Origin of the sequence: Gimibacter soli (genome assembly GCF_028463845.1) — a bacterium.
GTDB classification, from domain to species: Bacteria; Pseudomonadota; Alphaproteobacteria; order Sphingomonadales; family Kordiimonadaceae; genus Gimibacter; species Gimibacter soli.
The window spans coordinates 3,311,710-3,365,862 of sequence record NZ_CP116805.1; the positions used below are offsets into that span (position 1 = coordinate 3,311,710).

Sequence of the window (54,153 nt, forward strand, 5' to 3'; positions counted from 1 at the left end):
CCGCGATTGCCGAGCTTTTCCCGCGCGACCCCACCGGCATGCTGATTCGCGACCTGCATAATGGAGACCAGACGATGCTGGGCCTACAGGCGGTGGTCGACTGGCGCCTGCCAATCATGGCGAAGGAACTGACCATCGAATGGGCTGATCGTTCGCACCGCGTTTTCGATTCGGTCAATCTGCCGCTCAGCCGCAATGGCGACGCCATCGACATGCTTCTGATCCTGATCAACCTCAGGCCACCGCAACTCTGATAAATTGCTTCAGACACCCGGCTCATTCTTCCCTGATGCTGAAAGATGCGCTACCAATATCGGGTGTCCAGAAACATCCGCCGGACCGGTAGACCTGCGCGAGAGAGTTGGAGTTCGTTCATGATCAGACGCTCGGTTGAGGTCGCTGGCGGCATCATCCATACCGATTTCGATGCGGAAGACCTGCCTTGGGCCGGCGGCGTCCATGTCTTCAGGCTATGGTGCGAACGCCGGGGCGACCGCGACATGCCCTCGCGCGCCGACTTCTCGCCGCATGACATGGTTTCCTACCTGCCGTTTGTGGTGCTTGTGGATGTGCTGCACGATCCGCTGCGGTTCCGTAACCGGCTTGTCGGCACAGCGCTCGCTGAACTGTTGCCGAACGATCCGACGGGAATTTTCATGGACGAGCTGCCGAACGGCGAGGTCACAGCGGCGCGGCTGGCCCTGACCGTGAACGAACGCCACCCCACATTCAGCACCGACCTGCCGCTTGACTGGGCGAACCGCGACTATCGTAGCTTCGATGCCATCGGCATGCCGCTTTCATCAGATGGCAAAACCGTCGACATGATCATGACCGTCATGAGCCTGCGGCCCTCAACACAACCGGTCCCGAAGGGCCCTGTCAAGCGCAAGCGCTGAAAGCAAAAAGGGCGGCCACAAGGACCGCCCTTTTGCATTGGATCAGGCTGAAGCCTCAGGCTGCCACATCGGCAAGCGCGAGCATCCAGTCCAGTTCTTTCTCGAGGTGGGCTTTCGAGAGCTCGTCCTTCGCATCGGCGATATCCTCACGGGTATCGGCGATCTTCTTGGCGAGCGCTGCGGTGTCCACACCGTCAAGGCTGATCGTTTCCTCGGCGAGGATGGTCAGGCCCTTGGGGCTGACCTGGGCGAGGCCGCCCTTCACGAACAGCTTCTCGGGCGCTGCACCTTCCGACGCATAAACCTCGACCACGCCCGGGCGGATCGTCGACATCATCGGCGCATGCCCCGGCAGCACGCCGAAATCGCCGTCCGTTCCCGGAACCACGATCATGGTCGCTTCGGCGTCTTTCAGAAGACGCTCGGGCGACACGATTTCATAATGCAGGGTATCGCTCATGATGTTCCCTTATCCGCGGGCCGCCCTTAGGCGGCGTCGCGTGCGAGTTTTTCGGCCTTGGCGATTGCCTGCGCGATGGTGCCGACCATGTAGAAGGCAGCTTCCGGCAGGTGATCGTATACGCCTTCGACGATAGCCTTGAAGGCCTTGATCGTGTCTTCGAGCTGGACGAATTCGCCCGGAGTACCGGTGAAGACTTCAGCAACGTGGAACGGCTGGCTGAGGAAGCGCTGGATTTTACGAGCGCGGGCAACGACCAGTTTGTCGTCTTCCGACAGTTCGTCCATGCCGAGAATGGCAATGATGTCCTGCAGCGACTTGTACTTCTGCAGTACTTCCTGCACCGAACGGGCAACCGAATAATGCTCTTCGCCAAGAACGCGCGGATCAAGAATACGCGACGTACTGTCGAGCGGATCCACTGCCGGGTAAATGCCGAGCTCGGCGATCTGACGCGACAGAACGGTCGTGGCGTCAAGGTGCGCGAACGAAGCAGCCGGTGCCGGGTCAGTCAAGTCATCGGCAGGTACGTAAACGGCCTGTACCGAGGTGATCGAGCCCTTCTTGGTGGTGGTGATGCGTTCCTGCAGCGCGCCCATGTCGGTCGCGAGGGTCGGCTGGTAGCCCACTGCCGAAGGAATACGGCCGAGAAGTGCCGACACTTCCGAACCCGCCTGGGTGAAGCGGAAGATGTTGTCGACGAAGAACAGAACGTCCTGGCCTTCCTGGTCGCGGAAATATTCAGCGAGGGTCAGACCGGTCAGAGCAACGCGTGCGCGGGCTCCCGGAGGCTCGTTCATCTGGCCGTACACGAGGGCCGCTTTCGATTCGCCTTCGAGGTTGATAACGCCCGAGTCGATCATCTCGTGGTAAAGGTCGTTACCTTCACGGGTACGCTCACCCACACCGGCGAACACGGAGTAACCGCCGTGGCCTTTAGCGATGTTGTTGATGAGTTCCATGATGAGAACGGTCTTGCCCACGCCGGCGCCGCCGAAGAGGCCGATCTTGCCGCCCTTTGCGTAGGGAGCCAGAAGGTCCACAACCTTGATGCCGGTGACGAGCACTTCCTGCTCGGTCGACTGGTCAGCGAATTCCGGCGCCGGAGCGTGGATCGGAGCGGTCTGCTTGTGACCGATCGGGCCGCGCTCATCAATCGGCTCGCCGATCACGTTGATGATGCGGCCGAGGGTCTCGGGGCCGACCGGTACGTTGATCGCAGCACCGGTATCGGTGACTTCGGCACCACGAACGAGACCGTCCGTGCTGTCCATTGCAATCGTACGGACCGAGTTTTCGCCGAGGTGCTGGGCAACTTCGAGAACGAGGCGCTGATCGCCGTTTTTGGTTTCCAGCGCGTTCAGAATGGCGGGCAGTTGGTCGTCGAACTGGACGTCGACCACAGCGCCGATGACCTGGGTAATCCGGCCTTTATTGGTGGTGGCAGCCATCGCTACACTCCTTCGTGCAAACTTTAGAGCGCTTCAGCGCCCGAGATAATTTCAATCAGTTCCTTGGTGATGAAGGCCTGACGCGTCCGGTTGTAGGTCAGCGTCAGACGGTCGATCATGTCGCCAGCGTTCCGCGTGGCGTTATCCATGGCCGTCATCCGGGCACCCTGTTCGGATGCCGCATTCTCAAGGAGACCGCGATAAACCTGGACCGCCACGTTCCGCGGCAGCAGGTCTTCGAGGATCGCGCCTTCGTCGGGCTCGTAATCATATACAGCCCCGCCAAGCTCGTCCGCAGCGTTCTCGTTGGCAGCTTCCGGAAGCGGCGCCGGGATAAGGCGCTGCTTCGTGGTGATCTGCACGAGAGCCGACTGGAACTTGGCATAGAAGAGCGTCGCCACATCGAACTCGCCGCGCTCGAACATGTCGAGAACGTCGGTTGCAATGGCCTGCGCATCAGCAAACCCGAGGCGTTTCACGCCCGAAAGGTCTTTGGTGCCGATGATCTTCGACGCGAATTCGCGCTTCAGAACGCCGTAACCCTTCTTGCCAACGCACAGGATCTTCACGGTTTTACCCGCTGCGATCAGGCTGTTGATATGTGCCCGGGCAGCCTTGACAATGTTGGTGTTGAAACCGCCGCACAGACCCCGCTCGGAGGTGGCAACGATCACCAGTTCAACATCGTCCTTGCCGGTGCCGATAAGGAGCGGCGAGGCACCGGGCTGGTCCTTGACGGCCATCCCGAGGCCCGAGAGCACTTTTTCCATACGCTCGGCGTACGGCCGGGCGGCTTCCGCCGCCTCTTGAGCCCGGCGCAGTTTAGAAGCCGCCACCATTTTCATGGCTTTGGTGATCTTCTGCGTCGACTTGACCGACTTGATCCGGACTTTCAGGTCTTTAAGGCTTGGCATGTGTCCAGCCCTTCTCCATTAGATCCGTTAACTTAGCTGAACGACTTCGAGAAAGTATCGAGGATCGATTTCAGCTTGGCGATGGTGCCGTCCGACAGCTTCTGCTCGGTGCGGATGGTGGCGAGCACGTCAGCGTGCTTGCCGCGCATCTCGGCGAGGAAGCGCTCTTCGAAGCGGGTCACGGCCGAAGTCGGGATCGCATCGAGATAGCCGTTCACACCTGCGAAGATCGACACGACCTGTTCTTCAACCGCGAGCGGCGAATACTGGCCCTGCTTCAGCAGTTCCGTCAGACGGGCACCGCGGTTCAGCAGTTTCTGGGTCGAGGCATCGAGGTCCGAACCGAACTGGGCGAAAGCTTCCATCTCGCGATACTGGGCGAGTTCGAGCTTGATCGAACCTGCAACCTGTTTCATCGCCTTGATCTGAGCAGCCGAACCCACGCGGGATACCGACAGACCGACGTTAATTGCCGGGCGGATACCTTTGTAGAAGAGTTCGGTCTCGAGGAAGATCTGGCCGTCGGTGATCGAGATCACGTTGGTCGGAATGTAAGCCGACACGTCACCAGCCTGGGTTTCGATAACCGGCAGAGCGGTCAGCGAACCGGCGCCGCGCTCGTCCGACATCTTCGCAGCGCGCTCAAGGAGGCGGCTATGGAGATAGAATACGTCACCCGGGTATGCTTCACGTCCCGGCGGGCGGCGAAGCAGCAGCGACATCTGACGGTAAGCGACGGCCTGTTTGGAAAGGTCGTCGAACACAATCACGGCGTGCATGCCGTTGTCGCGGAAGAATTCACCCATCGCAGCACCGGTATAGGGTGCAAGGAACTGCAGCGGAGCGGGCTCCGAAGCGGTTGCAGCGACGACGATCGAATATTCAAGAGCGCCTTGCTCTTCGAGCGTCTTCACGATCTGGGCAACGGTCGAACGTTTCTGGCCGACGGCGACATAGATGCAGAAGAGCTTCTCCTTGTCGTCCTTGGCAGCCTTGTTCACCGGCTTCTGGTTGATGAAGGCGTCGATGGCGACAGCGGTTTTACCGGTCTGACGGTCACCGATGATCAGCTCGCGCTGGCCACGGCCTACGGGCACGAGGGCGTCAATTGCCTTCAGGCCGGTCTGTACGGGCTCGTGAACCGATTTACGGGGGATGATGCCCGGAGCTTTGACTTCCACGCGCTGACGGACAACGTCAACGAGCGGGCCTTTGCCGTCGATCGGGTTGCCGAGACCGTCAACCACGCGACCGAGGAGGCCTTTGCCAACCGGAACGTCCACGATGGCGCCGGTCCGTTTTACGGTGTCGCCTTCTTTAATGCCGCGGTCGTCGCCGAAAATCACCACACCGACGTTGTCGGTTTCGAGGTTGAGGGCCATGCCCTTCACACCACCGGGGAATTCGACCATCTCACCGGCCTGAACCTGATCCAGGCCGTAAACGCGGGCAATACCGTCACCAACGGAGAGAACGGTACCAACTTCGGTCACTTCGGCCGAAGCGCCGAAACTTGCAATTTGGTCCTTCAGGACCTTGGAGATTTCCGCGGCACGGATATCCATCACTGAACCCCTTTCATGGCGATTGCGAGGTTTTGGAGTTTGGTCTTGAGCGAGCTGTCCACCATGCGGGAGCCCACTTGTACTTTGAGGCCGCCGAGAAGGCTCTCGTCAACGCGGGCGTCGATGGCGACATCTTGGCCCGTGGCGGCTTTGAGTTTCTTCGACAGCGCGTCGAGTTGCTTCTTCGTCAGCGCGCGGGCGCTTACGACTTCGGCGCTAACTTCACCACGATGGGCAGCAAGCAGCGCCGCGAAGGCCTTGATGGTGCCGGCAATCGCCGAGAGGCGGCGATTCGTTGCCAGAACACCCAGAAACTTGAGGGTCAGGTCATTGACCTTGCCAAGCTTGCCGATGGCCGCAATGCCCTTCAGCTGTTCGTCGCGGCTATAGAGCGGCGAGGAAACAAAGGCACGGAGGTCGGCGCTCTCTTCGAGCATGGCACTGAGGGTTTTAAGGTCGGATTCGACGGTATCCAGCGCTTTTTTCTCGACAGCAAGGTCGAAAAGCGCCCGGGCATACCGGCCCGTAATCCCTGAAACGTTGGCTTGTTGCGAGGCCACGTCTGGCGTCCCCTTGTCGATGGCCTGTACCAGGGTGTTGGTCCAGAGCCAGTTGACGATTGCATTCGGCGAAATGCCGCCTGCGTGAAGTTAATATCGAACGGTCATGTACGAAGACCCGCGAAATTCGCGGTCACAAGCGCCTGACCTGTCAAAATGCGTGCTCCGTCTAGCACAAGGAAAACGAGGGGGCAAGCGACTATCGGCGCGGTTTCCGGATTCTTTCCGGGGCTTCACCAGAGGCCTCGTCAAGCACCCTCAGGGACGCCCCTTGAACACTCGTTTTGCCGAGGCCGGATAGCGCTCCAGCAGGGCTGCCGCCCGTGTGGGGCGCGACAATAGGTCGCCCCCGCAATTGGGGCAGCGCCGCCCGAGCGGCCCCTCGGCACAGGCCGCACAGAAGGTGCATTCGAAGCTGCAGATATAGGCGCCGGGCGCCTCCGCCGGCAGGTCCTTGTCGCAGCATTCGCAGCCGGGTCGCATTTCAAGCATGAGGGGGCTCGCTTTCCTGCCGCGCCGTCTATTTCACATAGATGCCGAAGAAGCGGCGGCGACGCTCTTCCAGAAGCTGGCCCAGAATGCCATTGGCGCGGATCGTATGAAAGCACTGATGCACCCGTGCACCCACGGCGGCATCCTTGAATATCCAGTGCGCCTGCGTTTCCGGGAACAGAGCCGCCACATCGAACCGGCCCGCCGCCTGCCCGTCCTGCCCCGCCTGCGCGCCAAGGATGTTGGTATAGGCCGCAAAGATCAGCTTGTCGGCGATCACCGCATCAACCCGGCCCGCCATGATGAGGCGGCTGTGGGCATCCTGATTGGCGATCTCGATATAGGTCGCGAAACTGCCCCGCACCGCCCCGAGACCCGGCAGGATGCGCGCGGCGCCGGGGAAGGATACGACCCGCATGCCGGCGAGGTCCGACAAATGCTCCGGCTTGGTCGTCCGATCGCGCAGAGTGATGACGCTGTTCTGGTAGGACGAATAGATGAAACTGTAGGGAACGCCAGCCGGCGCGGAGATGACCGTGACCGCCGCCTCGACCGCTTCATCCTGCAGAAAGGATTCAAGATGGCGTCCGAAGGGCTGCAGCTGGATCACAGGCTTCAGGCCGCATTCGGCCAGCGTGGCAATGACGATAGCCTCCTCCACCCCGCCGCCGTTACGTTCGTAAAGCGGAAAAAGAAGGGGTGCCGCGATCACGAGGCTGTCTTCATCTGCAGCCGCAGCCGACGAAAAGAGCCATGCACAAAGCAACAGCCGCAGCCCCCGCAGCGCCTGCCCCTTCTTGCTCCACCATTTTCCCACTGACTGCACTGCTGATAAAACAACGGCCCGCCAGCGCCACCTTGCTTCGCTCAACACCCTGACCCCCAAGGTTGCAAGCCTACGCTCGTGCGCAGCATTAAAATTTCAGTCGACATCATCCGTCAATTTTCGAAATGGCAAAAAAGTCCATTAATTGACCGAAGGAAGCCCTTCCTGCGAAGTTTTCATCAATATATCCAGCAAATCCGGATCCAAATTCTTTGGCGCGATCAGGTAGCCCGAATATCGGGCAACTTCGCCAAGCGATACGGTGTCTTCAGCCGCCACACCCAAATTAGCCATATTGCGGTCGAAGATCATTTCCGTGCTGACAACAAAATCCGCTCGACCCGCCAAAAGCAATCGCTCCAGTCCCGTTGTCGCTGTCAGTGGCATTGCCACTGTATGGGCGCTGTCGATCCCGAGCGTTTCCATGACCTCGCACCCGATTGCCTGAAATTCACAGGCCCCGACAAAGCCGCCCGCCTTGAGATCTTCGATCTTCACACCCGCCGCGCGGTTCGTGCGCAGGGTATAAACTCGAAGGCTATAGTCCGTCCGGATCGGCAGGATCCAGTGATACTGATTTTCGCGGGCCGGCGTGCGTAGATATTCGAGATAAAGTCCCTTTGCATGTCGCTGCAGAAGCACGCCTTTGCGCGGGCGGGGCGGAAAGCGCATTTCATAGGGAATGCCGGTACGATCCATGAAGGCTTTCACGCGGACGGTGATCTCGCCCATCTGTTTTGCCTGCGCCTCACTGTCCGGGCGGATATACCAGTCTTCACCGTAAACGATCAGCGGACCGACCGCTTCCGTGCTCTGGACCTCTTCAGCCAGAACCGGATGCGCCAGCAATGCCAGCGCCAAACTTAAAACCAGAACACGCAACATATACACCATGGGTAGATCAGGGCGCCAATCTAGAGACCAACCCTTCAACGGATCGTTAAGAGTTGGCCGCAATTTTACCGGTCTACCCAAAAGACACCCTCGCTTCCCTACATGAAGCTGTATGGGTCAATATCCACCCGTATCTTGACGGCACTCGCCGGCTTGACCCGCCCGAGCCAGCCCGCCACCAGATCCTGTATCAGCGTGTCACGCCCCGTTTGCACCAGCATGCGATGCCTGTGCAGCCCGCGCAAGCGCGCAAGTGGTGCGGGCGCAGGGCCGAGCACATGAATACCGTCACCCTGCGGCGCCGCACGCGCCAGCCGGCGGCCGGTTTCAACCACGGCGGCCAGATCAGGCCCGGATATCACAAGGGCCGCCAGCCGACCGAACGGCGGCATGTGGAAGCGGGACCGTTCGGCCTCTTCCGCTTCCATGAAGGCCTCGCCGTCGCCCGTTGCAATCGCCGCCACCACCGGATGGGCAGGGTCGTAGCTTTGCAGGAACACCGTACCCGGCTTGTCGCCTCGGCCCGCGCGGCCCGCCACCTGCACCAGCTGCTGCCAGGTGCGTTCGCCAGCCCGCAGGTCCCCGCCGCGAAGGCCGAGATCGGCATCGATTACGCCAACACAGGTCAGGTTCGGGAAGTGGTAGCCCTTGGTGACAATCTGGGTACCGATCACGATATCAAGCGCCCCGCTTTCGATCATCGCCACCATCCGCGCCATATCGCCGGGGCGGGTGAGCGTGTCGGATGTCATCACCGCCAACCGCGCGGTCGGGAAACGGGCCGTCACTTCTTCCTGCAGGCGTTCCACCCCCGGCCCGCAGGGGACGAGCGATCCCGTGTCATCACATTCGGGGCAATTATCCGGCGTGCGCATCGAATGGCCGCAGTGGTGACACACCAGCCGCCGTTCGCTGCGATGCTCCACAAGCCATGCTGAACAAGCCGGACATTCGATCCGGTGGCCACAAGTGCGGCAAAGGGTGAGCGGCGCATAACCCCGGCGGTTGAGGAACAGCATCGATTGCTCGCCCCGGCCCAGCCGGTCCTCGATGGCGCTGGCGAGCATGGGGGCGATCCACTCGCCGCTCGCGGGGCCTTCGTGGCGCATGTCGATCACCCGCATGGCCGGCAGTTCGGCAGCCCCGTGTCGTTCGGTCAGGCGCAATTCCTTGTAGCGCCCTGCCTTGGCATTCACCCGGCTTTCCATCGAGGGCGTGGCGCTCGCCAGCACCAAGGGGCAGGCCTCGAACTTGGCGCGCACCACGGCCATGTCGCGGGCGTGATAGATCACCCCTTCTTCCTGCTTGTAGCTCGGGTCATGTTCTTCATCGACGATGATGAGCCGGAGGTTGCGGAAGGGTAGAAAGAGCGCCGACCGCGCCCCCACCACAACGCGCGCCCGGCCGGCTGCGATCTCGCCCCACGCCCGCCGCCGGCCCGCCTGCCCGATATCGGAATGCCACACCACCGGCTCCACGCCGAAGCGATCGGCGAAGCGGTCGAACCATTGGGCGGTCAGCGCGATTTCCGGCAACAGCACCAGAATTTGCGCCGTCGGGTCCTTCAGTGCCTCGACCACGCCTTCGAAATAAACCTCGGTTTTGCCTGAGCCCGTGATGCCGTCCAGCAGGAAGGGCGCAAAGTCCTTCGCGGCAACCGCCGCCGAAATCGAATCTGCCGCCGTCTGCTGTTCGCGCCCCAGCACCGGCCCCTCGGCCTTCGGCATCGGCACGGCAAAGGGCTGGTCCACCGGTCGCATCTCGGCGACCAGCGCCCCCTGCTCTTCAAGCCCCTTGATGACGGCTGCCGACACACCGGCCAATTCGCCAATCTCGCTTGGCGTGCGGGCGATACCATCCGCCATCAGGGTGAGCACCGCCTTGCGCGCCGGGGTCAGCTTGTCGGGTGCGCTCAGGCCTTCGCGCCAAAACAGATGCTTGCGCACCGGCACGCCTTCAAGCGCTTCGGGGACGCTGAGACACATTTTGAGAATCATGCCGGGGGCCGACATCGTGTAGGCCGCAACCCAGTCCACAAGTTTCATAAGCGCGGCATCCAGTGGGGCGGCGTCCACCGGGCGGATCGCCGGCTTCAGCTTGGCAAGCGCTACCTGACGCCCCTTGTAGCGCCCGCCATCCCAAACGCCACCGATCACCCGGCGCTTGCCAAGCGGCACTTCCACAAGGTGACCGGGCGCCGGGGCCGGCATGTCGCCCGCCCACAGATAGTCCAGCGGGCTGTCAAGGGGCGCCGGCACCATCACGCTGATCCGCCTTGCTTCGCCCATGTCGTCCGATTCTGCTGTCACGCCTGCCATGCCCTTGCCACTTTCTGGCACCATAACGAGAGGGACGAGGAAAAGGCAACGCGCACGATCATGACACCGGCACACGCCCCCTTTGCACTTGCAAAAAAGCCCTATCGGCGCTAGGCAGGCGGCCAATGACCGACCTCCAGACATGGCAAGGAGCGACCCGATGAAATTCTTCCTCGACACCGCCAATATCGACGAAATCCGCGAAGCGAATGCGACCGGCCTGCTCGACGGCGTGACCACCAACCCTTCGCTGATCAAAAAATCCGGCCGTGACTTCTTCGAAGTCATCACCGAGATCGCCAAGGAAGTGGCAGGCCCGGTTTCGGCTGAAACCGTTGCCCACGATCACGAAACAATGCTGAAAGAAGGCCTGAAGTGCGCCAAGATCGCGGACAATATCGCCGTGAAAGTGCCGCTCACCATCGAAGGCCTCAAAACCTGCAAGGCGCTCCGCGCTCAGGGCATCATGGTCAATGTCACCCTCTGCTTCTCGGCCAATCAGGCCCTTCTGGCAGCCAAGGCAGGCGCGACCTTCATTTCGCCCTTCGTTGGCCGTCATGACGACATCGGCTTCGATGGCATGGACCTCATCCAGGACATCCGCACCATCTATGACAATTACGAGTTCAACACCCAGATCCTCGTAGCGTCGGTCCGTCACCCGGTGCATATCCATCAGGCAGCCCTGATCGGTGCCGATGTTGCCACCTTCCCGGCTGACGTGATGAAGAAGCTCGCCAACCACCCGCTGACGACGAACGGCCTTGCCGCTTTCGACAAGGACTGGGCGGCCACCGGCTTCTCGATCCTTTAAGGAAGGAACCGCATGGCGCAGCGCCTGATAGAGGATTCCCTGCAGGCACTGCGCCGGGCCCATCCGTGGCCCGAGCGGAACGACTGGGCGGTTATACCGCCCTGGCCCTATGCGCTGGGCGGCGGCGGGCGCGAGCTCGTGGATGCGCTCATCCGGGTCAGCCGCCCGCGCCTGATGGTGGAAATCGGCGTCTTCCTTGGCGCCTCCACCAAGCGCTGGCTGGATATATCCCCGCGCCTCACCGTTATCGGTATCGACCCATGGGACGAGCTTCGGCTGATCCCGCAGTGCCGCCGCTATGTCGGCCGCCCCGCACTCACCCGCGCCTACCCCGAACTTGAAATACAGGAACGCTTCGCCGCTGACATCGCGGCGAACGGCGTACGCCTGACCGCGCTATCGCTGCTCCGGCCCTATCGCAACCGCTTCATCCCGATGCAGGCCACAAGCCCGGACGGGCTGCATGAAATCGCTGCGACCGGACTGAAGCCCGATCTTGTCTATATCGATGCCGACAAGAAACCCGAAGACCTTGAGACCGCCCACCGCCTGTGGCCCGAAGCTATCATCGCGGGCGACGACTGGCACTGGGGCCGCACCAAAGGCTATCCGATGCGCCGGGTCGTCGAGGAATTCGCAGCAAAAAACGGTTTCGCCATCACCGCCGACCACGGCACATGGGTACTGACCCGCTAGGGCCTACTTCCTGAAAACCTCGTTGAGGTAAGCGGCGATCCGCACGCCGGCCATCGACAGGCGCTCTTTCGCCGTGCCGATATGGTCATAGCCATATTGCCATGACAGCATCTGGTTCGACGGATAAACACCGGGGCGCAGCGTGGCGCTTTCCTTGATCCAGACCTTGGGGTCCGTCACCGTCCATGCTTGCACCTTTTCGGGTGTGATGCGCGCGGCGAGCCATGTGGACATTTCGGTGTAGGATAGACCCTGATGGTTCAGCATGTCCTCGTCCCACACCATGTGCAGGTTCGAGGGCTTTTCGAACCACATGACCTTCACATCGTTGCCGCCGCGGTCGCTGCCGTCACCCGTGTGCATCGGCTGGTGCAGGTCACCCACGATATGAACGATGAAGCGCAGCGCACGCTGCCGGTCGGCAAGGCTTGCGCTCTTGTCTTTCAGCGTGGCGGTGAAGGTGGCAAGGGCCGTCATCGCATCGCCCTGCGGCGGCGCCATCGAGGCGTCATAGTCGGTGCCTTCGGGCATCGTCACATAGTGCCAGGGGGTTGCCTGCTTCTGCCAGAATTCGTCGGGGTTGGAGCGCTGCTCGTCAGGCCATGTGGACGCTTCAGCCAGCGTTTCGACACCGAGAAGCGCCTCGACCGCCGCTTTGGCATCAGCCGACAGGTAGCGCTCCGCAAGCGCCCCGGTCACGCGGTGGCCAAGCGGCCCCCATGCGCTTGCGGGCGTGGTGGCAGCAGCCAGCATCAGGCCGGCGATCATCAGCTTTTTCATGGTATCCCCCATCTTCTTTTCAGAAAGCCGGCGCGGGGGCCGGTTTTTCCCTGCCTAGCATGGCTTCATGCAGGAAAAAAGACAGGGGTGGCAGATGCGCCTATTTCTCTTCCGGGCGGAAGCGTTCAACCCATGTCACATGGCCCATCTTGCGGCCGTCGCGCGGGTCAAGCTTGCCATAGTGATGGAAGTGGGCGTTGGTATCGGCCAGATACTGCTCGTACTCGAGGATATCCTTGCCAAGGAGGTTCTTCATCCGCACCTTGCCAAGCGCCTTGGTGGGACCAAGCGGCAGGCCGCAGATCGCGCGGATATGCTGCTCGAACTGGCTGGTTTCAGCGCCTTCGATGGTCCAGTGACCGCTGTTGTGAACGCGGGGTGCGATCTCGTTGACGATCACGTCGCCCGTCTTGTCATTCACAAACATCTCGACCGCCAGCACCCCGACATAGTCAAGCGCATTGGCGATGCGGGTTGCCATCACCTTGGCCTTGGCTTCCACCACTTCGGTGATGGTGGCCGGCACGTCGGTGGTATCAAGGATATGGTTGGTGTGCACATTCTCGCCCACCGGGAAGGCCGCCACATCGCCTTCCACGCTGCGCGCCACAATGGCGCTGATTTCGCGGTCGAACTGCACGAAGCCTTCAAGGATCGACGGTGCACCGCCGGTGACTTCCATCACGCGGTCGATATCCTGCCGGTTCTTGATCAGGATCTGGCCCTTGCCGTCGTAACCCATGCGGCGGGTCTTGGCGACGGCCGGGCGGCCGATCACTCGAAACGCGGCGGTCAGCTCTTCTTCCGTTTCAAACGGCTGGAAGGGGGCGGTGGTGACGCCGCATTCGTTGAGGAAGGTTTTCTCCAGCAGGCGGTCCTGCGAGATTTTCAGCGCGCGGGCACAGGGGCGAAGGTTCGAATGGCGCGCCACGATCTCGGCGGTCTTGGCCGGCACATTCTCGAACTCGTAAGTCACGACAGCACAGCTTTTGGCGAACTCGGCCAGCGCTTCTTCGTTTTCATAGGGCGCGATAGTGAACTGGCGCGCCACATGGAAGGCGGGGCTGCGCTCGTCCGGGCAGAAGATGTGGGTGCGGTAGCCAAGTTTGGCAGCTGCCAGCGCCAGCATGCGACCAAGCTGACCGCCGCCAAGGATACCGATGGTGGAACCGGGTTTCACTGCGGTCATGGCTCAGGCCTCGTCCACGGGCACATCGGCGACCGATGCGGTTTGCGCGGCGCGGAAGGCATCCAGCTTGTCAGCCACGGCCTTGTCATGCAGCGCGATCACGCTAGCAGCCAGGATGCCCGCATTCTTCGCACCCGCCTTGCCGATGGCAAGCGTGCCGACCGGAACACCGCCGGGCATCTGCACGATGGAAAGAAGGCTGTCCTGCCCCGAAAGGGCGGCGGACTGGACCGGCACACCGAACACCGGCAGCGGCGTCATGGCAGCCGCCATGCCCGGCAGGTGGGCGGCACCGCCGGCACCGGCGATGATCACATGCAGGCCGCGCTCGCGTGCTGTTGTCGCATAATCGACAAGCCGCGCGGGCGTGCGGTGGGCAGACACGATCCGGGCTTCATAGGGAATCCCGAATTCTTCAAGCATGTCGGCTGCATGTTTCATGGTCGGCCAATCGGACTGGCTGCCCATGATGATGCCGACAATCGGCTTCGCGTCACTCATTCACACACCTCGGGTCTGAGAGGACCGGGCGACCGCCCGCGATATAAAAAGGCCGGTGAATGAACCCGGCCAACTGCGCGCGCATTATAGGCGGGAAGCCTTCCAATGCAAGCCTAGCCGTTGCCGGGTGCGTCTTTCGCACGATGCGATCAGGGATTCACACCAGCCCCCATATGGGATAATGATGATAGAAGGAGTTTTGTTCCACAGGATCACGGGCCAACACCGCATGAAAGTGACCAACAGTTCAGGGGTGACCCGCTACAGCCCCACAGGCAGTGTACGCCGCACCGGCAGCAGCGAAGGTGTCTCCAGCGCCAGCTCGGTTCGCCGCGTGGAAGACAGCGTCCAGATCCTTGGCGTATCGCCTGAAGAGATCAGCCCGCGTGTCCATCAGGCCATCCTCAGCCTGATGCAGGAAGTGGAAAGCCTGCGGCGCGAGCTTGAGGAATCGAATCGGCGCCTGCGCGAGATGGAAGACCTCGCCGACCTCGACGCCCTGCTGCCCATCCCCAACCGCCGTGCCTTCGTGCGCGAACTGAACCGGATGATCGGTTTCGCCCAGCGCTACGGTACGCCTTCAACGCTGATCTTCATCGATCTCAACGACATGAAGCTGATCAACGATGAATATGGCCACGAGGGGGGCGACAAGGCGCTCCTGCACCTCGCCCGCCTGCTGATCGACAATGTGCGTGGCACCGATGTGGTCGCGCGGCTGGGTGGTGACGAATTCGGGGTGATTCTGGCACAGGCCGATGAGGCAACGGGCCAGGAAAAGGCCAAGACGCTCGCTGATGTGATCGCCAATTCGCCGATCGAACTTGGCGGCAAGCCCTACCATCTGAAGATGGCCTATGGCACCTACACGATCAAACAGGATGACGAGCCGCACGAAGCGCTCGATAAGGCCGACAAGGCCATGTACGAGAAAAAACGCGAAATGAAAGGCGAAGACAACGTCCGCTAGGGGGCGAACTCTTCCATATCGCATCAAGACTTGACCCCGTTCGCCCTGAGGAGCGCGCCAGCGCGTCTCGAAGGGCGCTGCACCGGGAGGCGCCCACTGGATGTTCTTCGTTTATATCCTGAAATGCGCAGACGGCAGCTACTACACTGGTCAAACGGACAATTTGGAGCGACGGGTCAATGAGCACCGTCATGGCACCTACTGTGCCTACACTAGCCAGCGGCGGCCTATAGAATTGGTTTTCTCCGAAGCGTTCGAATCCCGGCACGCAGCGCTGAGTGCAGAACAGCAGATAAAGGGCTGGAGTCGTGCCAAGAAGGAAGCCCTGATCGAGGGCGATTTTGACAGGATTTCAAAACTGGCTAGCAGAAAGAAGGCCTGAGCTGCGCGCTTCGAGACGAGGCTACCGCCTCTCCTCAGCACGAACGGGGTATACTGGTCAGCGATTTTCAGGCGATGATGTCGGGCAGCAGAAGGTCGCGGAGCTTGGCCATCTGGTCCTTCAGGCTCAGTTTCCGCTTCTTCAGGCGTTGCACCTGAAGCTGGTCGAACGAGGTACCGTGCTCGAGCGCCGTGATCGCATCGTCAAGATCCCGATGCTCCTCCATGAGAAGCGCCAGTTGCGCCCGAACATTATCTTCGTCCATAAGTGAAGTATCCCGCCCTGCCTACTCGGAAATTTGCGCAGTATAGCACCATGAACGATATGAGAGAAGCAAGCGCCACCGCCTTCTGGCACGCATCGAAGGCATTATACGACAAGCCCGAGGTCATGCGCCTTGCGCTGAAAGCACAGGATCGTGCCGGACGCGACGTCAACCTGATCCTCCTGCTGGCCTGGCTTCACCAGCGCGGCCAGACGCCCGACGAGGACGGCTGGAAGCAGCTGAAGGCCGAATCAGACAAGGAACGCAAGACGCTCGAAATGATGCGGGGCTACCGTCGCAGCATGCAAGGCAAAGGTGGATACGAAGAAGCCAAGTCGATTGAGCTTGATGCCGAGCGTTCGGTGCAGGAACGGCTGATCGCCGCGATGGGCGACACCGTCAAGGGCGACCCTGCCCCGCTGCTGGCGGCCTACCTGAAAGGCTTCAAGGAAGCAGACGAGCTTATGAAGGCGCTTGGTCTTCCGCCTCGCGCCAGCGCTTGACGTCCGGGTGATTGAACCCGAAAAGGTCCAGCACCCGGGCAACCGACTGGGTGACGATCTCGTCAATCGTTTTGGGTTTCGTGTAGAAAGCCGGTACCGGCGGCACGATCACCGCCCCCATCTCGGATAGTGATGTCATGGTGCGCAGATGCCCCGTGTGGAACGGCGTTTCGCGCACCATCAGCACCAGCCTGCGGCGTTCCTTCAGCACAACATCTGCCGCGCGCGACACAAGGCTCGTTGTCACGCCCGTCGCGATTTCCCCCATCGTCTTGATCGAACAGGGGGCGATCAGCATGCCGCGTGTGCGGAAGGAGCCCGAGGCAATCGCCGCGCCGATATCCTTCACCGGATAAATCGTGTGGGCAAGCGCCTGAACGGCCTTCAGGGAAATGTCGGTCTCTTCCATCAGGGTGCGTTCGGCAGCCTTCGACATCACGAGATGCGCCTCGGCACCGAGGTCGCGCAGCATCTCGAGCGCCCGGATGCCATAGACGATCCCGCTTGCCCCCGTGATGGCCACAATCATCCGGCGGTCCTGAGTCTCGCTCATTGGGTGAAGGTCCTTTTTCCCATGCGGCATTCTACGGCAAAGAATCCCAGTTAATACGATGGAATGTTACACTTTTTCGATTGGTAACAAAATTTTCCGTGACAAGCCCGCCCTTCGGATGTTGGAATCAAGGCCTCTTTGAAACAAACAAGAAGGAGAGACGGGAATGAGCCTTCAAACGCATGTCGAGAGCCTGACTGCGAAACACGCCGAGATCGAAGAGATCATTACCCGAGAAGAACACCGACCTAATCCCGATACCATCAGACTCATGCAGCTGAAGCGCAAGAAGCTCCGCATCAAGGAAGAGCTGAACAAGCTCGTGGTGCGGCACTGATCAGCGTCTAGGTCGGGACCTTATGAAAGAAAAAGCGCAGGAAATCCTGCGCTTTTTGCATTTTGAGCGGCCTGTGTAGCCAGCAGATCAGGCCTCGCCTTCACCTTCCGGTGCTTCAGCGGCGGGCGCTTCAGCCTCGGCTTCCGGCTTCACATCGGTCTTCTTGCGGCGCTCGGCAGCCAGGCGCACGGCGGCGTCAAGTTCGCTCTGTTTGCAAAGGCCAAGGCCAACCGGATCCTGCGGCTTGATATTCTGCGCGTTCCAGTGGCTCTTCTCGCGGATCGCCTGAATGGTCGGCTTGGTGGTGCCGACAAGGCGGCTGATTGCCAGGTCCGAAAGCTCGGGATGGTGACGCACGAGCCATGCGATGGCATCGGGCTTGTCCTGACGCTTCGAGACCGGCGTGTAGCGCGGACCCTTGGTGCGCGGCAGTGCCTTCACATCGTCTTCACGCAGCTTCAGGCGCGCACCTTCGTCAGCGGCGCAGCGGTCGATTTCAGCCTGTGTCAGCTGACCGTTCGCGGTCGGGTCCTGACCCACGATATGGGTGCCGACGGTGCCGTCCGCGATGCCTTGGATCTCCAGCTCATGCAGGCCGCAAAACTCGGCAATCTGGCGGAAGGTCAGGGCCGTATTGTCAACGAGCCAGACGGCGGTTGCCATGGGCATCAGGGGTTGGGTCATCTGTCTCTATCCTGTTTCAAGTTTATCGGCCGTTTTCCCAAGGGCGGCATGAACAACCCATGCAGCCGGGCCCAGACAAGTTTCCTTGCCTGCCCCCAGCGCGATACTCTCTGTCCGGAGGGGTGAAACGGCGTTTCACTGACCTCTCTTTATCAGCTTGGGGACGGCGTGTCATGGCCTTATGTCGTGCCTATGGAAAGAAATTCCAAGGGGCAATCAGGCCGGCGTCACACTCAGCACGATCTTGCCCATATGGCGTGACGATTCCATCAGCGCATGCGCGTCGGACGCCTTTTCGAGGGGCAGAACCGTATCCACAATCGGCTTGATCCTGCCGGCTTCGATCAGCGGCCAGACCTTTTCGCGAAGGGCCGCCGCCACCGCCGCCTTGAAGCCATTGTCGCGGGCGCGAAGGGTCGATCCCGTCAGCACCTGCCGCTTCAACATCACCTGCATGATGTTAAACTCGGCCTGCATGCCCCGAAGTGCGGCAATGGAAACATGCTGCCCTTCCACCGCCAGCGCATTCAGGTTGCGGGGCAGATAGTCACCGCCAACCATATCGAGGACCACATTGACGCCGCGGCCTTCGGTTGCCTTCAGCACGGCATCCACGAAATCCGCCTCGCGGTAATTGACGGCAAGGTCAGCCCCGAGCTTTTCGACAAACGCAACCTTGTCAGCTGACCCCACGGTCGTGGCGACCCGGGCGCCAAACGCCTTGGCAAGCTGGATGGCGGTCGAGCCGATCCCGCTGGACCCGCCGTGGACAAGGAGCCATTCGCCGGAGGCCAGACCGGCGCGGTCAAACACATTGGACCAGACGGTGAAGAAGGTTTCGGGGATGGCTGCCGCCTCCGCCATCGTCAGGCCCTTCGGGACGGGCAGGACAGAGCCCGCAGGCGCCACCGCATATTCGGCGTACCCACCACCCGAGATGAGCGCGCAGACGGCGTCACCTTCCCTGAAGCCGGTGACACCCTCACCGAGCGCTGCCACATGCCCGGCGACCTCAAGCCCCGGGATATCGCTCGCCCCCGGCGGCGGGGCATAGAAGCCTTGCCGCTGCACCACATCAGGCCGATTGATCCCAGCTGCCGCCACCTTGATCAGCACCTCGCCTGCCCCGGCCACAGGCACCGGGCGCGTTGCCGGCTTCAGCATCTCGGGGCCGCCGGGCTTCTCGATCTCGATCGCGGTCATTGTTGCAGTCATTCGGTCTCTCCCTCGTGTTCGGGCGAAGTCTAGGCGCGTGCCTTGACCGGTGACAAGTGGAGACACCTGCGGCAAGATCACAAGAAACGGAGATACATGATGGATTTCGACGACCTGCCCCGAAAGAAGACCGGCCCCCTTTTCGATCTTGAAAAGGAAGACATCAGCACGCTGGGCGTCGAGGAACTTGATGACCGCATCCTGCGCCTGAAAGCCGAAATCTCCCGCGCCGAGACCGCGAAAGCCGCCCGTGGCGCCTCCCGCGCCGCGGCCGAGGCGCTGTTCAAGTCCTGACTTTCGCCCTCAACGAAAGCGCAATTGCCATCGGCGCGGAATAATATATAAGCACTTATATGAATAATATATCCAACCGTACCCTCGGCACCCTGATCCGCCACCTGCTCGCCCATCTCGACGGCGACGTGCAGGCCGCCTATGACGAACTCGGCGTACCCTTCCGCCCGCGCTTCTACCCCATTGTCCAGTTCCTGCTGGCGAACGGCCAGGCGGGGGTGAATGAGATCGCGGCACACATCGGTGTCAGCCAGCCGGCGGCGACCCAGACCCTTGGCGAGATGAAAAAGCTTGGCCTCATTGCAATCGAGCCCGGCGAAGATCGCCGCCATAAACAGGTGAGCCTGACAGACGCCGGGCTATCGCTCGCCGCGCGCCTTGCAAGCCTGTGGCAAGCCGTGCACACGGCGGCCGACAGTCTCGACCGCGAGATCGGCACCAGCCTGTCGGATTTACTTGGCCGGACGCTCGAAGCCCTCGAACGGCAATCCTTCCTCACCCGCATTCACGCAGCATGCCCCCCGGAAAGCGAAAACAAATGATCAGACACACCCTCGCTGCCTGCCTTCTTTTCACGTCGTTTACCGGCGCCGCATCGGCTGCCACGCTCACCCCAGCTGACATCCACAATGTCGTGGCGAATGCCGCGAACCTCCTTGAGAAGCGCTATGTGGACCCCGATCTGGGCGCCCGGCTGGCGCGGGACATCCGCAACCAGTCAGCCATTTGGGAAAAAGAACAGGACCCGGAAGCCCTCGCCCGCAAGGTAACCGACTGGCTGCGCGCGGCGTCCGGCGACGGGCACCTCGGCCTCGGCTACAGTAAGGAAGCCCTGACAGACACCGCAGCAGAAGAAGACTTTTCCGCCGCCGAGATGGACCGCTGGTATGGCCCGCAGATCAACCACGGCATCGAGAAGATCGAGCGGCTTGAAGGCAATGTGATGCTGATCGACCTCCGCGTCTTTCCGCCGGCCTCGATGGCGGGCGATATATTTTCGGCGGCCATGGCCCTTGTGGCACAAGGCGACGCATTGATCATCGACCTGCGCAAAAATGGCGGCGGGGCTGAAACGGTCAATCTGGTGACGGGATACCTGCTGGACGGCGCCCGCCCCTTGAGCGGCATCTATAATCGCCCAAGCGATACGATGCAGGCCAACGTTTCGCCAAGCTGGGTACCCGGTCGCCGGTTCGGCGGCACCAAGCCCCTTTATATCCTGACCTCACACCGCACCTTCTCCGCCGCCGAGGCACTCGCCTACGACCTGCAGGCGCTGGGCCGTGCGACTATCGTTGGCGAAGTGACCGGCGGCGGCGCCCATCCCTATGAGATGCGGCGGGTGCATGACCATTTCACGCTCGACCTGCCGGAGGGCCGGTCGGTCAATCCCATCACCGGCGGCAACTGGCAAGGCACAGGCGTACAGCCTGACGTGCGCATACCCGCCGACAAGGCCTTGGAAACCGCCTTGCGGCTGGCACATGAAAAACTGGGCCGCGCGGAATAGACGTCAGCCCTTGTAGAAAATGCAGGCGGCCCCTGCCGCGATCAGCGAGAAGCCGAGCGCGTGGTTCCAGCTGAGCGGTTCCTTCAGAACGAGAATTGAGAAAACGGCGAAGACGGTCAGGGAGATCACTTCCTGTATCGTCTTCAGCTCCGCCGCGCTCATGACGCTGTGGCCGATGCGGTTGGCTGGCACCTGCAGCAGATATTCGAAAAAGGCGATCCCCCAGCTGATCAGGATGACCGTGATGAGCGGTGCAGCCTTGAACTTGAGGTGCCCGTACCAGGCGACGGTCATGAAAATGTTGGAGAGAAGCAGAAGGCCGATGGTGACGGCGGGCACAGGCAGGGCAAGCGCCATGATGAACTCCACTGAGGGTCAAGCTGGCGCCAGAATATGGCAGTGATCAGGGAAAGAGAAGCGGGACGCGGGGCCTTTGCGTGGGGGGAGGGGAAACAAGGCTCGACCGCGCCCCGCGTGAAGTTTGCGAGGAAACGTCAGGAAAATAGGGAATTCAGGGTAGTTCCGTCGCCCCGCCGTTCAGGAGGCAACAACTCCGGCGGGGCGACGGGCAGATGAGACCGGCCTCAGGCGGCGTCAGCCTCAATGGTTTTCGGGCCGGATTTGGCGGCACCGCGAATGGTCACCTGACGCGGCTTCATGTGATCGGGGATCACGCGCTTCAGGGCCACTTCAAGAAGGCCGTTTTCGAACGAGGCTTCACCAACCTGGATCGTGTCCGCCAGTTCGAAGCGGCGCTCGAAGGCGCGCTTGGCGATGCCACGGTGCAGGAAGGAACGCTCGGCTTCTTCTTCACGGCCACGGCCGGAGACAATGAGCGTGCCCTTCTCGACGGTCACATTCAGTTCGTCAGGGGCAAAACCGGCAACGGCCAAGGTGATCTTGTAATCATCGTCGCCCAGTTTTTCGATATTGTACGGGGGGTAGGCTGCCTGGGTCGCGTCGCTCTGGAACGCCGAATCAAGCAGGCGGTTCAGATGGTCAAAGCCGACAGAGCGGGACAGGAGCGGGGTAAGGTCGAAAGTACGCATGGGATAGTCCTCCATTAGAAGCAACTGTTTGCATCATGGTCCGCCAATTGGCCGGACCTTCATTGTCGCCGGTCCTCATTCGAGCAACCGGACAATTGAGATGTAAGCAGCGGAAAAAGAGCTTCAAGGGGGGACAGAATGAAAAAGGCGCCGTGAAAGGCGCCTTTTCCGAATTCCGCGATTGTCGCGAACGACTTACTTGTTGAGCGAGAAGCTGCCGAAGCGCTTCTTGAAGCGCGCAACCTGGCCGCCTTCACCAACCGTACGGGTGCCACCGGTCCAGGCCGGGTGCGACTTCGGGTCGATCTCAAGCGTCATGCTGTCGCCTTCAGCACCCCAGGTGGAGCGCGTCTCGTAGGTCGTCCCGTCGGTCATCACGACTTTGATCGTGTGGTAGTCGGGGTGAATACCTTGTTTCATGGCCTAGTCCTCCAAAAACGAGCCCCGCGTATAAAAGGATTCAACGGGGTTGGCAAGGGTCGAAACGCGAAAGACCTGCATTTTTGCCATACAGGCTTATTTTACGCTCGGGCGTTGGCGATCCGGCGTGCATGCCTTATATGAAGCCAACAGTCCGACGAAAGATAGAAAGACCGGATATCCGATGACCGACAGCGCCGTCCGCCTAGAGCATGAAGCCCCGAAAGCCCCGGTTCGCAAGGTGAAGGGCCTGTGGCGCTTCATCCGCCCCTATAAGAAAGAGCTGGCACTTGCCCTGCTGTTTCTGGTGATCGGCGCGGCCACCGTGCTGGTGCTGCCCTCGGCGATGCAGGGTATTGTCGACCAGGGCTTCTCCACCGAAGACGCCCACACTGTGGACCGGTATTTCTTCATTTTCATCGGATTGGTTGTCGTGATGGCGGCCTCCACCGCGTTCCGATTCTATTTCGTCACCTGGCTTGGCGAACGCGTCGTCGCTGATATCCGCAAAGCGGTGTATGAGCGGCTGATCACCCTCAGCCCCGAGTATTTTGAAGAGAATCGCCCCGGCGAAATCGTCAGCCGCCTGACGGCCGATACCACCCTTGTGCAGAATATCGTCGGTTCGTCGGCCAGTGTGTGGGCACGGAACCTTCTGATCGCCGTGATCGGCACGGCGTGGCTTTTCATCATGTCGCCGAAGCTGATGGCCTCGATCGCCATCGTCATCCCGATTGTCCTTTTCATCCTGATCTGGGTCGGCCGCAAGGTCCGCACCCTGTCGCGCAAGAGCCAGGACCGCGTGGCCGATGTGGGCGCGCAGGCCAATGAAACCTTGGGCGCGCTCAATATCGTGCAGGCTTTCACCCGCGAAGATACCGAGGCACAGCGCTTCGGCAGTCGTGTGGACGATGCCTTCCGCATGGCGCGCCTGCGCATCATGGTGCGGGCGGGGCTGACCGCTGCGCTGATCTTCCTCATCTTCGGCGCCATCACACTCGTCCTTTATGAAGGCGTGCAGGATGTGATCGAAGGCGCGATGACGGGCGGCCAGATCCTCGAGTTCATCATGCGGGCCATCTTCGTGGCCGGTGCCTTCGGGGCGCTTTCGGAAGTCTATAGTGACCTGCAGCGCGCCGCCGGTGCGGCCGGGCGCCTGTCCGAACTTCTGCATGCCGAATCGAAGATTGTGGCGCCCGACAATCCGCTGCCGATGCCGGCTACAGTGCAGGGCGATATCGCGTTCGAGAATGTCACCTTCGCCTACCCGACAAAGCTGACCATGCCGGCCCTCAAGGATTTCAACCTGCATATCAAGGCAGGTGAAACCGTGGCGCTTGTCGGCCCCTCGGGCGCGGGCAAAACGACCGTCCTGCAGCTTCTGCTGCGCTTCTACGATCCGCAATCGGGCCGCGTGACCATCGACGGCGTGCCGATCCATGAAACGCTTCCCGCCGATTTCCGCGCGCACCTCGCTTTCGTGCCGCAGGAGACGATCATCTTCGCCGATACCATCGCCGAAAACATCCGCTATGGCCGCCTTGACGCGACGGACGAGGAAGTCCGCGAAGCCGCGAAGGCCGCCGCAGCACTCGATTTTATCGAGAAAAGCCCCGAAGGCTTTGATACGGTCCTTGGTGAACGCGGCACCCGTCTTTCGGGCGGCCAGCGCCAGCGCCTTGCCATCGCCCGCGCCATCCTGCGCGACGCGCCGATCCTGCTTCTGGATGAAGCCACCTCGGCGCTTGATGCCGAAAGCGAGCTGAAGGTTCAGGAAGCGCTCGAACATCTGATGCAGGGCCGCACCACGCTGGTGATCGCGCACCGGCTGGCAACGGTGAAGAAGGCTGACCGTATCATCGTGATGGACGACGGCGGCATCATCGCCGAAGGCACGCACGAAGAGCTTTCCCGTACCGACGGCCTCTACAAGCGCCTCGCCGACCTGCAGTTCGGGGAGGTGGCTTAAAGACTTACTCAGCCAAGAGGGCGGGGATGATTTCCTCGCCCAGCATCCTCATCGGAGTGAATTGTTCGGGCTTGTTGTAGTTGCGGCCCGTGAAGGCGGCCACAAGGTCAATCTCCGGCACGATGACGATGAAATTGCCGCCATTGCCGTGGGCGTAGGTGATGCTGACCGGCTTGTCCTTCACCCTGCCCTCATTGCGCCACCAGAGATAGCCGTATGTTTCGCGGCGCTCATATAGGCGCGTCTGGAAGCCGGTCATCGCCTTGATCCAGTCCGGCGCGATCAGCTGCTTGCCTTCCCACACGCCGCCTGCATGCACCAGTTGACCGATTTTCAGAAGCGCTTCGATCTCCACCCGCAAATGCCCGCCCGTGTCGGTATGGCCTTCGGGGGTGCCCTCCCATTTGGCGTTGCGGATGCCAAGCGGATGAAACAGCCGTTCGTCCGCGAAGGTCGGCACATCAGAGCCTGAAAGGGCATCAATTACCCGGCCAAGCAGGACAACACCGCCGGTACAATAGCTGAAATGCTCGCCCCGCTCGTAGGCGCGCGGCAGCCCCACCACGAAGGCGCTCCAGTCGCTTGTGACATACATGCGTTCCTCATTGCCAAGCGAGGCAGGCACCCAGTCGTTGCAGGCAAGGCCCGAGCGCATGGTGAGAAGGTCTTCAACCGTGATCTCGCGGCGCGGATCATCCTTGGCCATGCCCTTGTAAAGATCGGGCAGCAGTTTGGAGACCGGCGTCTTCACACTTTTAAGGCTGCCATCCTCGATCAGTTCGCCCACAAGGATCGCCGTGATGCTTTTGGTAGCGGAACGGATATCCTGGCGGCCACCGGCACTGGCGCCAGCGTCCGGCACATTGAGCACCAGCTTGCCACCGACCGAAACAAGCGCGCCTGTCACGCCCTTGTATTCGCCCTTCTTCAGCCGCGCAGCGACATCATCAAGCGTTGTCTCCGCCACGGCTGCCGCCGACAGGCAGAGCGTCATCAGGGCCGCCGCGAAACGCTTCATCGCTGGTCGAGCCTCATTTCGATACGGCGGTTGCGCGCATAGGCATAGGTGTTGTCGGCAGGGTCAAGCGGATGATGTTCGCCGAAGCCCGCCGCTGCCAGCCGGTGCGGCTCCACGCCCTGCTCCACCAGAAACTCGACAACCGAAACGGCCCGCGCGGTTGAAAGCTCCCAGTTGTTGCGGAAGCGCGCTGTGCTGATCGGGCGTTTGTCGGTGTGACCATCTACCCGAAGAACCCAGTCGAGATCGGACGGCAGCTCGCGCGAGATGGTAAGAAGCGTTTCGGCAAACTTGCGCATCTCGGCACGGCCTTCAGGGCCAAGCTCGGCCGAACCGCTTTCGAACAGCAACTCGGACGCGAACACAAACCGGTCGCCTTCGATCCGCACCTCGGGCCGGTTGGCGAGCACTTCCTTCAGCCGTCCGAAAAATTCCGACCGGTAACCGGCAAGCTCATCAACCTTGGCGGCAAGTGCCCGGTTGAGCCGGCGGCCGAGGTCAACAATCACCGCCTGATTGCGCTGGTCGCGTTCCTCGCTCGCCTGCAGGGCTGCTTCAAGGCGTGCCAGCTGTTCGCGAAGGGCGGTGATACTGCGCTGCAGGGTTTCAACCTGCCGCCGCGCACTTTCGGACAGGGCCTTTTCGCGTTCCAGCTCTTCGCTCGCGGTCGCGTATCTGGATTTGAGGTCAGCGGCCTCGATCCCAAGCGCGCTGGCAGCCGCATCAAGCTCGGAGAGCCGTGCAGTGGAGCTCGCAAGCGCCGATTTGGTGCTTTCAAGTTCAGCACTCAGCGCGTCCCGGTCCTTGTTTGCGGCTTCAAGCGAGGATGAAAGCTCGGCCATGCTGTCGCGGAGTGCCGCCGAGGCCTGCTGTTCCATCTTCAGAAGGTCGCCAAGTTCCAGCACCTGCATCCTGAGTTCGGCGAGCGCCTTGTCGCGCCCCGAAAGCGCCTGTCCCAGAAAGAACTGCGCCAGCACAAACAGCGACAGAAGGAAGATGATGACGAGCAACAGCGTGGACAGCGCGTCCACAAATCCCGGCCAGACATTCTCGCCGGAATCGCCTCCTAGCCGTCGCCGGGCGCCGATCATCAGTTATCGTCCTTTTCACGGTCGGCGACGAGGGGGCGCTGGCGCGGCTGATCTTTGCCTGCAGCAGGGGTCGCGCCATCGCGCTCGCCAAGGCCGGCTGAAAGCGTGCGGGCCAGCAGGCGGATTTCACCCCGCAGGCCTTCGTTAAGCGTTTCGGAGGCGCGGGACTGTTCCTCGATCAGGCGTTTGATGCCGACATCAAGGTTGCGGATATGCTGGCGGGTGGCTTCGTCAAGCGCACCGGCGCTGGTCGCGTCTGCCATGCGGGTGCCAAGCCCTTCGATGGCGCGAGCCAGCGCCCGCGAGGTTTCATCCCGTGCGCTCGCCTCCGCCTGCGTCTGCGCGCGCTGGGCGTCCAGCCGGTCGGCGAGGGTCGCCAGATGCTCGGCCACCGCCGACATGGCGGCATGGGCTTCATGGCGGAAGGCGCTTTCCTCGCGGATCGTGCGGGCAAGCTTTTCGATGCCAGCGGCCGATTGCTCCATCAGTGCGGTCATGTAGGCGTCCGGCGCACCGCCGCCGCCCATGGCCACGCCCTCAACCACATCACCACCACGCGACAGGTGGGTCACGGACGCCAGCCAGTCTTCCACTTCGTTATAGAAGCGGGTCTGAGCCTGGCTTGCCTGCAGGTCAAGGAAGCCGAGGACAAGGCTGCCGGTGAGGCCGAAAAGCGAGCTGGAGAAAGCCGTGCCCATGCCCGAAAGCGGTGCTTCGAGGCCCGCTTTCAGTTCATCAAACATCAGGGCCATGTCGGTGCCATCCACCGTCAGCCCGCTGATTGTGTTGCCAATCGCGCCGATGGTGCCCAAGAGACCCCAGAAGGTACCGAGAAGACCGAGGAAAATCAGAAGTCCGGTGAAATAGCGGCTGATCTCGCGGCTTTCCTCGAGCCTTGAGGCGATACCATCAAGGACCGAGCGCATGGAAAGGGCGGAAAGCCGCACACCGCCTTCGGCCTGCGTTGCCAGAAGCTGGGCAGCGGGCGCCATCAGGCGGGGGGCCGGGGGCACGCTGCCTGCATTCTGGACCCGGCGAAAGGCGGTGATCCAGCCGATCTCGGGCGCAAGGTCAAGCACACGCCGCCACGCATAAATGGCCCCGACAATCAGCATCAGGAGGATGACGCCGTTGAGCGCCGGGTTCGCCATGAAAGCGGCCACGAGCGCCTTCGAGAGCACCGCCGCCACCGCAATCACCGCGAGGCAAAAAACCGTCATGCGGATGATGAATTTCTGGGGTCGTGTCATGGTCGCGTCCTGCCTTCCGGGCCTGATCAATTTCTTCAACAGGTTAGCCGCATATTAGGGGCCAAAATCGGGCAAAGAAAGGGCAGAGTTGCAAGAGTTTACCGGGGACTGGACCCGCGCCTGCGCCCGCGCCATAGTAGCCTCGCCCGTATCTGGAGTGAGCCTGATGCCTGTTGAAACCGCCCTGCCGGGCATAACCCGCGAGCCCTTCGGCACCCTGAGCGATGGCCGTCCGGCGAGCCTGTACCGCCTGTCGGATGGCGGCAGCTTCACAGTCAGCATCACCGAATACGGCGCCCGGATCGTTTCGCTGACCACCCCCGACCGCGACGGCCGGCTTGCGGATGTCGTGCTGGGCTTTGACAGCATCGCCGACTACGAGGCCGACCGCGCCTATATCGGCTGCGTGGCCGGGCGTTATGCCAACCGGATCGGCGGCAGCTGCTTCACGATTGACGGCACCGAATACCGACTCACCGCCAACGAAGGACCAAACCAGCTGCACGGCGGGCCAGATGGTTTCGACAAACGGTTCTGGACCGCTGAAATGCTGGAGGGCGCTGCCCTCCGGCTGACGCTTGGAAGCCCCGACGGCGACAATGGCTTCCCCGGCACGCTGAACGCCAGCGTCACCTACCGCATCACCGCACCCGGCACGCTTACTGTCGACTATGAGGCGACGACCGACAAGGCCACGCTCGTGAACCTCACCCAGCACAGCTATTTCAATCTGGATGGGCATGCGGCGGGATCAACCCTCGGGCACGACCTGATGATTGCTGCCGACCGCTATCTTCCAGTGGACGGCGCAAACCTGCCGCTTGAGCCAGAAGCCGTTTCAGGCACCGACTTCGACTTCCGCGAAACCCGCCCCGTGCGCGGCCATTATGACCATAACTGGATCGTCGCGGAGCGGTTTGCCCCGGGCGCGGTTCAGGCAGTCGCCACCCTTTCATCGCCCCGAAGCGGACGCCGGATGACCGTGTTGACCGACAAACCGGGCCTGCAGTTCTACACGGGTCACCACCTGCCGGGAGCCGAGGGGAAAGAGGGCGCCGTCTATGGCCAGTGCGCCGGCCTGTGCCTTGAAACGCAGCTGTTCCCCGACAGCCCCAACCACCCGGATTGGCCCTCCGCCATCCTGCGACCCGGCGGAAAATACCACTCAAGGACGGTATTCGCCTTCGATACAATAACTTAAGGTTACTATTCGTTCCTTCCGGCTTGCCGGAACGCCCCGGTCCACTTTATGCTTGCGCTGGGGGTCGCTGGAATGGGGTTTTCCGGCAATGAGGTGGCTTTGCAATTGGGCACTCGCGGCGGGATGCTTTGCGTTCCCCCTTCAGGCTGCCGATCCCCTGACCATCGCCTACCCTGAACGGAAGCCCTATCACTATACGGACGAGCACGGCACCCCGACTGGATTGCTGACCGATGTGCTGAAAAAGGCGCTTGTGGCGGCAGAAATCGAGGCACGCTTTGTGGTGATGCCAACCCAACGCGCGCTGGCTTTGGTCCGTCAGACGGACCCTATCTGCAGCATCAGCTGGTTCAAAACCCCAGACCGCCAGCCCTACGCCCGCTTCAGCATTCCCATCTGGCAGGATGCCCCGCATGTGCTGGTAGCACGCGCCGAACACCGCGATCTTCTATCCCGCTTCAGCCTGATGCGGGATATCCATTTCGACACGCCGGTCAGGATCGGCGTGATCGACAATGTGTCCTACGGGCCGTTTCTGGACGATATCTTCCGGCTGCAGGGGCGTGGCTTCACCCTCGTTAAGCTCGTCAATAACGATGCCAACATGTACCGGATGCTCGATCAGGGCCGGTTTGACCTGATGGTCGCCTCCGAGCTTGATCTGGCCGCAGGGCTTGCGGCGGCTGAACTGCCCACCACACATGTTGCGGCGCAGAGTTACCCGGATATTCCGCCGGGCGGCAAGCGCCGCATGATGTGCTCGAAAGCCGTGGACGCCGCCCTGATTGACCGGCTGGACGCGGCCCTCAGGCCGCTCGTGCCACCCGAAATCCTCGACTGAGCTTTCAGGCCGCCGACTGACGCTCGGCGAGATAGGCGTCGATCACACCCTGCATATCATTGCGGCGGGTGGTCATAAGCGTGTCGGAAAGCGCATGCAGGCGGGCCAGCGGCTCGGCCTTGAAGCAGCGGTCGCGCCAACCGGCGACCGTCGGCCAGCGGGCGGCATCAACCTCAAACCCGGCATAGCGCGCGTTCAGAAGCATCGTCGACATGGCAAAATCCGCCATCATCGGCCGGTCACCGAACAGGAAGCCGACCTCCGGGAGCACGCCTTCAAGATAATCAAGCGCAGCCGGCAGGGTTTCCTCCTCTGCCTTGCGGATCATTTCCTTGTCGCCTTCTTCCTTCAGCACGAAGGGGCGGATCACTTTCTGGAAGAAGAGGCCGAACACAACATTCCGGCCGAGATGGTCGTCGGCATATTCCTCAAACCAGCGGGCCTTGGCGCGCCAGCGCGGTTCGGCGGGGTAAAGCGGGGTGCCGCCATGGGTTTCTTCAAGATACTCACAGATGACAGACGAATCGTTCAGTACGAACGGACCGTCCAGATACACGGGCACCCGGCGCAGCGGGCTGATCTGGGTAAACTCCGGCGGTGTCAGGAACGGGATCTGCGGATCGATCCGGTATGGCACGCCCTTCACTTCAAGGGCGATCATCGCCTTCCTGACATAGGGTGAAACCGGGCTGCCGATAATGGTTACGGGTTCAGACATCTGCTGTCTCCTCTCGCTGTTTGCGGCGGATTGGAACAGAGCCCAAGCCCGTGTGCAAATGAAAATGGCTGCCAAACGTGTGTATGGCAGCCATTCAGATTTGTTGACGGAAGGGCGGGGTCAGGCCGTCTTGGCAGCACCGCGGCGGGCGCGTTTGATCACGCGTTCCATCGGCGCATGCAGGCGGTCGTTCGCAGCGATCACCGAGCCCGACTTCAGCATGTCCTGCCCGCCTGTAATATCGGACACATAGCCGCCCGCTTCCTTGACGATCAGGATGCCGGCCGCGATGTCCCATGACTGCAGATTGTCTTCCCAGTAACCGTCGAAACGACCGGCGGCAACATAGGCAAGATCAAGGGAAGCTGCGCCAAACCGACGGATGCCGGCGACATTCGGGGCGAATTCGGCAAGCTCGGCCTGGAAGGTGTCGTGACCGTCCTTGCCCTTGAAGGGGATGCCGGTGGCGAGAAGGGCTGCTTCCATCTTGTCGCGGCCCGAAACGCGCAGGCGCGTGTCATTCAGGTAGGCGCCCTGGCCTTTTTCGGCCCAGAACAGTTCATCAACGATGGGGTTATAGACAACACCGGCGACGATCTCGCCTTTTTCTTCCACGGCGACGGAAAGCGCGAAGTGCGGCAGGCCGTGCAGGAAGTTGGTGGTGCCATCAAGGGGATCGATGATGAAGCGCACGTCTTCGCGCTTGCCGGGGATTTCGCCATGCTCTTCCATCAGGAAGCCGAAATCGGGGCGACCGCGCGACAATTCTTCATAGAGGGCTTTTTCGGTGCGCTTGTCAGCAGCCGATACGAAATCCGCGGGGCCCTTTTTGGAGACCTGCAGCTGTTCCACCTCGCCGAAATCGCGGCGCAGGTTACGGCTCGCTTTCATGACGGCGGAAACGATGACATTCATCAGGGGAGAACGGCGCGACATGGGATAATCCCTCCTTTAAGGGCACAACTCGGACACAACATTAGAAAGAGCGAAGACCGCCCCGGCCGCAGCCGGGGCAGCTGAAACGGATATTATTCGGCGCGGGTCGAATATTCGTGCGTCTCGGTCAGCACGACGATGCGGTCACCGATATTGATGAACGGGGGCACCATGACGCGGATGCCGTTGTCCATGATCGCCGGCTTGTAGCTCGAAGCGGCGGTCTGGCCCTTCACGACGGGCTCGGTTTCGGTGACTTCCAGAACGACCTTCTCCGGCAGCGAAACGCCAAGCGGGGTTTCTTCGAAGAATTCGATCACGGCGATCATATTGTCCTGCAGGAAGACCGACGCCTCGCCGATATCGTCGGCGGTCAGTTCGATCTGGTCGTAGGTTTCCTGGTTCATGAAAATGAACTTTTCACCTTCGGCATACAGGAACTGATAGTCACGCTGCTCAAGGGTGACGCGCTCGACCTTGTCAGCAGAACGGAAGCGCTCGTTGAGCTTGGTGCCGTCGCGCAGGTTCTTCATCTCGACCTGCATGAAAGCGCCGCCTTTGCCGGGCATCGTGTGTTGGGTTTTGGTGACGCGCCACAGGCCGCCGTTATGCTCGAGCACGTTGCCGATACGGATCGAGTTGCCGTCGATCTTCATGGGGACTTCCTCACAAGGTCTAATAAAGCCAAAGAACGTTCGGCCCGATTGTGGCACAATCCAGATGGCGCGCCGGGGCCGGGTCGGCGCCGCATGTATCAGATTTTAGGATGGGGGGCAATGGGGGATTGGCGAACGCCATTGTCGTGGTGTTCGATATTTAGCAACACAGACTATACATTTGTATGTCTATGCTTCCAACGTGCCCAACGTCATATTCCGGATCAGTTGAACAACACGGCGCGGCAACAGGGCCAGCCGGTAAACAAGACAGATACGGAGACCAACAATGACCACCAAAGCACAAATCTTCGGCGCCACCCTGCCGGTTCCCTCGATCGAATCCATCGTCGGCAAGTTTTCCGACCATGCCGATACCCTCGTCCGCGTTGCAACGGGCCTTTTCCTGATGCCCCACGGCGCCCAGAAACTGTTCGGCTGGTTCGGCGGCTACGGCCTTGAAGCCACCGGCCAGTTCTTCCAGACCCAGATGGGCTTCTCGAACGGTTACCTTGCGGCCCTCGGCGCCGGTTCGGTCGAATTCTTCGGCGGGCTGCTTCTCGCCCTCGGCCTCTTCACCCGGCCTGCTGCCATCGCAGTCCTCGTGATGCTTGCTGTTGCCAGCACCTTCCACCTCGGCGCCGGCTTCTTCTGGACGTCGGGCGGCTGGGAATATCCGGTTCTCTGGGCAATCCTCGCACTTGGCTACGCCGTGAAAGGCGGCGGCCGCTTCAGCCTCGACAACGCCCTCGGCAACCGCATCTGAAGCCGGTAACATCATCGTCAAGGAAACGTGACGGGACTTGGGTCCCGTCGCTTTCTATAAAGCAGCCGGTATGTTCAAGGGGAGACTGACATGCGCCTTTTTACCGCCCTCTATTTTCTTCTGATGATCGTTACCCTGCCCGCGCGCGCCGATGCGCCGGAAGACCTCGGGCCCGCCGTCGGCACCAATATCGCCGCGCTCATCAAGGCGCCGGACCAGAACGGCAAGCCGCGCGCCTTTGCCGATCTTGTGGGCGAGAAAGGCGCAGTTGTCGTCTTCTTCCGGTCGGCCAAATGGTGCCCCTACTGCCAGCTGCAGCTGATTGACCTCAACCTGCATGCCGAAACCATGGCATCAGACATGGGCTATAATATCGTCGGCGTCAGCTACGACACCGAAGACAATCTCGCCACCTTCACCAAGAAATGGCAGGTGAATTACCCGCTGCTGTCCGATGAAGGCTCCAGGATCATCAACGAGATGGGCATCCTGAACGACGAATTCCGCCCCGGCCATTATGCCTACGGCGTGCCCCATCCGCTGATCGCCATCACCGACAAATCGGGCAACATCCGCGCCAAGCTGCATGAAAAAGCCTACCGCGACCGCCCGCAGATCGAAGCGATCTTCGAGGCGATCAAGGGGCTGAACTGACGCTCAAGCGGTCGCGGCGCCCATCCGGCGCCTCGCGGCCGCGGCGGCGAGGCCAAATCCCAACACCATCATCAGCCAGGTGCTGGGCTCAGGAAGTGTCCCGAGAACCATATAATCAATATTCATGCCGTGGCCGAATGAAACTGCGGGCGCCAGTTCCAGTGTCAGCCATGAAAGGCGCTCAAACCCTTCTGGCAAGTCAAAAGTACCGGCCTCCGTCATTTCGAATACGGAACCGTTGCTGCCGGTCCACCTCTTGAATCCGACATCGCCCCCCCCCAAGAAGGAAATATTGAGGCTCAGAAAATTGAAAAGGGCGCCATCTGTCCTTTCAACTTTCATCCGGAAGACCGGATAGTCCAGAGGCTCAACATGAGCGGTCAGGTTGCTCGGATTCCTGTGGACATCAATATGACCGGCAAGGGTATAGAATTTATACCCTGCCTCTTCATAGGAATGGCCCCAGTCGATATAGTAACCGCAGTCCTCTTCGTTCATGTCAAAGCAGTCGACTGCGTCCCCATAAAAATCAATGGTGGTTGCAGCTGTCGCGGGCCATGCCAAAGCCAAAATAAAAACAAGCATCGTCCAGATACGTGATGTCATATTGCTTGCCTCCGATGTGCACAGCTACACCGTAACACAGCTTAATGCTTGCTCGTATATATTTACGCAATCCACGGTAGCAACAAACAGAGCTGCCTCGCCTCAATAGGCAAACGCCTCGACCTTCGCCTTCGTCTCTTCAAGCATCCGGTCAAGTGCCGCGCGGTCATGAAGCTTGCCGCGCAGGATCACGGCACGGACGGCTCGTGTGGCGCGGATATCGGCCAGCGGGTTGCGGTCAAGGATCACCAGATCCGCTGCCTTGCCTGCCTTGATGGAGCCAAAGCGATCCAGCTTGCCAAACCATTCAGGCCCGGTGCGAGTGGCCGATGCCAGCGCGACAGCGGGGGTCAGGCCCTTTTCCACATAATAGGCGATCTCGTCATGAAGGCCGGGGCCGGGGTAGATGAAGGAATTCAGGAAGCCCGCATCGGTGCCCGCGAGGATTTTGACGCCCGCTTCGGCAAGGAGCGGCATCACAGCCGCCACATGCTCGTGATGGGCATGACGGAAGGCGATCTCTTCGGGCGTCGCCTTCGCGGCGCGGTCAACCCGCCACTGGTATGTCGCCCGAAGCTTCGGCCCGATATAGGCGAGGAAGGGGTCGCCTGCATGATCATCCTGATCCAGATAATCAAGGATACGGCCACCATTCAGCGTGGGGCTGACAAACAGGCCCACCTCGGCAAAATGGCGATAGGCCTTCATCGCGGTGTCGCGGTCGAACCCGGCATCGAGCCGGCGGGTTGCAGCGGCCCGGTCGATCTTGCCTGCCGCATAGTCGGCGGCAATCGCGGCTTCATCCTTCACACCTGCCTTGAAGGCATAGTCCAGATGCTCGATGGAGCTGATACCCGCGTCCACCGCCTGCCCCACCGTCAGTGCCATCGGGATGTGGCCCGAGGCATTGAGCCCGGCTTTCCGCGCCGCACCCACGGCATAAAGGAACAGGTCGGGCTTCAGGGTGCTGTCGGTGATTTTCACGAAATCGACGTTCAAACCCTTGAGCTTGGTGATCGCTGCATCGACATCGGCTTCCGATCCAGTCTCGATCGTGCCTTTCCACAGGGGCTTCAGGCCCTCGATCTTGGGGCCGGAGGACAGAAGCGTCGGGCCGAAAAGCTTGCCCTCGGCAACCTCCTGCCGCCACGCCAGCACGTCATAAGGCAGATCGCCCGAAGCATCGCGGATGGTGGTGATGCCGTGCGCCACATAAAGCGGCAGCAGCGCCTTGTTCTCGGCAATCAGGTCCGGCCCGCCACCGAAATGCACATGCATGTCCCAGAGGCCGGGGATCAGGTAGCGACCTTCGCCGTCAACCGTCTCGGCAGCCTGCCATTCAGCAACGATTTCGGCGTCCGGCCCCACCGCAAGGATCGTATCCCCCGCTGTGGCAACCGCCTGATCGGCCACCAGGATACCCTTTTCCACATCGACAATAGTGACATGACGCAGAAGGAGATCAGCGTCCGCCGCGATAACGGGGGTGGCAGCAAGGAATGCGGCAAGGGCAGCTATCAGCGACTTCATCGGATCAGCCTTCAAGTGCCGCGACATATTCCTTCACGGCAGCCGCCGGGCCTTTGGGGTGGCCCCACACGCCCGAGCAGACAGCGATGAAATGCGCGCCGGCATCAGAAAGCGTTTTGGCGTGTTCAGGCTTGATGCCGCCGATGGCCACACACGGGATTTCGGTTACTTCGTCCCAGGTGGTCAGCAGCTCCAGATCGGCGCGGTGCTCGGTCTGTTTCGTATCCGTATCGAAAAAGGCGCCGAAGGCCACATAGTTGGCGCCGGCATCACCAGCCTCATAAGCCAGATGCATGCTATCGTGGCAGGTGACCCCAATCTCGCGGTCCATCCCCAGCATCTTGCGGGCACTTTCCACGGTGCCGTCGCCCTGCCCCAGATGCACGCCGTCAGCGTCCGCCGCCAGCGCCAGATCAGCGCGGTCATTGATCAGGAAGGCAACCTCATGGTCATGGCAGATCGGCATCAGGTGCGCGGCGGCATCGAGGATCGTGGCATCGTCCACATCCTTCAGGCGCAGCTGCACGCAGGCGACGGGGCCGGCGCTCAGGGCCGCTTCCAGATCTTTCCCGAAGGCTTCAAGATCAGGGATCGCGGGCGGCGTGATCAGGTAAAGCTGGCAAGGGGGCAGGAAGGTATCGTCGCTCATGGCTTGGTCTCGTCTCTGAAAATGAAAAGGCCCCGCACCCGAAGGTGCAGGGCCTGATCCGCATCCGGGTTTGGCCTACTATTAGGCCTTGCCCTTGAAGATGTCGATAATATTGGAAAGCATGGCAATCGCTTCCTCGCGCGGACGCTGGAAGGTGTTGCGGCCGATGATGAAGCCGCTGCCGCCACCGGCATAGATGTCGCGGGCATCCTGATAGACGCTGTCGGTGCCCTTGGTGGCGCCGCCCGAGAAGACAACGAGACGACGGCCATTGAAGGACGACTGCATCACATGCGCCACGCGCTTAGCCTGCGTCGAGATATCGATCTTGCCGGCTTCGTAAGCCTTGCGGGCTTCGGGCTGTTCCAGATGTTCGGACGGCAGTTTCACCTTGATCACATGCGCGCCGAGCGAGGCGGCAAGGTGGGCCGAATAGGCGCAAACGTCCATCGCGGTTTCGCCAGCTTTAGAAAGCTCGCCGCCGCGCGGGTAGGACCACAGCACCACGGCCAGACCCTTGGCCTTGGCTTCCTCGGCGATCATGGTGAACTCTTCAAACAGATCAAGCGCCTGATCCGAGCACGGATAGATGGTGAAGCCCACAGCCGCGCAGCCAAGGCGGATGGCGTCATCCACGCTTGCGGTGACCGACTGGTCCTTGGTGGTGGCCCAGCTGTTGGAGCTGTTCATTTTCAGGATCGTCGGGATTTGCCCCGCGAAAGTGTCGGCGCCAGCTTCCAGCATGCCGAGGGTCGAGGCATAGGCGTTGAGGCCAGCGTCGATTGCCAGCTGGAAGTGATAGTGCGGGTCGTAAGCGGCCGGGTTCGGCGCAAAGGAGCGCGCGGGGCCGTGTTCAAAGCCCTGGTCAACGGGCAGGATGACCATCTTGCCGGTGCCGGCGAGCTTGCCGGTGGAGAGCATGCGGGCGAGGTTCGCCTTCGTGCCCGGATTATCGGACTCGTACTGGGCGAGGATCGCCTTGACGGTTTTCGAGACTTTCATTGGGGGCCCCCTGAATTATTTATGAAAAGGTGGGTCGATTGGTATTGAGTGCGCCCTTCATACACAAAGGCGGTTCCCCGCGCAACTGACTAAGCCACCAAAAACAATTGGTATCATTGGTATTAGGGGCCTCATTCCGCAGGTGAAACACAGTCATTCGGCGCTGTCACCGGGTTGCAGCGGGCGGTGCTGCCACCGGGCAGTTGCACGGCGTATCCGGTGCCGAAGCGGGTGTCGGGCTTGTAATAGTCGGTCGTCACGATCTGGGCGCCGCTTGCGAACGCTGCGTCGCGGCGGCTGGTGTTGCCGGTGCGGGCTTCCATCGTGTCAGCGTCAGCGCGGGTGCGGACGATCATGCCGCGCTCCAGCGCTTCGGCGATGGCGTCGGCGTCCTTCACCGGGTCATTCAGCACGGTGATCGCGGCGGCGGGGTCGTCCATGGGCAGCGTCATGAACATGGCCCGGCCACGGAGGCCGATATGGTCGCCCGCTGCATAATCGCGGCGGAGGTCCGCGTCGCGTTCATCAATCACGAAGATGAATTTGCCGCGGAGGGCATCGACGGTTGGCCAGCCTTTCACATCCAGCACCTTGGCGATGCTCGGCGCATCACCGCGCAGGTCATCGGGGGTGAACAGGCGGCTGGCCCCGAGCGTGCTGACAAGGGTTTCATCCAGCACTTTCAGTGCCGCCAGATCGGGCTTCGGGGCCGCGGGGCCGCCCTCGATGGGGGACGGGCCGCTTTTCAGGTTCATCGTCACGATCACCGGCACATGGCGCGGATGGGCGGCGGACCATTCGGCGAGGTCCGCAAGGCAGGCTTCAAACGTGGCGCAGTGGCTGCGGAAATCCACATCCTGGATATGCAGCGTCTTGAAGCCCGGCACATCAAGCCCCGCCCTATCGTGCGGCAACAGGCCCGTGGCGCCTTCCGCCTGCAGCATCTGGTAGCCCAGCGGGTTGGCATAAAGGCCACCTTCGGGGTCCCACGCCACGTCCAGTTCAAGATTGCGCATGCCTGCGCCCAGCTGCTCGGCCAAGGGGGCATGCCAGTAATCAAGGGTTTCGGCGCCGGCCGGGTCCTGCATCGTCATGCGGGCGAACAGCATTGGGTCGATCTGCGCCTTGTAGCTGTTGTGGGTGCCCACAAGCTGGATTTCATTCAGGCGCGGGCTCACTGGGGCTTCGTCCGCGCAGGCGGCAAGGCCGAGGCTGAGCATTATCAGGCTGTGGTGCAGTTTCATCGGCGTTCCCCCTTTGCCACTACCCCGGAAAAGACATCGGGCCGGCACCCATGATGCCAGCCCGAATGTTACATGCCTGTTGCGGCGCGTGAAGCCTTTAGCCGAGGGCCGCCACACCCGGCAGCTCGCGGCCTTCCATCCATTCAAGGAAGGCGCCGCCCGCCGTGGAGATATGGGTGAACTGGTCTTTGACGCCCGCGTGCGCAAGTGCGGCAACCGTGTCGCCGCCGCCCGCAACGGTCAGGAGGCTGCCCTTCACGGTCAGGTCGCCTGCCGCCTTGGCAAGTGCCACGGTAGCGGCGTCAAACGGGGCCATCTCGAACGCGCCGAGAGGGCCGTTCCAGACGAGCGTTTTCGATGCCTTCAGCACATCGGCGAGTTCTGCGACCGTTGCCGGGCCAGCGTCGAGGATCATTTCGTCGGCGGCTACATCACCTGCTGCGCACACGCGGTTGTCGGCATGGGCCTTGAATTCCTTTGCGACCACAACATCGGTCGGCAGGTGGATCTTGCAGCCGGCCTCGGCAGCTTTCGCAAGGATCGCCTTGGCGGTGTCGGCAAGGTCTTTCTCGCAAAGGCTTTTGCCGGTGTCGATGCCCTGCGCATAGAGGAAGGTGTTGGCCATGCCGCCGCCGATGATCAGGTGATCGACCTTGGCGACGAGGTTTTCAAGGACCGCGAGTTTCGAAGAAACCTTGGCACCGCCAACCACAGCCACAACCGGGCGCTTCGGCGCACCGAGGGCAGCTTCCAGCGCCTTCAGCTCGCCGCCCATCGTGGCGCCGGCATAGGCGGGCATGAGGCGGGCGATGGCTTCGGTGGAGGCATGCGCGCGGTGCGCGGCCGAGAAGGCATCATTCACATAGATATCGCCGTAGGCAGCAAATTTGGCGGCGAGCTCGCCGTCGTTCTTTTCCTCGCCCGGATGGAAACGGGTATTTTCCAGAACCACGACCTCGTCGGCGGGAAGCGTGTCGCCAAGATCGATGAAGCCGACCGAACGGCCAAGCGTTTTGGCGAGCGCCGGGATCACCTGACGAAGCGACATCTCGGGCACGACCTTGCCCTTCGGCCGGTCGAAGTGCGCAAGCAGCACCGAGCGACCACCCTTGGCGGCAATCGCGTCCACGGTGGGCTTCACGGCCTCAAGGCGCGTGAAGTCGCTGACGGCGCCATCCTGCATCGGCACGTTCAGATCGACGCGGACAACGGCAACCTTGCCGGTCATGTCGGGGAGGTCATCAAGGGTCTTGAAGGTCATGGGAGGTCTCCGGTCCTGTAAAACAAAGGGCGGCACAAGGCCGCCCTCCGGTATTCTGTCTCAGCCTCAGCCGAGCTTGGCCATCGCCACTGCCGTATCCGACATGCGGTTCGAGAAGCCCCATTCGTTATCGTACCACGAAAGGACACGCACGAACTTGCCGTCGATGACTTTCGTCTGGCTGGCGTCGAAGGTCGAGCTGTTGGCGCAGTGGTTGAAGTCGATCGAAACAGCCGGGGTGTCTTCGTAGCCGAGAACGCCTTTGAGCGCACCGTTCGAAGCTGCCTTGATGGCTGCGTTGATCTCTTCAGCAGAGGTCTCGCGGCCGGCATCGAACTTCAGGTCGATCATCGACACGTTCGGGGTCGGTACGCGAACGGCCGAACCGTCGAGCTTGCCCTTCAGCTCCGGCAGCACGAGGCCCACGGCTTTCGCGGCACCGGTCGAGGTCGGGATCATCGACAGGGCAGCCGCACGCGCGCGGCGCGGGTCGCTGTGGAGCGTATCCAGCACCGGCTGGTCACCCGTGTAGGCGTGAACGGTGGTCATGTAGCCACGCTCGATACCCACGAGGTCGTTGAGCACCTTGGCAACGGGTGCCAGGCAGTTGGTGGTGCAGGACGCGTTCGAGACGATGATGTCGTCTTTGGTGAGGAGGTGATGGTTCACGCCGTAAACAACGGTGCGGTCTTCACCCGTGCCGGGCGCCGAGATCAGCACCTTCTTGGCGCCTGCATCGAGGTGCAGGCGGGCTTTTTCGGCCTTCGTGAAGATACCGGTGCATTCCATGGCGATATCAACGCCTTCCTTGCCCCACGGCAGGTCAGCCGGGTTGCGCTCGGCGGTCACGCGGATACGGTCACCATTCACGACGATGCAGTCGCCGTCCACGACAACTTCGCCACGGAACGGGCCGTGGACGCTGTCGCGACGCAGGAGATAGGCATTCATCTCGACATCGCCGAGGTCGTTGATGGCAACAACCTTGATGTCCGTGCGGCCGCTTTCATAGATAGCGCGCAGCACGTTCCGGCCGATGCGGCCAAAGCCGTTAATGGAAACACGAACCGTCATGGGTATTCCTCCGGGTTAGATCGTGGTCTGGGGACCAGAATTGCTGTTTTTTATTAGAGCTTGTTTTTGACAGCCGCAACAAGCGCTTCGGCAGTCACGCCGAAATGATCGTAAAGCTGTTCTGCCGGGGCCGACGCGCCGAAGCTGTCGATCCCGATATTCACGCCGTCAAGGCCGGTGTAACGCTGCCAGCCGAAGGTCGAAGCGGCTTCGATCGATGCCTTCAGGGCATCCGCCGGCAGCACGCTTGCCTTGTAGGCGGCGTCCTGCACATCGAAAAGCTCGGTCGACGGCATGGAAACGAGACGGGTGGCAATGCCTTCGGCTTCGAGGATATCGCGGGCTTTTGCGGCGATCTCGACTTCCGAACCGGTACCGATCAGCACAACCTTCGGCTTGCCGCCGGTGGCCTCGCGCAGAATGTAGCCGCCCTTGGCGCAGAGGTTTTCAGCCGTGAATTCAGCGCGCAGCTGCGGCAGGTTCTGGCGGGTCAGCGACAGGACGCTCGGCGTTTCCTTGGCTTTCAGCGCCAGCGCCCAGCATTCAGCCGTTTCGACCACATCAGCCGGACGGAACACATAAAGGTTCGGCATGGCGCGGAGCGAGGCCAGATGCTCGATCGGCTGGTGGGTCGGGCCGTCTTCACCAAGGCCGATGCTGTCGTGGGTCATCACATAGATGGCACGTTGCTTCATCAGCGCCGCCAGACGGATCGCCGGACGGGCATAGTCGGTGAACACGAGGAACGTGCCGCCATAGGGGATATGCATGTTCGAGAGCGCGATACCGTTCATCGCAGCGCACATTTCGAACTCGCGGATACCGTAATACATATAGCGACCAGAGAAATCGTCAGCGGTGATCGCGCCCATGCCTTTGGTGAGCGTGAGGTTCGAACCGGTGAGGTCAGCCGAGCCGCCGATGGTTTCAGGCAGCACGCCGTTGATCACTTCAAGCGCCATCTGGCTGGCCTTGCGGGTCGCAACCTTCTGGGGTTCAGCCGCGAGCTTGGCTTTATAGTCGTCGATAGCTTTATCGAAACCGGCCGGCAGGTCCTTGTTCAGGCGGCGCTCCAGATCGGCTTTCTTGGCGGCATCAAGGCCATCGAATTTCTTTTTCCACGAAGCAGTGAGCTTGGCACCGGCGGTGCCGACCTTGCGCCAGTTCGTCAGCACATCTTCAGGGATCACGAAGGGCTCATGCGGCCAGCCGAGCTCAACACGTGCGGCGGCGATTTCGTCAGCACCAAGGGGCGAGCCGTGGGTTGCCGAGGTGCCCTGCTTGTTCGGGGCGCCGAAGCCGATCACCGTGCGGCAGGCGATGAGCGAGGGGCGCTCGTCTTCACGGGCGAGCTCGATTGCGGTTTCGATGGCTTCCTCGTCATGGCCGTCTACCGACTGAACGTGCCAACCGGCAGCTTCGAAGCGCATGTGCATGTCTTCGCTGGTCGAGAGGTCGGTCTTGCCGTCGATCGAGATCGAGTTGTCGTCCCACAGAACAACCATCTTGCCGAGCTTCAGGTGGCCGGCGAGCGAGATGGCTTCCTGCGAAACGCCTTCCATCAGGCAGCCGTCACCGGCGATCACATAGGTATGGTAATCGAAGAGGTCGCCGCCGAATTCGGTGTTGGCAAGGCGTTCCGCAATCGCCATGCCGACCGAAGTGGCAAGACCCTGACCAAGAGGACCGGTGGTGGTTTCAACGCCCGGGCACTCGCCGAATTCGGGGTGGCCGGCGGTCGGGCTGTGCAGCTGGCGGAAGTTCTTGATGTCTTCCATCGTCGGGTGTTCGTAGCCCGTCAGGTGCAGAAGCGAATAGATGAGCATCGAACCGTGACCGGCCGACAGGACGAAACGGTCGCGGCCCGGCCAGGTCGGCCATTTGGGATCGAAGCGCAGGAACTTCGAGAACAGTACGGTGGCGACATCGGCCATGCCCATCGGCATGCCGGGGTGGCCGGAATTGGCCTTCTGCACCGCGTCCATCGAAAGGGCGCGGATGGCATTGGCCATGTTCTTGTGGATCTGGTCGTCGTACTGCTCGATCGGGGCGTTCATTTTTAAGCGGCTTCTTTCTGTGAAGAATGAGACAAGCGGGCACCGCGGGGTGCTCTCGTCTGCCGCCCCGGCGCCGAATGGCGGCAAAATGGCGAGGAAGCCTCTCTGAGTCAACCGAAGAAGGGCCGCGATGCGCCGAATTCTGCCGCTTGGCACGCACTTCCACCTGCCCGATTGACCTTCGTCCAAGGAAAGCCCTATCCTCGCAACCCTCAAGGGCGGGCAAAAGGAAAGATACTGTCATGGCCGCAAACCACCGACCGGACGAATTGGAACGTGCCCGCGCGCGACTCGAGGGGGCCTTGTCGCGCCTCGCCCAGGGTGTGGCGAGCCAGCGTGAAGCCATCTCCATGGCGTCCGAGATCGTCGAGGAAAAGGACGAAATGTCCCGCCGTGTCACCCGGCTCGAGACGGAAAACCTGAAGCTGCACGAACAGATCGCATCGATGGCGCTGGCCCCGCAAGGCGGCGGCGACGAACTCGCCGAGGAACTGCGGCTGGTGGCCGAAGAAAAAGCGGCGATTGAAAAGAATTACGCGCTCCTGAAGCGCCAGTATGCGCAGTTGCAGGACCAGTATGATGCGGCCGGCAGCGAGATCGAGGACAATAGCGACCTGATGGTCGAGAACCGCACGCTGCGCTCGGCGCTCAACCGCCTGACCGAAGAACGCGACGAAATGAAAGCAAGCCTCGATGCCGCGATTGCCGAGCTTGAAGGCCTGATGGCAGAGGTGTGAGATGGCCCAGATCAATGTGAACATCAACGGCAAGCTCTATCCCCTCGCCTGCGCCGACGGCGAGGAAAGCCGCCTGCATGACCTCGCCTCCTATGTGGACAGCAAGGCCCGCGACCTGACGGTGCGCCTTGGCCATGTCAGCGAGGCGCGGCTTCTTCTCATGGTTTCGCTGATGATTGCCGATGAATTGCAGGATGCGCTCGAATCGGGCGGCACACCCGGCATCGTCGGCACTTTCAGCGCCGATGACTTCGCTTCCGTCCTCAATGAAGTGGCGGCAGAAGTGGAAGGCATTGCAGAAAGGCTCGAGAAAGCTTAAATAAGCCGCGCGGGTACTGCGCTGTGCGCGCGATATGCAGTAATTCCCCGGGGCTATAAGTTCTTCCAGGGAGCTGTCCCTGAGCCGGACCGTGGTCCGGCACATACGGCGCCCACCTGCATTGCAGGTTCCGGAGGATACAAACGTCAGACGGCAGAGGCGGTCCCGCACCCTTCCTCTTCTTTCGGCCCCACCACCCGAGGACCGGCCAATGGAAAACGCAGACAAGACGGCCCTTCGCGCCGAGGCGCGCCGCATCCGCGCCGGGCTTGCCAAAATGTATGGCTATGCCGCTGCTGAAGCGATTGTCGACCACGGCCTGAAGTTCCTGATGGCGCGCCCCAAGGGCAGCGTGATTGCCGGCTACTGGCCGAAGGGCGACGAGCTGGACCCGCGCCTCCTGATGATGGCGCTGGAACGTGCCGGGTTTGAAATCGCGCTTCCCGTGGTGCAGGGTGACGACGAGCCCCTCACCTTCCGCCGCTTCGGCGAAGGCGACCCGCTGGTTGAAGGCCCCTATGGCATCATGATGCCGGGCGGCGATGCGCCCGTGGTGACGCCCTCCACGCTCATTGTGCCGCTTCTCTCATACGACGCCGATTGTTACCGGCTGGGGCAAGGCGGCGGCTATTATGACCGCACACTGGCGGCAATGCCCGGTGCATCCGCATTCGGCTTTGCCTATGCCGGCCAGTTCGTGAACTATATCCCGCGAGAGGTGCATGACATGCCGCTCCATGGCATCATCACCGAAACGGGCATCTATGTGCCCCAACGCCACAACAAGACCTGACGAAAAGGAAAGGCCCGCCCATGCGACTGTTGTTTCTCGGAGACCTGATGGGACGGAGCGGCCGTGACGCGGCTGTGTCCGCACTGCCTGACCTCCGCCAGAAACTCAAACTCGATTTCGTCGTGGTGAACGGCGAGAACGCAGCCGCGGGCTTCGGGCTCACCGACAAGATCGCCAACAGCGTGATCCAGGCAGGCGCCGACGTCGTCTCGGGCGGCAACCATACCTTCGACCAGCGCGACATCATGAGCGCGATCGATGCCGACCCGCGCATCCTTCGCCCGATCAATTATCCTGACGGCACACCGGGGCGTGGCTGGTACATCTATGAAGCGCCGCGTGGCAAGAAGGTGATGGTGATCAACGCCATGGCCCGCACCTTCATGAACCCGATGGATTGCCCCTTCCGCGCGATTGACGCCGTGCTGAAAAACCACCGGCTGGGCGTCACCGTGCATGCGATCCTTGTGGATTTCCACGGCGAGGCCACCTCCGAGAAGATGGCGATGGGCCATTATCTGGATGGTCGGGTCAGCCTCGTGGTTGGCACCCACAGCCATATCCCGACCGCCGATTGCCAGATCCTCGATGGCGGCACTGCCTACCAGACGGACGCAGGCATGTGCGGCGACTATAACAGCGTGATCGGCATGCAGAAGGACGAGCCGATCAGCCGCTTCCTCACCAAGATGAACAAGGAACGCTACAGCCCGGCCGAGGGCCCGGCCACAATCTGCGGCACCTTCGTTGAAACCGACGACCGCACGGGCCTTGCCAAACGCATCGAACCCGTCCGCATCGGCCCCCGCCTGATGGAACATATCCCGACGCTTTAAAGTCCGTTACTACCCCAAGATGTCACTGGACAATCACACCTTTTGATTGCATTAAAATAGTCGTTAATGATTCTTTAATTTTTGCAATTCCTTGGGGGTCTTGTGGTCAATCGTATCCTGCGGGCGGAAGCTATACTTCCGTCATCTCTCGATCTGTCGCTGGAGAGCACGGCCCCGGTGAAGGCTGCTGCGACCGTTCAGGGCATAATGCTGACCGGCACCAGCGGTGCGGACGTGCTGCAGGGCGGTGCTGGCGACGATTCACTCTCCGGCATGGCGGGCAACGACACGATCATTGGCGGCGGCGGGCATGATTCCCTGCGTGCTCATGAAGGCAATGACCTGATCTTCGCAGGCGACGGCAACGACAATGTGCTGGCGGGCGACGGCAACGATACCGTCTGGGCTGGCGCTGCGGACACGGGCGACGACGAGGTCTCCGGGCAGGCTGGTGACGATATTCTTGGCGGCCGCTACGGGAATGACACGCTGGTCGGTGGTGCGGGGGCAGATACCCTTTACGGCAGCTATGGCGACGACATGCTGTTCGGCTCCGGCACAGCACGGGACGGCGTGGCCTACAACAATACTGATGCCTCGAACGCCATCTGGGCTGGCTACGGCGATGACTATTTACAGGCCGGGCACGGTGGCGACACGCTGGCAACCGGCGAGGGCGACGATACGGTCAAGGGCGGCAACGGCAATGATGCCATCTATGGCGGCCCGCAAGCCGGGAACGGCGCCCGCAATGACGACTATCTGCTGGGCAACGGCGGCAACGATTCCATCTATGGTGCGGTTGGCGACGACTATATTGACGGCGGCAGTGGCAACGACCTTCTCTATGCCGGCAGCGGCGACGATACCGTTTACGGCGGCTCGGGGAACGACACACTGTATGCCGGCAAAGGCTATGACTATCTGATCGGCGAGGGCGGCCGCGACCAATTCTTCGTCGCCTACGACTCCGAATTTGTCTGGATAAGCGACTATTATGCCGACGACGACAGCATCACGATCCTCAACAGCCACGGCGGAGGGGTCGATTTCGAGGAATTCCTTGATTCCGGTTACAACACGACGGTGGATACCGCCGACGGCGTAATGTTCGACCTTGATAACGGACGCCAGCTTTTCCTGTCGGGTCTCACGATCGAGGAACTGACAGGCGCGCCCGTCGACCCGGGCGAGGGCCAACTGGACCCCGATTTGCCGGAAATTCCGAGCAACTGGGGCTCATCCGCGACCCTTGAGATTGGTGAGGAATACTATAGCCAGATCGACTATTCTGGTGATCAGGACTGGATCATCCTTGCTGTGGACAGTTTCGGCGGGGTGGAAATCACCATCGAGATGAAAGGCCTGTCTTCCGGTGCCGGCACGCTTGAATATCCAGAAGTCAGAGGGGTCTATGACAATAACGGCTTCTCTCTTCCGGTGCGGATAGAACCGGGCGCAGATGGCAACGATTCCAAGGTTTCCTTCTATGCCTATTCGCCCGGCGAATATGCGATCATTGTGAACAGCTACCCTGCCGACAGCATTGGCACCTATATCCTTTCCGCTGAGGAAACGGGCCCTGCTCCCGAAATCCCGGATGACTGGACAACTGGCGCTACTGCCCCCACCTTCGGCTCGTTCTTCGGTGACATTGAAACGCCCGGCGACGTGGACTGGATAGCCGTGAGCCTGCGAGGCGGCGTGACATACCAGTTTGATCTGGCCGGCTGGCTAGGTGTGGATGACGCCTATATCTACGGCATCTACGACTGGGAAGGCTCGTCTCTGGGTGACTTCGAGGATGACGACAGCGGCCCCGGCCTTGATGCCCGGATCAACTTCCTCGCATGGGATTCCGACATCTATTACATCGCCGTAGGCGCCGCCGACGCCTCAACCGGTGGCTATGTCCTGAGTGTCGAGCCGATCTGATTTCCGGGCATCCTTGCCAGAGCGTTCAAGTTCCGGCGTGTTTGGGGAACTGCCTCGCCGCAAAGCCCGCAAGGCCGAAACCCATGATCATCATCAGCCATGTCGCAGGCTCCGGCACGGGGCCTGCAGCTTTGACCATGCTGACGTTATAGAGATCGACGTCGCCAAGGTCGGTCCGGATCATGCTGCCTTCCACCGAGCTGGCGGCGAGCAGCGACCACTGGTCGAAAAGGATCATGTCGTTGCCGGATATCAGTGTCTCGTCGAGGCTGTAGGCATTGACCTGCGCGAGGGTGATGGTAAGGCCCGCAAGCAACAGATCCGTCGCGCCCTGTGCCCGCATGAAATCGTAGATATTGTCGGTGCCGTCGCTGATGCCATCGAAAATCCAGATGAGATCGCCAATGGCATCAGTGCCGGGACCGTATTCCCAGCTCCGGTTGCCCAGTTCCCACTTGAAATAACCATAGGAATAGCGGGCCTGCCGGGCCGCATAGTCCGTATCGTCATGCTCGCTCTTGAAGAAAGCGTCGGCCCGCACGAGACTGTCGTCGGTCCACAAACGGGCGGAGAAGGTTGCGGGGTCGGCAATGCCATAACCGAAGGCAGCGGCCAGCGCCGCATTGCCCTGAAAGTCAGCCGTGCCGGTGAAGGTGTAGACCACCGATGAGGCCATGGCCGCACCCGGAACCGTTGCCATGATGGCGCCCGCCGCGCCCATGCGCCGTAGATGTTTTGAAAGCCAGCCCATGATCGCACCTCCCGCTATCTGGCAGATGCTTTCCCCTACCATCTTTCGGGCGATGCTTCCTTGACCCTGATCAGCCTTTTGTCATTTCAACCAGCGGCAGGGATATTGAGGCCCCGATGAAGAGGATCGGATCGGCACTGAACTGACAGCCGGTGTGAAATACATCTCCAGTGATCTCCAGTGTCTGGTTCATTCTATGAGTTCCCATTCAGCAAGCCCGGTGCGGATTTCTGGAGCTGGCCAAGCCTCGCAGCTGCATGCAATGGCACCCCTACAGGTCCAAGCCTTGAACAGCCACGAATGAATGCAACTTTTAGGAATTATTTAACGCAACCTCAACGATGATCGGGCTTATTGTTCAAAACCGGCCGCAAGATGAACCAGAAAGAGCCCAGTCATGCCCGATGCCCCCCTTTCAGGCCCCCTCTCCGCCCATTCTTCCGAGCCGAGCCCGCCAGTCAAGGCGCTGCTTACAATCGTCGGCACGACGCTGCCTGAAGTCCTCGTCGGAGGCCCTGACGGAGACATCATTGAGGGGTTTGGCGGCGACGATACACTCCGGGGCGGTGACGGTAACGACACACTCAGGGGCGGCGACGGCGACGACCTGACGCTCGGCGGCAAGGGCAACGATCTTGTCTATCTCGGCAAGGGTAACGATGTCGCATGGGCAGGCAACGGCGATACCGGCCGCGATACACTTTACGGCGAAAGCGGCAACGATGTGCTGGCCGGCGGGGCTGGCGACGACATGCTCTACGGCGGTACAGGGGGCGACACTCTTTACGGCGGGGCGGGCGACGATAAAATCTACGGCAAGCTCCCCGGCAAGCCGGACCGCGATCAGGCGAATGCCATCTGGGCCGGTAACGGCAACGACTATATTGAGGCCGGCTCGGCCGGCGATGTGATTGGCGGCGGCCAGGGCAACGATACACTGATCGGCAATGTCGGTGCCGACACCCTTTATGGCGGCGCTGGCGCGAACGGCGGCAATGACCTTATCGAAGCAGGCGGCGGCGACGATCGGGTCTTTGCCTCAAACGGGACCGATACGGTGCTGGGCGGTGACGGCAACGACACACTGTATGGCGGCGACATGGACGATGTCCTTGATGGCGGCGACGGGGCGGATTTTCTGTATGGCGGCACCGGAGATGATGTCATCGCGGGCGGCGACGGCGACGACACAATCCAGAGCGGGCCCGGCAACGATACAGTGACGGGCGGGCTCGGGGCCGACACCTTCATTTTCGTGGCAAACGGCGGTGACGACACAATCGCTGATTTCGACATCGCCGCGGATACACTGGCCCTTGCCGAGAGTGGTGCGGACTTCACCAGCATTGACGACCTGATCTCGGCTTCCAGCAACACCACGCAGGGCGGCAAGGCGGGCACCCTGATCGACCTTGGCGGCGGCAACAGCCTGTTCATTGAAGCAGTCACCGTCGCCGACCTCGACGATATCGCGGTCACGTTCGAACCACCTCCGGAACCCGAACCTGAACCGGATGCCGATATCCCCGGCGACACAAGTTCCACCGTGACATTGGCCGTTGGCGGCTCGTTGACCAGCTATCTGGATTCCGCCGTTGATCAGGACTGGATCAACATCTCGTTTGAGGCTGCCCGATTCTATACCCTTACCTTTCAAAATCTGTCTTTCCTGCCACAGACACTCGACTATCCAGACTACATCGGCATTCACCCCGGACTTATAGACACAACCGGTGGCTTGCGCGGAATTTCGGGTCCTACGAACGACAGTTTTCATTACGTAACGATGGCCACCAAGCTGTCCGGCGACTTTTTCCTGTCCATTAGAGCCACAGGCGGCAAGATGGGCGAATACAGAGTCACGCTGTCTGCGGGGGAGTCAGCCACGGTTGATCTATATTCAGCCAGCCGGTCCGGTGCGGGACAGATGCATTGGGACAGCTACGGCGAAAGCTATTTTGCCGCTGGCATCCAATCCCCAGGGGATGTGGACTGGCTGGCGATCTCGCTTAGCGCCGACACCAGCTATACCTTCAGCATGAGCCCGGAAACATTCTTCGGCTATACCATCGACCCCAAAATTGTCGGTGTCTACAATTCTGCAGGCACCGCTGTTGACGGGGCCGAGATACTCGATTCGGCGAATCTGGCACAGGTCACGTTTTACGCACCTGAAAGTGGGACATATTATGTGGCAGTGGGCGCCGATGGCGGCACGACCGGCCATTATAGTACCTCAACTGTCGAGGCAGTCGGCGTCGAAGCTGCTAGCGACAGCAATCCGACCCCGGCCGCAATGGCAAAGCGCGACGATCCAGTAAACGCTCCGCAGGACATGGGCGTGAATCTTTCCGGCAACTGCATGGAGATCGAAGCGCATCAAGCATTCGATTTTGGCGCCCCTGATCCTCACACCAACTATTGGTGATCTGAGGCGTCCTTCGCCATTTCAACCAGCGGCACGCCGACGACGCCGACCATCACGGTCTCTTCGCGCACCGGCGTGTAGCCGCAGGCTTCATAAAGGGGCACGCCCGCCATCGTCGCCATCAGGGTGTAGCGCGTGAAGCCCTCGGCGCGGGCGGCAGCTTCGCAAAGCTCGATCACCAGCCGACCGATACCGCGCCGGGCGTGGGCGGGGTCGGTGTACATCGCGCGGATGCGGGCGCGGTCCCTGGCGGGGTCCAACAGTGCTGCGTCACGGCCCGCCGTATGATTGCCGCCATAGAGCGTCGCCCGGCGCGACCAGCCCCCGCAGCCGACGATCACATCACCATCCAGCACCACCACATAGGTGCCATCTTCGATCAGCTGGGTATCAAGCCCCATCAGCGCGCGCGAGGCCGTCACCTGCTCCGCACTCAGGAAGCCCGGCAAAAGGCCGCTGATCGATGCCTCCATGATTTCGGTGAGGCGCGGGATATCGGCAGAGGTAGCAAGGCGATGGGTGAAGGGCATTTGATTTTCAACTCTATCGTCACCCCGGACCTGATCCGGGGTCCATGCTAGTTTCAAACGCCGCTGGATGCCGGGTCGGGCCCGGCATGACGGCGGCATACAAGCACCGTTCGGTCTGAGGAGAGGCGGAGCCTCGTCTCGAAGACCGGGAAGGTGGCACGCCCTTCGAGACGCCCTTCGGGCTCCTCAGGGCGAACGGAGGGTTAAAGAAACCGCCCCAGCACGTCCTTGTAGCTGCGGCTGACCTTCAGTTCCTTGCCACTCAGCAGCGTCAGGAAGCATTCGCCGTTTGAATGCGGGCGGACTTCTTTCACGCGTTCAAGGTTCACGATGGTGGAGCGGTGGATGCGCTGGAAGATTTTGGGGTCCAGCCGGCGTTCCATCTGTTTCATCTTCTCGCGCAGGATATGGGTCTTTTCGCCCACATGGATGCACATATAGTCGCCCGCGGCATCGATATAGTCGACCTCGGAAACCGGCACGATGGTGATATGGCCGCGGTCCTTGATCCGAAGGTGCGGATCGAAGCGGTCGTCGCGGGTTTCAACCGGCGCCTCGAGGATGGCGGTCAGTGCCTCCTTCGGCGGGTTGTCCATATTATCCAGAAGCTCCATCAGCTTCGCGGTCTGCTCCACCGCCAGCCGCTGGGCCATGGCTTCGCGCACGCGGACGATGGCTTCGGCGAGGCGTTCTTCCTCCACCGGTTTCATCAGGTAGTCAAGGGCATGGGCCTTGAAGGCTTCGAGCGCATACTGGTCGAACGCGGTGACGAAGATGACGATGGGCATCTCGGTTTCGCCGATCAGCGACCGCATCACCGCAAAGCCATCGAAGCCCGGCATCTGGATATCGAGGAACACGAGATCAGGCTTCAGTTCCTTGATCTGCTTCACGGCGTCGCGCCCGTTGGCGGCGGAACCCACGATCTCGATATCCTCGTAAGGGTCCAGCCTGATCTTCAGGCCGCGCACGGCGAGCGGTTCGTCGTCAACAAGCAGGGTGCGGATTTTCGCGCTCATGGATGGTCTCTCCTAGTAACTGCGCGCCATGGCGGGAGCTTCGCGCTCCGACGGGACATCGATGGTGATCGATAGGCCCTGAGGGAGCAGGTTGGTGATCCGGAAGACATGGTCACCGGGATAAATCTGCGCCAGCCGCTCGCGCGTGTTGGCGATGCCCACGCCCGATCCCGACTGGCTTTTGATATGCTCGATATCCTGAATGCCGGGGCCGGTGTCCGAAAGCTCGATCACCAGCCGGCGGCCATCCACCATCGTGCGGGCCTTCACCGAAATGGTGCCGCCATCCATCGATGGCGCGATGCCATATTTGATGGCGTTTTCGATAAGCGGCTGCAGGATCAGGCTGGGGATCAGCATCGGCTTGGCGCGCTCGTCGATATCATATTCGATTTTCAGCCGGTCCTCGAACCGCACCTTCTCGATATCGAGATAGAGGCCAAGGGCATAAAGCTCCTGCTCCAGCGTCACTTTCTGGGTCGGCTGGTTGACGAGCGTGTAGCGAAGGAAAGCCGAAAGCTTCGTCACCATCTTGTTGGCGTCGTCGCGGGCGTTTTCCAGCACCATCGTGGAGATGGCATTCAGCGTATTGAACAGGAAGTGCGGATTGAGCTGGTAGCGCAGCATTTTCAGCTGCGCCTGGTGCGCCATCGCGGTCGCCTTCAGCGCCTGTTCCTGCTGTTCCTGAAAGCCGGTGTAATAGTGATAGCCGAAATAGATGGCCGTCCAGGCGAACAGGGCCGTTGCCTCGAACATCGCGTTGCCGAAGCGGGCAAGGCCCACGGGCGGCTCGAAGCCATCCATCAGCATCGGCACAATCGCTGTTTCAATCGACGAGAACAGAAGCCCCAGAACGCTGCAAAGGACGATGGAGGTGACAAGCACCACAGGCAGCGAGAGGCCGCGCACCAGATGGTAAACCCGGCGCATGCCGCTGGTCATCAGCAGGCCGATGGCGATGGCAACAATGATCAGCTTGTAATAGTCGGCCATCGGCTGGCCCACGGTCATGCCGTGGAACATCCGGACCATCCCGTAGCCAAGCCAGCCGACCGACTGGAAAATCCAGAAGGTCCGGCCACGGTCGATAAACAGTTTATTCATGGACGCGGCTGCCCTGTTCGCATTCCCCCTGCCGCCGCCCTCGCGGGCGGACGTGTCGTCATTATGGGGGGACGGGGCAGCCGCGCCAATCATTTTTGCTGATCGCGTCAAGGCTTACTCGTTACTCCGTCAGTAAAGCTCGGCCAGATCGGCTTTCACCTGCACGTCCTGGCCCGGGCGCAGGCGTTCACCGCCCCGCACAACAATGCGGTCGCCGGCGGTTACGTCTTCACCCTTGAGGGCGATACGCATGCCATCGGCAGCGCCGGTTTCCACAAGGATCTGCTCGGCCTTGTTCTCATCGTTGATGCGGTAGATGTAGGTTGCGTCGGAGCGCAGCACGAGGGCATCACGCGGCACGGCCACAACCCGTTCGGGTGTGCTGGATGGCAGGGCAATCTGCACCGGGCTGCCGACCACAAAGCCTGCGTCCGCCGGCACCACGGCACGCACTTCCATCGTGCGGCTGGCCGTATTGCCCACCGGCACGATGGCGCGGAGGCTGGTGGCCACCAGCTGCCCCCCGTTCCGCAGCGTTACGGCAAGGCCATCCTCAAGCACATGCGACAGGCTGACAGGCGCCTGCGCCGTCACTTCCAGATGTTCGGTATCGACAAGGCGGACGATCTCGCGACCC

Annotated in this window: 61 protein-coding genes and 1 other RNA gene (2 of these 62 cut by a window edge); 23 read left to right on the forward strand and 39 right to left on the reverse strand. The window is 61.3% G+C overall.

Features of this window, described 5'->3' with window-relative positions:
* On the forward strand, positions 1–254 hold the 3' portion of the coding sequence (locus tag PH603_RS15240; protein WP_289503580.1) for a PAS domain-containing protein. 238 nt of this gene lie to the left of the window's left edge; only the last 254 of its 492 coding nucleotides appear in the window; its start codon lies off the left edge, out of view; the stop codon is at positions 252–254.
* 120 nt (positions 255–374) lie between these two features.
* On the forward strand, positions 375–899 hold the full coding sequence (locus tag PH603_RS15245) for a PAS domain-containing protein (protein WP_289503582.1): 525 nt from the start codon (positions 375–377) through the stop codon (positions 897–899).
* A gap of 55 nt (positions 900–954) precedes the next feature.
* Here the strand turns inward: PH603_RS15245 and PH603_RS15250 are convergent, their stop codons facing one another.
* The 9 genes from PH603_RS15250 to PH603_RS15290 form a co-directional block, all read right to left on the reverse strand.
* Positions 955–1,359, reverse strand: coding sequence for a F0F1 ATP synthase subunit epsilon (locus PH603_RS15250; protein ID WP_289503584.1), 405 nt, complete (start codon positions 1,357–1,359; stop codon positions 955–957).
* A 26-nt stretch (positions 1,360–1,385) separates the two neighbouring features.
* Positions 1,386–2,810: a F0F1 ATP synthase subunit beta gene (gene atpD, locus PH603_RS15255; protein WP_289503586.1), complete on the reverse strand. Its 1,425-nt coding sequence runs from the start codon at positions 2,808–2,810 to the stop codon at positions 1,386–1,388.
* A gap of 23 nt (positions 2,811–2,833) precedes the next feature.
* Positions 2,834–3,724: a F0F1 ATP synthase subunit gamma gene (locus tag PH603_RS15260; RefSeq protein ID WP_289503588.1), complete on the reverse strand. Its 891-nt coding sequence runs from the start codon at positions 3,722–3,724 to the stop codon at positions 2,834–2,836.
* A 32-nt stretch (positions 3,725–3,756) separates the two neighbouring features.
* On the reverse strand, positions 3,757–5,289 hold the full coding sequence (gene atpA, locus PH603_RS15265; RefSeq protein ID WP_289503590.1) for a F0F1 ATP synthase subunit alpha: 1,533 nt from the start codon (positions 5,287–5,289) through the stop codon (positions 3,757–3,759).
* Complete coding sequence (locus PH603_RS15270; protein WP_289503592.1) at positions 5,289–5,849, reverse strand: F0F1 ATP synthase subunit delta; 561 nt, start codon at positions 5,847–5,849, stop codon at positions 5,289–5,291. Before PH603_RS15270 ends, atpA begins: the two co-directional genes overlap by 1 nt.
* A gap of 258 nt (positions 5,850–6,107) precedes the next feature.
* A complete protein-coding gene (locus PH603_RS15275; RefSeq protein WP_289503594.1) occupies positions 6,108–6,341 on the reverse strand; it encodes a DUF1272 domain-containing protein in 234 nt (77 codons plus the stop codon).
* A 28-nt stretch (positions 6,342–6,369) separates the two neighbouring features.
* Positions 6,370–7,158, reverse strand: coding sequence for a type 2 periplasmic-binding domain-containing protein (locus tag PH603_RS15280; protein WP_289503596.1), 789 nt, complete (start codon positions 7,156–7,158; stop codon positions 6,370–6,372).
* 150 nt (positions 7,159–7,308) lie between these two features.
* Positions 7,309–8,061, reverse strand: coding sequence for a hypothetical protein (locus tag PH603_RS15285; protein ID WP_289503598.1), 753 nt, complete (start codon positions 8,059–8,061; stop codon positions 7,309–7,311).
* Between the two features lie 98 nt (positions 8,062–8,159).
* The gene (locus PH603_RS15290) at positions 8,160–10,379 is read right to left on the reverse strand and encodes a primosomal protein N' (protein ID WP_434783312.1); all 2,220 of its coding nucleotides are present in this window, start codon (positions 10,377–10,379) and stop codon (positions 8,160–8,162) included.
* Positions 10,380–10,539: 160 nt separating this feature from the next.
* On the opposite strand from PH603_RS15290, the gene fsa reads away from it, so the two are divergent.
* Together fsa and PH603_RS15300 are read left to right on the forward strand one after the other, a co-directional pair.
* The gene (gene fsa / locus PH603_RS15295) at positions 10,540–11,193 is read left to right on the forward strand and encodes a fructose-6-phosphate aldolase (RefSeq protein ID WP_289503602.1); all 654 of its coding nucleotides are present in this window, start codon (positions 10,540–10,542) and stop codon (positions 11,191–11,193) included.
* A gap of 12 nt (positions 11,194–11,205) precedes the next feature.
* A complete protein-coding gene (locus PH603_RS15300; protein ID WP_289503604.1) occupies positions 11,206–11,889 on the forward strand; it encodes a class I SAM-dependent methyltransferase in 684 nt (227 codons plus the stop codon).
* Between the two features lie 3 nt (positions 11,890–11,892).
* Here PH603_RS15300 and PH603_RS15305 read toward each other — a convergent pair whose 3' ends face one another.
* From PH603_RS15305 to purE, 3 genes are all read right to left on the reverse strand, one after another.
* Positions 11,893–12,669: a S1/P1 nuclease gene (locus tag PH603_RS15305; RefSeq protein ID WP_289503606.1), complete on the reverse strand. Its 777-nt coding sequence runs from the start codon at positions 12,667–12,669 to the stop codon at positions 11,893–11,895.
* Between the two features lie 100 nt (positions 12,670–12,769).
* Positions 12,770–13,858, reverse strand: a complete 1,089-nt coding sequence (locus PH603_RS15310) for a 5-(carboxyamino)imidazole ribonucleotide synthase (protein ID WP_289503608.1) — start codon at positions 13,856–13,858, stop codon at positions 12,770–12,772.
* A gap of 3 nt (positions 13,859–13,861) precedes the next feature.
* A complete protein-coding gene (gene purE, locus PH603_RS15315) occupies positions 13,862–14,359 on the reverse strand; it encodes a 5-(carboxyamino)imidazole ribonucleotide mutase (RefSeq protein ID WP_289503610.1) in 498 nt (165 codons plus the stop codon).
* A 229-nt stretch (positions 14,360–14,588) separates the two neighbouring features.
* Here purE and PH603_RS15320 point away from each other — a divergent pair, with 229 nt between their 5' ends.
* Together PH603_RS15320 and PH603_RS15325 are read left to right on the forward strand one after the other, a co-directional pair.
* A complete protein-coding gene (locus PH603_RS15320; protein WP_289503611.1) occupies positions 14,589–15,329 on the forward strand; it encodes a GGDEF domain-containing protein in 741 nt (246 codons plus the stop codon).
* A gap of 100 nt (positions 15,330–15,429) precedes the next feature.
* Positions 15,430–15,711, forward strand: coding sequence for a GIY-YIG nuclease family protein (locus tag PH603_RS15325; RefSeq protein ID WP_289503613.1), 282 nt, complete (start codon positions 15,430–15,432; stop codon positions 15,709–15,711).
* A gap of 67 nt (positions 15,712–15,778) precedes the next feature.
* On the opposite strand, the gene PH603_RS15330 is transcribed toward PH603_RS15325, so the two are convergent.
* Positions 15,779–15,976, reverse strand: coding sequence for a YdcH family protein (locus PH603_RS15330; RefSeq protein ID WP_289503615.1), 198 nt, complete (start codon positions 15,974–15,976; stop codon positions 15,779–15,781).
* Between the two features lie 50 nt (positions 15,977–16,026).
* Here PH603_RS15330 and PH603_RS15335 point away from each other — a divergent pair, with 50 nt between their 5' ends.
* The gene (locus tag PH603_RS15335) at positions 16,027–16,479 is read left to right on the forward strand and encodes a TIGR02444 family protein (RefSeq protein WP_289503617.1); all 453 of its coding nucleotides are present in this window, start codon (positions 16,027–16,029) and stop codon (positions 16,477–16,479) included.
* Here the strand turns inward: PH603_RS15335 and PH603_RS15340 are convergent.
* Positions 16,439–17,032, reverse strand: a complete 594-nt coding sequence (locus PH603_RS15340; protein WP_289503619.1) for a UbiX family flavin prenyltransferase — start codon at positions 17,030–17,032, stop codon at positions 16,439–16,441. The genes PH603_RS15335 and PH603_RS15340 overlap by 41 nt on opposite strands.
* Positions 17,033–17,198: 166 nt before the next feature.
* Here PH603_RS15340 and PH603_RS15345 point away from each other — a divergent pair, with 166 nt between their 5' ends.
* The gene (locus PH603_RS15345) at positions 17,199–17,369 is read left to right on the forward strand and encodes a YdcH family protein (RefSeq protein WP_289503621.1); all 171 of its coding nucleotides are present in this window, start codon (positions 17,199–17,201) and stop codon (positions 17,367–17,369) included.
* Between the two features lie 87 nt (positions 17,370–17,456).
* On the opposite strand, the gene PH603_RS15350 is transcribed toward PH603_RS15345, so the two are convergent.
* Entirely contained in the window at positions 17,457–18,053 is a 597-nt protein-coding gene (locus tag PH603_RS15350; protein ID WP_289503624.1) for a DUF1013 domain-containing protein, read from the reverse strand.
* Positions 18,054–18,269: 216 nt separating this feature from the next.
* Positions 18,270–19,268 carry an NAD(P)H-quinone oxidoreductase gene (locus PH603_RS15355; RefSeq protein WP_289503626.1) on the reverse strand — a complete coding sequence of 333 codons (999 nt, stop codon included), beginning with the start codon at positions 19,266–19,268 and terminating at the stop codon, positions 18,270–18,272.
* A 96-nt stretch (positions 19,269–19,364) separates the two neighbouring features.
* Between PH603_RS15355 and PH603_RS15360 the strand changes: the two genes are divergently transcribed.
* The 3 genes from PH603_RS15360 to PH603_RS15370 are packed head-to-tail and all read left to right on the forward strand — an operon-like array spanning position 19,365 to position 21,072.
* The gene (locus tag PH603_RS15360; RefSeq protein ID WP_289503629.1) at positions 19,365–19,562 is read left to right on the forward strand and encodes a DUF1192 domain-containing protein; all 198 of its coding nucleotides are present in this window, start codon (positions 19,365–19,367) and stop codon (positions 19,560–19,562) included.
* A 59-nt stretch (positions 19,563–19,621) separates the two neighbouring features.
* Complete coding sequence (locus PH603_RS15365) at positions 19,622–20,104, forward strand: MarR family winged helix-turn-helix transcriptional regulator (RefSeq protein WP_289503631.1); 483 nt, start codon at positions 19,622–19,624, stop codon at positions 20,102–20,104.
* Complete coding sequence (locus PH603_RS15370) at positions 20,101–21,072, forward strand: S41 family peptidase (RefSeq protein ID WP_289503633.1); 972 nt, start codon at positions 20,101–20,103, stop codon at positions 21,070–21,072. The genes PH603_RS15365 and PH603_RS15370 overlap by 4 nt, the downstream gene beginning before the upstream one ends.
* Positions 21,073–21,075: 3 nt before the next feature.
* On the opposite strand, the gene PH603_RS15375 is transcribed toward PH603_RS15370, so the two are convergent.
* From PH603_RS15375 to rpmE, 3 genes are all read right to left on the reverse strand, one after another.
* The gene (locus PH603_RS15375) at positions 21,076–21,429 is read right to left on the reverse strand and encodes a DMT family protein (protein WP_289503635.1); all 354 of its coding nucleotides are present in this window, start codon (positions 21,427–21,429) and stop codon (positions 21,076–21,078) included.
* Between the two features lie 227 nt (positions 21,430–21,656).
* Positions 21,657–22,121 carry an Hsp20 family protein gene (locus tag PH603_RS15380; RefSeq protein ID WP_289503637.1) on the reverse strand — a complete coding sequence of 155 codons (465 nt, stop codon included), beginning with the start codon at positions 22,119–22,121 and terminating at the stop codon, positions 21,657–21,659.
* 195 nt (positions 22,122–22,316) lie between these two features.
* Positions 22,317–22,541: a 50S ribosomal protein L31 gene (gene rpmE, locus PH603_RS15385; protein WP_289503640.1), complete on the reverse strand. Its 225-nt coding sequence runs from the start codon at positions 22,539–22,541 to the stop codon at positions 22,317–22,319.
* Positions 22,542–22,725: 184 nt separating this feature from the next.
* Between rpmE and PH603_RS15390 the strand changes: the two genes are divergently transcribed.
* On the forward strand, positions 22,726–24,510 hold the full coding sequence (locus PH603_RS15390) for an ABC transporter transmembrane domain-containing protein (protein ID WP_289503642.1): 1,785 nt from the start codon (positions 22,726–22,728) through the stop codon (positions 24,508–24,510).
* 4 nt (positions 24,511–24,514) lie between these two features.
* Here the strand turns inward: PH603_RS15390 and PH603_RS15395 are convergent, their stop codons facing one another.
* The 3 genes from PH603_RS15395 to PH603_RS15405 are packed head-to-tail and all read right to left on the reverse strand — an operon-like array spanning position 24,515 to position 27,869.
* Positions 24,515–25,528, reverse strand: coding sequence for a serine hydrolase domain-containing protein (locus PH603_RS15395; RefSeq protein ID WP_289503643.1), 1,014 nt, complete (start codon positions 25,526–25,528; stop codon positions 24,515–24,517).
* Entirely contained in the window at positions 25,525–26,619 is a 1,095-nt protein-coding gene (locus tag PH603_RS15400; RefSeq protein ID WP_289503644.1) for a peptidoglycan -binding protein, read from the reverse strand. Before PH603_RS15400 ends, PH603_RS15395 begins: the two co-directional genes overlap by 4 nt.
* Positions 26,619–27,869, reverse strand: a complete 1,251-nt coding sequence (locus PH603_RS15405; RefSeq protein WP_289503645.1) for a hypothetical protein — start codon at positions 27,867–27,869, stop codon at positions 26,619–26,621. Before PH603_RS15405 ends, PH603_RS15400 begins: the two co-directional genes overlap by 1 nt.
* 166 nt (positions 27,870–28,035) lie before the next feature.
* On the opposite strand from PH603_RS15405, the gene PH603_RS15410 reads away from it, so the two are divergent.
* Together PH603_RS15410 and PH603_RS15415 are read left to right on the forward strand one after the other, a co-directional pair.
* On the forward strand, positions 28,036–29,070 hold the full coding sequence (locus PH603_RS15410) for an aldose epimerase family protein (protein ID WP_289503646.1): 1,035 nt from the start codon (positions 28,036–28,038) through the stop codon (positions 29,068–29,070).
* A gap of 88 nt (positions 29,071–29,158) precedes the next feature.
* On the forward strand, positions 29,159–29,911 hold the full coding sequence (locus PH603_RS15415; RefSeq protein WP_289503647.1) for a substrate-binding periplasmic protein: 753 nt from the start codon (positions 29,159–29,161) through the stop codon (positions 29,909–29,911).
* A gap of 4 nt (positions 29,912–29,915) precedes the next feature.
* Here PH603_RS15415 and PH603_RS15420 read toward each other — a convergent pair whose 3' ends face one another.
* The 3 genes from PH603_RS15420 to efp all read right to left on the reverse strand — a co-directional run bounded on the left by PH603_RS15420 (position 29,916) and on the right by efp (position 32,221).
* A complete protein-coding gene (locus tag PH603_RS15420) occupies positions 29,916–30,629 on the reverse strand; it encodes a glutathione S-transferase family protein (protein ID WP_289503648.1) in 714 nt (237 codons plus the stop codon).
* Between the two features lie 120 nt (positions 30,630–30,749).
* A complete protein-coding gene (locus tag PH603_RS15425) occupies positions 30,750–31,565 on the reverse strand; it encodes an inositol monophosphatase family protein (protein ID WP_289503649.1) in 816 nt (271 codons plus the stop codon).
* A gap of 92 nt (positions 31,566–31,657) precedes the next feature.
* Positions 31,658–32,221, reverse strand: a complete 564-nt coding sequence (gene efp / locus PH603_RS15430; protein ID WP_289503650.1) for an elongation factor P — start codon at positions 32,219–32,221, stop codon at positions 31,658–31,660.
* 289 nt (positions 32,222–32,510) lie between these two features.
* Here efp and PH603_RS15435 point away from each other — a divergent pair, with 289 nt between their 5' ends.
* Both PH603_RS15435 and PH603_RS15440 read left to right on the forward strand, forming a co-directional pair.
* Positions 32,511–32,987 carry a DoxX family protein gene (locus PH603_RS15435; protein WP_289503651.1) on the forward strand — a complete coding sequence of 159 codons (477 nt, stop codon included), beginning with the start codon at positions 32,511–32,513 and terminating at the stop codon, positions 32,985–32,987.
* Positions 32,988–33,077: 90 nt separating this feature from the next.
* Positions 33,078–33,641, forward strand: a complete 564-nt coding sequence (locus tag PH603_RS15440; protein WP_289503652.1) for a peroxiredoxin family protein — start codon at positions 33,078–33,080, stop codon at positions 33,639–33,641.
* A 3-nt stretch (positions 33,642–33,644) separates the two neighbouring features.
* Here the strand turns inward: PH603_RS15440 and PH603_RS15445 are convergent, their stop codons facing one another.
* The 8 genes from PH603_RS15445 to tkt all read right to left on the reverse strand — a co-directional run bounded on the left by PH603_RS15445 (position 33,645) and on the right by tkt (position 43,064).
* Positions 33,645–34,247, reverse strand: a complete 603-nt coding sequence (locus tag PH603_RS15445; protein ID WP_289503653.1) for a PEPxxWA-CTERM sorting domain-containing protein — start codon at positions 34,245–34,247, stop codon at positions 33,645–33,647.
* Between the two features lie 102 nt (positions 34,248–34,349).
* Positions 34,350–35,777 (reverse strand): amidohydrolase family protein, encoded by a 1,428-nt coding sequence (locus PH603_RS15450; protein ID WP_289503654.1) that lies wholly within the window; start codon positions 35,775–35,777, stop codon positions 34,350–34,352.
* 4 nt (positions 35,778–35,781) lie between these two features.
* A complete protein-coding gene (gene thiE / locus PH603_RS15455) occupies positions 35,782–36,426 on the reverse strand; it encodes a thiamine phosphate synthase (RefSeq protein WP_289503655.1) in 645 nt (214 codons plus the stop codon).
* A gap of 81 nt (positions 36,427–36,507) precedes the next feature.
* On the reverse strand, positions 36,508–37,428 hold the full coding sequence (locus tag PH603_RS15460; RefSeq protein ID WP_289503656.1) for a class I fructose-bisphosphate aldolase: 921 nt from the start codon (positions 37,426–37,428) through the stop codon (positions 36,508–36,510).
* 131 nt (positions 37,429–37,559) lie between these two features.
* Complete coding sequence (locus PH603_RS15465; RefSeq protein WP_289503657.1) at positions 37,560–38,672, reverse strand: Ca2+-dependent phosphoinositide-specific phospholipase C; 1,113 nt, start codon at positions 38,670–38,672, stop codon at positions 37,560–37,562.
* Between the two features lie 97 nt (positions 38,673–38,769).
* Entirely contained in the window at positions 38,770–39,933 is a 1,164-nt protein-coding gene (locus PH603_RS15470; RefSeq protein ID WP_289503658.1) for a phosphoglycerate kinase, read from the reverse strand.
* Between the two features lie 66 nt (positions 39,934–39,999).
* Complete coding sequence (gene gap, locus PH603_RS15475; RefSeq protein WP_289503659.1) at positions 40,000–41,007, reverse strand: type I glyceraldehyde-3-phosphate dehydrogenase; 1,008 nt, start codon at positions 41,005–41,007, stop codon at positions 40,000–40,002.
* A gap of 53 nt (positions 41,008–41,060) precedes the next feature.
* Complete coding sequence (gene tkt / locus PH603_RS15480; RefSeq protein ID WP_289503660.1) at positions 41,061–43,064, reverse strand: transketolase; 2,004 nt, start codon at positions 43,062–43,064, stop codon at positions 41,061–41,063.
* A gap of 242 nt (positions 43,065–43,306) precedes the next feature.
* On the opposite strand from tkt, the gene PH603_RS15485 reads away from it, so the two are divergent.
* From PH603_RS15485 to PH603_RS15510, 6 genes are all read left to right on the forward strand, one after another.
* The gene (locus PH603_RS15485) at positions 43,307–43,801 is read left to right on the forward strand and encodes a hypothetical protein (RefSeq protein WP_289503661.1); all 495 of its coding nucleotides are present in this window, start codon (positions 43,307–43,309) and stop codon (positions 43,799–43,801) included.
* 1 nt (position 43,802) lies between these two features.
* Positions 43,803–44,120 carry a cell division protein ZapA gene (zapA, locus tag PH603_RS15490; RefSeq protein ID WP_289503662.1) on the forward strand — a complete coding sequence of 106 codons (318 nt, stop codon included), beginning with the start codon at positions 43,803–43,805 and terminating at the stop codon, positions 44,118–44,120.
* Between the two features lie 10 nt (positions 44,121–44,130).
* A non-coding RNA gene (gene ssrS, locus PH603_RS15495) (6S RNA) lies at positions 44,131–44,290 on the forward strand.
* 41 nt (positions 44,291–44,331) lie between these two features.
* Positions 44,332–44,913, forward strand: coding sequence for a 5-formyltetrahydrofolate cyclo-ligase (locus PH603_RS15500; protein ID WP_289503663.1), 582 nt, complete (start codon positions 44,332–44,334; stop codon positions 44,911–44,913).
* Positions 44,914–44,933: 20 nt separating this feature from the next.
* Positions 44,934–45,749 (forward strand): TIGR00282 family metallophosphoesterase, encoded by an 816-nt coding sequence (locus tag PH603_RS15505; protein WP_289503664.1) that lies wholly within the window; start codon positions 44,934–44,936, stop codon positions 45,747–45,749.
* 102 nt (positions 45,750–45,851) lie between these two features.
* Entirely contained in the window at positions 45,852–47,684 is a 1,833-nt protein-coding gene (locus PH603_RS15510) for a calcium-binding protein (RefSeq protein WP_289503665.1), read from the forward strand.
* A 25-nt stretch (positions 47,685–47,709) separates the two neighbouring features.
* Here the strand turns inward: PH603_RS15510 and PH603_RS15515 are convergent, their stop codons facing one another.
* The gene (locus PH603_RS15515; protein ID WP_289503666.1) at positions 47,710–48,435 is read right to left on the reverse strand and encodes a PEPxxWA-CTERM sorting domain-containing protein; all 726 of its coding nucleotides are present in this window, start codon (positions 48,433–48,435) and stop codon (positions 47,710–47,712) included.
* 70 nt (positions 48,436–48,505) lie between these two features.
* On the reverse strand, positions 48,506–48,628 hold the full coding sequence (locus PH603_RS15520) for a hypothetical protein (RefSeq protein WP_289503667.1): 123 nt from the start codon (positions 48,626–48,628) through the stop codon (positions 48,506–48,508).
* 204 nt (positions 48,629–48,832) lie between these two features.
* On the opposite strand from PH603_RS15520, the gene PH603_RS15525 reads away from it, so the two are divergent.
* Positions 48,833–50,863: a calcium-binding protein gene (locus PH603_RS15525; RefSeq protein WP_289503668.1), complete on the forward strand. Its 2,031-nt coding sequence runs from the start codon at positions 48,833–48,835 to the stop codon at positions 50,861–50,863.
* On the opposite strand, the gene PH603_RS15530 is transcribed toward PH603_RS15525, so the two are convergent.
* From PH603_RS15530 to PH603_RS15545, 4 genes are all read right to left on the reverse strand, one after another.
* Positions 50,854–51,393 carry a GNAT family N-acetyltransferase gene (locus PH603_RS15530; protein ID WP_289503669.1) on the reverse strand — a complete coding sequence of 180 codons (540 nt, stop codon included), beginning with the start codon at positions 51,391–51,393 and terminating at the stop codon, positions 50,854–50,856. The genes PH603_RS15525 and PH603_RS15530 overlap by 10 nt on opposite strands.
* 203 nt (positions 51,394–51,596) lie before the next feature.
* Complete coding sequence (locus tag PH603_RS15535) at positions 51,597–52,412, reverse strand: LytR/AlgR family response regulator transcription factor (RefSeq protein WP_289503670.1); 816 nt, start codon at positions 52,410–52,412, stop codon at positions 51,597–51,599.
* A gap of 12 nt (positions 52,413–52,424) precedes the next feature.
* Positions 52,425–53,516 (reverse strand): sensor histidine kinase, encoded by a 1,092-nt coding sequence (locus tag PH603_RS15540; RefSeq protein WP_289503671.1) that lies wholly within the window; start codon positions 53,514–53,516, stop codon positions 52,425–52,427.
* Between the two features lie 129 nt (positions 53,517–53,645).
* Positions 53,646–54,153: the 3' portion of an efflux RND transporter periplasmic adaptor subunit gene (locus tag PH603_RS15545; RefSeq protein WP_289503672.1), read on the reverse strand. Its footprint extends 563 nt past the window's final position; only the last 508 of its 1,071 coding nucleotides appear in the window; its start codon lies off the right edge, out of view; the stop codon is at positions 53,646–53,648.

What these genes read in the sequence shown, in the direction of transcription:
- rpmE (WP_289503640.1), bottom strand. Translation starts at nt 22,541, where the DNA reads ATGAAACAAGGTATTCACCCCGACTACCACACGATCAAAGTCGTGATG.
- PH603_RS15340 (WP_289503619.1), bottom strand. Translation starts at nt 17,032, where the DNA reads ATGAGCGAGACTCAGGACCGCCGGATGATTGTGGCCATCACGGGGGCA.
- PH603_RS15365 (WP_289503631.1), top strand. Translation starts at nt 19,622, where the DNA reads ATGAATAATATATCCAACCGTACCCTCGGCACCCTGATCCGCCACCTG.
- PH603_RS15440 (WP_289503652.1), top strand. Translation starts at nt 33,078, where the DNA reads ATGCGCCTTTTTACCGCCCTCTATTTTCTTCTGATGATCGTTACCCTG.
- PH603_RS15250 (WP_289503584.1), bottom strand. Translation starts at nt 1,359, where the DNA reads ATGAGCGATACCCTGCATTATGAAATCGTGTCGCCCGAGCGTCTTCTG.
- fsa (WP_289503602.1), top strand. Translation starts at nt 10,540, where the DNA reads ATGAAATTCTTCCTCGACACCGCCAATATCGACGAAATCCGCGAAGCG.
- PH603_RS15530 (WP_289503669.1), bottom strand. Translation starts at nt 51,393, where the DNA reads ATGCCCTTCACCCATCGCCTTGCTACCTCTGCCGATATCCCGCGCCTC.
- PH603_RS15415 (WP_289503647.1), top strand. Translation starts at nt 29,159, where the DNA reads ATGAGGTGGCTTTGCAATTGGGCACTCGCGGCGGGATGCTTTGCGTTC.
- PH603_RS15390 (WP_289503642.1), top strand. Translation starts at nt 22,726, where the DNA reads ATGACCGACAGCGCCGTCCGCCTAGAGCATGAAGCCCCGAAAGCCCCG.
- atpA (WP_289503590.1), bottom strand. Translation starts at nt 5,289, where the DNA reads ATGGATATCCGTGCCGCGGAAATCTCCAAGGTCCTGAAGGACCAAATT.
- PH603_RS15360 (WP_289503629.1), top strand. Translation starts at nt 19,365, where the DNA reads ATGATGGATTTCGACGACCTGCCCCGAAAGAAGACCGGCCCCCTTTTC.
- PH603_RS15450 (WP_289503654.1), bottom strand. Translation starts at nt 35,777, where the DNA reads ATGAAGTCGCTGATAGCTGCCCTTGCCGCATTCCTTGCTGCCACCCCC.
- PH603_RS15505 (WP_289503664.1), top strand. Translation starts at nt 44,934, where the DNA reads ATGCGACTGTTGTTTCTCGGAGACCTGATGGGACGGAGCGGCCGTGAC.
- PH603_RS15400 (WP_289503644.1), bottom strand. Translation starts at nt 26,619, where the DNA reads ATGATCGGCGCCCGGCGACGGCTAGGAGGCGATTCCGGCGAGAATGTC.
- PH603_RS15425 (WP_289503649.1), bottom strand. Translation starts at nt 31,565, where the DNA reads ATGTCGCGCCGTTCTCCCCTGATGAATGTCATCGTTTCCGCCGTCATG.
- PH603_RS15290 (WP_434783312.1), bottom strand. Translation starts at nt 10,379, where the DNA reads ATGGCAGGCGTGACAGCAGAATCGGACGACATGGGCGAAGCAAGGCGG.
- PH603_RS15405 (WP_289503645.1), bottom strand. Translation starts at nt 27,869, where the DNA reads ATGACACGACCCCAGAAATTCATCATCCGCATGACGGTTTTTTGCCTC.
- PH603_RS15445 (WP_289503653.1), bottom strand. Translation starts at nt 34,247, where the DNA reads ATGACATCACGTATCTGGACGATGCTTGTTTTTATTTTGGCTTTGGCA.
- PH603_RS15260 (WP_289503588.1), bottom strand. Translation starts at nt 3,724, where the DNA reads ATGCCAAGCCTTAAAGACCTGAAAGTCCGGATCAAGTCGGTCAAGTCG.
- PH603_RS15345 (WP_289503621.1), top strand. Translation starts at nt 17,199, where the DNA reads ATGAGCCTTCAAACGCATGTCGAGAGCCTGACTGCGAAACACGCCGAG.
- PH603_RS15380 (WP_289503637.1), bottom strand. Translation starts at nt 22,121, where the DNA reads ATGCGTACTTTCGACCTTACCCCGCTCCTGTCCCGCTCTGTCGGCTTT.
- PH603_RS15470 (WP_289503658.1), bottom strand. Translation starts at nt 39,933, where the DNA reads ATGACCTTCAAGACCCTTGATGACCTCCCCGACATGACCGGCAAGGTT.
- PH603_RS15410 (WP_289503646.1), top strand. Translation starts at nt 28,036, where the DNA reads ATGCCTGTTGAAACCGCCCTGCCGGGCATAACCCGCGAGCCCTTCGGC.
- PH603_RS15335 (WP_289503617.1), top strand. Translation starts at nt 16,027, where the DNA reads ATGAACGATATGAGAGAAGCAAGCGCCACCGCCTTCTGGCACGCATCG.
- PH603_RS15525 (WP_289503668.1), top strand. Translation starts at nt 48,833, where the DNA reads ATGCCCGATGCCCCCCTTTCAGGCCCCCTCTCCGCCCATTCTTCCGAG.
- atpD (WP_289503586.1), bottom strand. Translation starts at nt 2,810, where the DNA reads ATGGCTGCCACCACCAATAAAGGCCGGATTACCCAGGTCATCGGCGCT.
- PH603_RS15520 (WP_289503667.1), bottom strand. Translation starts at nt 48,628, where the DNA reads ATGAACCAGACACTGGAGATCACTGGAGATGTATTTCACACCGGCTGT.
- thiE (WP_289503655.1), bottom strand. Translation starts at nt 36,426, where the DNA reads ATGAGCGACGATACCTTCCTGCCCCCTTGCCAGCTTTACCTGATCACG.
- PH603_RS15350 (WP_289503624.1), bottom strand. Translation starts at nt 18,053, where the DNA reads ATGACCCAACCCCTGATGCCCATGGCAACCGCCGTCTGGCTCGTTGAC.
- PH603_RS15485 (WP_289503661.1), top strand. Translation starts at nt 43,307, where the DNA reads ATGGCCGCAAACCACCGACCGGACGAATTGGAACGTGCCCGCGCGCGA.
- PH603_RS15245 (WP_289503582.1), top strand. Translation starts at nt 375, where the DNA reads ATGATCAGACGCTCGGTTGAGGTCGCTGGCGGCATCATCCATACCGAT.
- PH603_RS15275 (WP_289503594.1), bottom strand. Translation starts at nt 6,341, where the DNA reads ATGCTTGAAATGCGACCCGGCTGCGAATGCTGCGACAAGGACCTGCCG.
- zapA (WP_289503662.1), top strand. Translation starts at nt 43,803, where the DNA reads ATGGCCCAGATCAATGTGAACATCAACGGCAAGCTCTATCCCCTCGCC.
- PH603_RS15320 (WP_289503611.1), top strand. Translation starts at nt 14,589, where the DNA reads ATGAAAGTGACCAACAGTTCAGGGGTGACCCGCTACAGCCCCACAGGC.
- PH603_RS15540 (WP_289503671.1), bottom strand. Translation starts at nt 53,516, where the DNA reads ATGAATAAACTGTTTATCGACCGTGGCCGGACCTTCTGGATTTTCCAG.
- PH603_RS15535 (WP_289503670.1), bottom strand. Translation starts at nt 52,412, where the DNA reads ATGAGCGCGAAAATCCGCACCCTGCTTGTTGACGACGAACCGCTCGCC.
- PH603_RS15375 (WP_289503635.1), bottom strand. Translation starts at nt 21,429, where the DNA reads ATGGCGCTTGCCCTGCCTGTGCCCGCCGTCACCATCGGCCTTCTGCTT.
- PH603_RS15325 (WP_289503613.1), top strand. Translation starts at nt 15,430, where the DNA reads ATGTTCTTCGTTTATATCCTGAAATGCGCAGACGGCAGCTACTACACT.
- purE (WP_289503610.1), bottom strand. Translation starts at nt 14,359, where the DNA reads ATGAGTGACGCGAAGCCGATTGTCGGCATCATCATGGGCAGCCAGTCC.
- tkt (WP_289503660.1), bottom strand. Translation starts at nt 43,064, where the DNA reads ATGAACGCCCCGATCGAGCAGTACGACGACCAGATCCACAAGAACATG.
- PH603_RS15305 (WP_289503606.1), bottom strand. Translation starts at nt 12,669, where the DNA reads ATGAAAAAGCTGATGATCGCCGGCCTGATGCTGGCTGCTGCCACCACG.
- PH603_RS15285 (WP_289503598.1), bottom strand. Translation starts at nt 8,061, where the DNA reads ATGGTGTATATGTTGCGTGTTCTGGTTTTAAGTTTGGCGCTGGCATTG.
- PH603_RS15300 (WP_289503604.1), top strand. Translation starts at nt 11,206, where the DNA reads ATGGCGCAGCGCCTGATAGAGGATTCCCTGCAGGCACTGCGCCGGGCC.
- PH603_RS15460 (WP_289503656.1), bottom strand. Translation starts at nt 37,428, where the DNA reads ATGAAAGTCTCGAAAACCGTCAAGGCGATCCTCGCCCAGTACGAGTCC.
- PH603_RS15330 (WP_289503615.1), bottom strand. Translation starts at nt 15,976, where the DNA reads ATGGACGAAGATAATGTTCGGGCGCAACTGGCGCTTCTCATGGAGGAG.
- PH603_RS15370 (WP_289503633.1), top strand. Translation starts at nt 20,101, where the DNA reads ATGATCAGACACACCCTCGCTGCCTGCCTTCTTTTCACGTCGTTTACC.
- PH603_RS15310 (WP_289503608.1), bottom strand. Translation starts at nt 13,858, where the DNA reads ATGACCGCAGTGAAACCCGGTTCCACCATCGGTATCCTTGGCGGCGGT.
- PH603_RS15435 (WP_289503651.1), top strand. Translation starts at nt 32,511, where the DNA reads ATGACCACCAAAGCACAAATCTTCGGCGCCACCCTGCCGGTTCCCTCG.
- PH603_RS15515 (WP_289503666.1), bottom strand. Translation starts at nt 48,435, where the DNA reads ATGGGCTGGCTTTCAAAACATCTACGGCGCATGGGCGCGGCGGGCGCC.
- PH603_RS15465 (WP_289503657.1), bottom strand. Translation starts at nt 38,672, where the DNA reads ATGAAACTGCACCACAGCCTGATAATGCTCAGCCTCGGCCTTGCCGCC.
- PH603_RS15355 (WP_289503626.1), bottom strand. Translation starts at nt 19,268, where the DNA reads ATGACTGCAACAATGACCGCGATCGAGATCGAGAAGCCCGGCGGCCCC.
- PH603_RS15395 (WP_289503643.1), bottom strand. Translation starts at nt 25,528, where the DNA reads ATGAAGCGTTTCGCGGCGGCCCTGATGACGCTCTGCCTGTCGGCGGCA.
- PH603_RS15500 (WP_289503663.1), top strand. Translation starts at nt 44,332, where the DNA reads ATGGAAAACGCAGACAAGACGGCCCTTCGCGCCGAGGCGCGCCGCATC.
- efp (WP_289503650.1), bottom strand. Translation starts at nt 32,221, where the DNA reads ATGAAGATCGACGGCAACTCGATCCGTATCGGCAACGTGCTCGAGCAT.
- gap (WP_289503659.1), bottom strand. Translation starts at nt 41,007, where the DNA reads ATGACGGTTCGTGTTTCCATTAACGGCTTTGGCCGCATCGGCCGGAAC.
- PH603_RS15420 (WP_289503648.1), bottom strand. Translation starts at nt 30,629, where the DNA reads ATGTCTGAACCCGTAACCATTATCGGCAGCCCGGTTTCACCCTATGTC.